Here is a 44,030-nt window from a genome sequence, read left to right on the forward strand (position 1 = left end):
TAGGACCTGGGAGGGGGGAGGGCGGCGACGGCGCGGTTGATGGCGGCGACGGTCCCGTCGGTGCTGCCGTCATCGATGATGATGTGCTCGACGGCGATGCGTCCACAGGTCACTGAGGCAGCGACCGAGGCGATGCATGCGGCGATGTGGTCAGCACCATTGTAGACGGGGGTGATCACTGACACACGCGGTACGGTCATATCTGTGCATTTCATCTTATTTGATAATTCTGAGGCGTGGATGGTCTTGGGTCGTCATTGTAGTAGATCGGATGTGAATGACGAAGGTCTCGCTCCGCCTAACTCCTGTTTAGGCTGACCTGGATAAAACCGGTCCTGGTCGGCCTAAGACGAAACCGCCGGCGGCGATCAGGCACGGCAACCGCTTTGATTGTAACAACTTTCCCCATGTCCACCAACTTTCCTCCCAGTTCTAGCCCGACCGGTCAGGGTGGACTAGTTAGCTTGCTGGGATTGACCATTGTAAGCATTGTGGCCGCTGATAACAAGCTCGAACTGGTGATCCAGGTGGATGCCGCCGGAGCGAATGCTTCGATCAAGAGCGTCAATACCAGTCTGTCCGGTCTTGAAAAGACCGCCGTGTCTTCCGCGAAGGGCGCGTCCAAGGGGATCGACGGGATGAAACTGAGCATGACCAAGGCCGTCGTTGCCGGCAACGCCATCTACGATGTGGCGAAGAGAGCCGTTGCTGCCCTGAAAGACTTCACCCTCGGCGCGATTCAAACCCCAAGACGAGATGGGCAAGGCCGCTCAAAAGCTCGGCCCGACCGTGAGGGAATTTTCTGAACTGCGGGGCATAGACTAACTGTCCGGGGCGGAGCTTTCCGGGATTGAGGTCGTGCAATTGGGCACGGTGATCGGGATTCTCTCCAAGAACATGCTGGCGGCGCGACGTTCGTCGTGTGCAACGAAATTCCCGCCTGGTCCGTCAAAGGTCTGTAGTGGAGCACGCCTTTCATTTGGGTTGGCGTCTGGGGTGGCTGCGGGAGACCGGATGGCGGTTGGACAGCGGGCCAGGGGTGTGAGACTTTTGTGGCCTCTCTGGATCACGTCTCTGGATCACATCTAGGGACGGACAGCGGTTTAAGAATTTAGGTATCAGGCATAGCGTATCAGGATGGTTTCGTAGCATGACATTCACCAAGTTACTCGAGCGCGCGGGCCGCGGGCCTGCTTTCACATGGATACTGGCGACGGCTTGGCTGGCCATCGCCGCGGCGAATCTGCAAGCGCAAGCGCCCGAATTGATTTTTCACAATGGCAAGATTCTGACCGTGGACAGCAGCTTCTCGACCGCGCAGGCAGTGGCAGTAACCGGCAACAAAATTTCCGCCGTCGGCGCCAACGATGCGGTACTGGCAACCGCTGGTCCGAGCACGCAGAAGATTGACCTGAAGGGTCGCACCATGATCCCCGGCCTGGTCGACACGCATCGCCACATGTATGGCGCGGCGGAATCCTCTTACGGCGGGATGATTCCTCTCGAAGACCATCACCGCTTCCTGATTGACTGGCGCGGCGTGAAGACCAAGGATGACGTGCTGGCGCAGATCAAAGGCCTAATGGAGAAACACAAATTCGCGCCGGGTCGCTGGGTATACTTCACCAATAATGTCCAGTTCACCGGCGGCGGCGGAGAAAGCGGCAATGAAGGCGGCAATCAGCGCCAGAGCGTGCTGACGCCTCTCGAACACGCCAAGATTCTCTACGACCAGTTGAACCAATGGGAGCTCGATAAAGTTACGCCCAACAATCCCGTGCTGCTCTCGCTGGGCATCCCGGACTTCAATGGCTTCCTGCTGAATAAAGTGGCGATGGATTGGGTGATGACCAACCACGCCGACTTCGTGAAGAAGAACGGACGCTTCTGGATCGATCAAGCCGGCCGTCCAGACGGGCATCTGGAGCCGCCCGCCAGCCGCTTGGTGCTGCCTTTCACCTATGATCGCAACCCGGCGCAATTGGCCATCATGTACGAGAAGAACATGTACGAAAACCTGGCCATGGGCATGACCGCCATCGCCACGCGCATGCCCAACGATTCGAAGGCCGCCTACAAATTGCTCGAGAGCCAGGGCAAGCTCCACTGGCGCATCGGCGTGGGCGTCATCGAGGCCTTCGGTAACGGCAAGCCGCTGACCCCGGCGGTGATGAAGGAATATGCCGCGCAGATCGGCAGCGGCACCGACAAGGTGTGGGTTACCGGCGTCGGCCCCACCGCCGTTGACGGCGTCACCAGCCGCGCCTGCACGGACCAGAAACGCACCGGAACGTACACCGCCATCGATAGCTGGTTCCCTGTCGGCCAGTGCCACATGGACGCTGAATATCGCGGATCGCCGAAGCGCGCCTCCGGCATCTCGGAGAACTATTACCGCAATTGGGTGATGGCCAGCGGACGCGACGGCGTGCGCTTCGCCAACGTTCACGTCGCGGGCGATCGCGGCACGGGCCTGCTGCTCAATGCGGTCGAACAGATACAGCAGCAGTACGGCGCGAACGCGACAAAGGACTGGGCGTTTGACCATTGCGACATGGTCAATCCGCGCGACTTCCCGCGCCTGGCCAAACTGAAGATCACCGTGAGCTGTTACGTGCTGCGCTCGGTGAATAACTCCCGCAATATCGAGACCGCCTATGGCACGCAGGTGGCCAACACTTTTCCATCGCCGCTGGCCAGCATGGTAAAGGCCGGCGCGCGCGTAGTGCTGGAGAGCGACTCGAACTCCTACCTATGGGACGACCTGCGCGCCGCAGTTACGCGCAAGGATCGCAACGGCAAGGTGTGGGCGCCGCAAGAGAAAATTGATCGCCCCACGGCCCTGCGCATGTTTACCAACTGGGCCGCTGAATACGTCCTGAAGGGCGACAAAATCGGCACCATCGAGAAGGGCAAGTACGCGGATATGGTCGTTCTCGACAAGGATTACTTGACCATGCCCGAGGATGACATCGCCACCATCGCCCCGCAAGTGACGGTGATGGATGGCAAGATCGTCTACGTTCACAAGAACTTCGCCACGGAATATAATCTTCGCCCCGCGGGCGCCGTGGTTTCCTCGTATGAGGACATGGTGAAGTCGCGCCAGCCGCGCGCCAACGTCGGCGGCATGGGCGGCTAGGCGCTTGGCTCAATAATTTTTGACTTAGGGCACGGGAAACCGTGCCTTTTTTTGATGGCGTACCCTAATCAGAGCCCCGACCGCAAGGGGGGGGGCGCGTTCGCGGGTTAACACTGACCATGGAACGTGCCCCCTCCCTTGCGGTCGGGGCTCTGATACAGCATCAGTAAAAACGGGCTGGTGGCGCAACAATTTCCTGATTGACACCAACGGGTTGCGCTGCCATAATCCGCGCAGTTGGTTGGACGCGTTCGGGTGAATACCGATGGGCGGCTCGAAGTCTCCTGTACCTCGATCTCACAATGAACCAGTCAGGCTCGCAGTCTGCAAGGTGGAGGTGTCTATGCAAGGATCGATCACAGTATTAAGTCGTTATGGGTCTCGCCTCGCGGCAATAGTTTTGCTGGGGGCCATCGCGCTGGGTATCGGTAGTTCACTGTGGGCGCAAACCACGGCCACCATTCTGGGCACGGTGAAAGATCAATCCGGCGCGGTGCTGCCCGGAGCGGAGGTTACCGCCACCAACACGGAGACGGGTATCGCTCGCGTAACCGCGGCAGGCGCGCGCGGCGAATTCCGCCTCTCCGCGATGACCGTGGGAAGTTACAACGTACATGCCGGCATGACCGGCTTCCAGTCCGAATTGCGCAGCGGCATCACGCTGTCCATCGGCCGCGAGGCCGTAGTGGACTTCACGCTCTCAGTCGGCAACGTCTCCGAGCAAGTAACGGTTACCGGCGAAGCGCCGCTGATTGAGACGACCACGGCGACGGTCAGCGGCCTGATCGATCCCAAGCAGATGCGCGAGATTCCGCTGAACGCGCGCAGCTTCATCGAGCTGGTGCCCCTGCAGGCCGGCGCCGTCTATTCGGAGTCAGCCGAGCGCTCTGCCTCGAAGGGTTTTGGCGTGAAGGTATCCATCAGCGGCACGCGCTACAACGGCAACGCTTTCCTGCTCGATGGCGCCAATATCAATGATATGGCGGGCAGCGCGGGCAGCGCCGCCGGGACCCTGGCCGGCGTGGAAACCGTGCGCGAATTCAAGATCATCACCAACGCCTTCGACGCCGAGTACGGCAACCATGTGGGCGGCGTAGTCAGCGCCATCACCAAGTCCGGCACCAACACCCTGCACGGGTCGCTATTTGAGTTCTTCCGCAACGACGTGCTGGACGCTCCCGATTTCGATGACAACCGTCTGACCGCCGGCAAGAAGCCTCCCTTCCGCCGCAACCAATATGGCGGCGCGATTGGCGGCCCGGTAAAGCAAAACTCCATCTTCTTCTTCGCCAGCTATGAGGCGCTGCGCGAATCGCTGGGCACGCCGGGCGACTATATAGTGCCGGGGCCGGAGCTTCGTCAAGGCTGCGTGCCGACAATTTCCGGTGCCAGCCCCAACGTGGCTCGGACCGGCTATAATTGCTACAACGCCGCAGGAACAGCGACCGTGGTTCCCTTAACCGGAGCGTTGAACGGCGTGGTAAATCCCAGCACTCGGTCGTTCATGGACATGTATCCGGCGGCCAATACTCCCTGCTCGGCAAATTGCTTCACGGGAAATTCGTTCTGGTCAGCCAACGGGACCGGGACCTTTACGCGCGCGGAATCGCGCACCACCAATCAGGATTTCATTACTGGCCGCGGCGACGTGCGCCTCTCTGACGCAGACAGCTTCTTCTTCCGCTACACACAGGATATTGCGGACGTGACGGAGCCTAATTTTGAAACGGCGGAGGTCTCCAGCACCCACAACCGCTACATCACGATGGAAGAGACGCACATCTTTTCGCCCACCCTGCTGGGCCGCACCCACTTTTCGTTTGTGCGGACACCCATGGGCCTGAAGGATGTGAGTTCAAAGTCTCTGGGACTGGCCGATTACGAGTTGCTGGCTTGCGCCACCTGCACCGGCTTCACCAACAGTTTCACCGGCAACGACGTTCCCGGCGCGCTGGTTCCCGGCCTGATCACCTCCACCGGAGGCGACAGCACTAATCCGAAGGTGCATAACTTGAACACCTTCCAGTTTCAAGAGGGAATCACGTATAGCGTCGGACGCCACAGCTTGAAGTTCGGCGGCAGTTTCCAGCGGAACCAATTCAACCAGCGCTCGGACTTTTTCTCCGGCGGCAGCTTCAACTTCAGCTCCATCGACGACTTCATCCGAGCAAACGTAAATAGCTTCAGCGTCACCTCGCCGGGCTCGGACAACAATCGCGGCTGGCGGATGAACCTGATGGGGATGTACCTCCAGGATGACATCAGCCTGCGTCCCGGCCTGACTCTCAACGTGGGACTGCGCTACGAGTTCATCACCACGCCGTGGGAAGTGAACGGCAAGGTGGCGCAGATCCGCCGTCTGGACGAAGCCCACTTCTACACTGTGCGGTCAGACCAGACTGATATCGGGGATCCCTTTTTCCTGAATCCTTCGCTGAAGAACTTTGCCCCGCGCATCGGCGTGGCCTGGGCTCCCTTTGCCGGCGGCAAGACCGCCATCCGCGCCGGCGGCGGAATCTTTCATGAACAACTGACTCAGGGCCTCTTTCAGACCGGAGGGGTTCGCCTGGCGCCGTTCTACTCGGCCGCCGTGGTAAGCACCACCGCGCTCCCGGCGGGCTGCCCGCCAATTGCCTTTCCGGACGCCTACCAGAGTCAGGGCAGCATCTTATCAAGATGCGGCGGCAAACCGCAGGCCGACGCGTTCCAGTGGGATGCCGATCAGCCGACGGTGTACAAGTTCAGCACCACGATCCAGCAGGAGTTGTTCCCCAACACCACGCTGGAAGTGGGTTACGCGGGCACGCGCGGAGTTCACAACACGCGTGGCAACATGCTCCTGAACACCACGCCGGTGAATGAAGTGCCCGCGCTGGGCGGCAGGTTTATCTTTGTGGAACAGCCCTTGCCGAATTCCAATTGGGACCGCATGCGCTGGCGCATGACCGACGGAACTTCCTGGTACAACGCGTTGCTGGTAACGGTCAGCAAGCGGTTCAGCCAGGGATTTCAGGTGGGGAGTTCCTACACCTTCTCGAAGTCGCTGGATGATAGCTCCACCTTCTCGGGCGGCTCCGACTTCGGCGGCCAGGACACCCTGGGCGTCCGCAGGCAGCACTGGAAGGGCCGCTCGGCCTTCGACGTCAGCCAAAGCTGGAGCACCAATTTCCAATATGAATTGCCCGGCAAAGAGATTTCCGGCATCGCGGGGAAAATCTTGGGCGGATGGAACATCGGCGGCGTCCTGCGCGCCTACAGCGGCAATCCGGTAACGCCGAGCGCCACGCGATCGGCATTGAACCGACTGGGCACAGGAGCCCTGACCGGCAATGGCGGAACAACCACCTGCACGGCCGCCCAGCGAACCGCGGGTTGCGTAACCAATGCCATCACCTATGTGGCGGGCAGCACCGTGAATCTGGCTCCGGGCGTTACCCGCCTGGCGATCAATCCCGGCAGCCGCACCCAGTACATCAATCCAGCGGAGCTTGCCTGGCCGGGAAGCTTCCAGAATGGCTCGGCTCCGCTCAACTATCCGGGCGCGGGAAAGGATGGCGCGGCGGGCGGCTTGGTGGCCATTGGAAACATCGGAAGAAATGTCATCACGGTTCCCGGGAACTTCAATCTGGACCTCTCTCTGCGCAAGGACACCGCGATGCCCATGCTGGGCGAGCAGGGCAAGATGGAGTTCCGCTTTGAACTGTTCAACGCTCCGAATCATACGCGGCTGGGGTTGCCCGGCATCGCGCTATTCAACAACCGCGGCGAGCCGAACGTCAATGCGGGCATCATCTCCGATTCGCGCGGCAACTCGCGGCAGATGCAGCTTTCGCTGCGCATGGTGTTCTAAGCCAGTTTTTCCAGATGGTGTATCAGAGCCCCCGACCGCCAGGGAGGGGGCACGTCGCATGGCACGTAATAATCGGCCAGCGTGCCCCCTCCCTGGCGGTCGGGGCTCTGATTAGGTCACAGCACCAATAAAAAGGCTCTGGGCCAGCGCACCTTCGCCAATGCCATCCAATTTTTTCTCAATTGACATCAACCAGTTGCGCTGCCATAATCCGCCCAACTAATGAAAGCACAGACTTGGCTCACAATCGCATCCGGTTCTTGTGCCGCGGCTTTCGGCATGCAGGCCAACCGCCGATCCCAAGGAGGGATGTCCATGAATTTCAGCAAGCGAAGGATCAACATTTCAAATCGACTCGGCGGAATTTTGCCACTGGGTTTGGCGTTGATTCTAACAGCGATAACCCTACCAGCGGCGCTGTGGGCGCAGAGCACCACCGGCACCATCCTGGGCACAGCGAAGGATCAGACCGGGGCTGTGCTGCCCGGCGTCAGCATTAACATTCGCAATGTGGAGACGGGCATCACACGCGCCTCCGTTACCGGCGACCGCGGCGAGTACCGCGTCCCGGCTCTGGGCGTGGGTATCTATGAAGTGCAGGCAGAGCTGGCCGGCTTCCAGCGCGCCGTGCGCCAGGGCATCACGCTCACCGTGGGCCGCGAAGCCGTTGTGGATTTGACCATGAATGTCGGCGACGTATCCGAGCAGGTAACCGTAATTGGCGAAGCGCCACTAATCGAGACGACTTCGGCCTCCGTGGGCGGCGTGGTTGATTCGCAGCAGATTCGCGACATCCCGCTCAACGCGCGCAGCTTCATCGAACTGGTCCCGTTGCAAGCGGGCGCGGTGCTGAGCGAGACGGGCGGCACCGGCTCCATCTTCGGCTTCGGCAAGAAGCTCTCCATCGCGGGGACGCGCTACACGTCGAACAGCTTCCTGCTGGATGGCGCGGACATCAATGACGCCTCGGGAACTTCCGGCAGCGTTGCGGGCACCATGGCGGGCATCGAGACGGTGCGCGAATTCAAGGTCATCACCAACGCCTACGACGCCGAGTATGGTCGCCATACCGGCGGCGTGATCAGCGCGGTTACCAAGTCGGGAACCAATGATACACATGGATCGCTGTTCGAGTTTCTGCGCAATGACAATCTCGACGCTCCACGCTGGGAAGACAATAAGTCCTCCAACGGACGACCGGAGTTCCGCCGCAATCAGTTCGGCGGCTCGCTCGGCGGACCTCTCATCAAAGACCAGACTTTCTACTTCACCAGCTATGAAGGCTTGCGCGAAGACAAAGGAATCACCGAAACCTATACCGTGCCCGGAGCCGCCATGCGCGCTCGCGCGGCGAATCCCGCGATTCGTCCGTATCTCGATGCCTGGCCGGCGCCGACTCAAGCCGACCTGGACGCCAATCAGGCGTTCCGCATCGTCGGCATTCCGCGTCCCACCGCGCAGGACTTCGTTACCGGCCGCGTGGACCATCGCATCTCCGACTCCGACTCGGTCTTCATGCGCTTCAATCATGACAACTCGGATCGCCAAGACTTCCGCATGACCACCGCACAGCTCTCGAACAGCAAGAATTATTTCACCACCATCGAAGAGACGCATATCTTCTCGCCAGCTTTTCTTGGCCGCACACATCTCTCGCTGAACCGCACCGATTTCGGCGCCGCCGACGCCAAGATCGACGGCTTCACCTATCCCAAGTTCAGCTTCTCGGACGTGGAGGATGTTCCCGGCAACATCGGCATCACCGGCGGATTCGCCAGTTGGGGCGGCTCCAGCACCAACCCGCGCTACAACAAGCAGACCACCTGGCAGATGAAAGAAGACCTGTTCTGGACCGCGGGCCGCAACTCCTTCAAGTTCGGCGGGCAGTGGGAAACGATTCTATACAACATGCGCTCGGACTTTCACAGCGCGGGCACCTTTACCTTCGCCAATGCCAATGACTTTCTGAATAACGTGGTCTCCAACGTAACCTTCACGCGGCCCGGCTCGCAGTCGCATCGCAGTTGGAAACAGTATCTGGCGGGCCTGTATTTGCAGGACGATGTGCAGCTTCGCCAGGGTCTCACGCTGAATCTGGGCGTGCGCTATGAATTTATCTCCGTACCGGAAGAGCGTTATGGCCGCTCGGCGACGATCCGCGATATTTCGCCGGCGAATCTGGCCGTGGTAACTCCGGCGCAGACCGACCCGGGCCCGATGTTTGAGAATCCTTCGCTCAAGAACATTGCTCCCCGCGTGGGAATCGCGTGGGATGTGTTTGGCAGCGGCAAGACTTCTGTCCGCGCCGGCGTTGGCGTGTTCCACGATCAACTGCTAGCCATGTATTGGCTGGTGCCGGGAAACCGCGTGTTCCCCTACTACTCCGTGTCGGAGGCCTTCTCCGGCCCCGGCCAGCCGGCGATCGACTTCCCCAATATGTTCTTCACTCAAAAGAATATTCTCCTGGGACAAGGGGACCGTCTGGGCCCACAAGTGGACGGTATCGAATACTACAGCGCGCAGCCGGCGGTTTATAAGTGGAACTTCGACATCAATCAACAGTTGGCCAAGGACACGACTATTGATATCGGCTACACGGGCACGCGCTCCACGCATCTGATGCGCGGCAACCTGCAACTGAACACCACTCCCGCCCAGGTGCGCAACGGGCGCACGTATATTCTCACCGAGCCGATTCCCGGCGGCACCGCGCTGCGCTTCCAGTTGCCCAACAATGCGTTCTTCAACCGCTTCCGGTGGCGCATCTATGACGGCACGTCGGATTACCACGGCCTGCGCATGTCGCTCAACAAACGCTTCAGCAACTCGTTTCAGTTTTCGTCTTCCTACACCTGGGCTCGCTCGGTTGACGATGGTTCCGCCTTCCTCGGCTCCGGCGATTACACCAATGACCGCCAACCGTATCGCACCGGCAAAGAGCGCGCGCTTTCGGCATTCGACATTCGCCACAGCCTGAACGGCAACGTGGTCTGGGATCTACCCGGCAGCCAGCTTAGCGGAGTTACGGGAGCGATCCTCGGCGGATGGAGCATCTCCAGCATCGTGCGCATGAATACGGGCAGCCCCAACAGCATCATCGCCGACCGGCCGCGCCTGGGGACCGCGCAGATGGTCTTTGTGGACGGCCCCAGCGTCGAGCCTGTGGCGGGCGGCAATCTCAATGCGGCAACGGGGAACCCCGATGCTTACGTGGACATGTCGCAGTACACCACGCGCGCCCTGCTTTCCCTTAATGACCCGGAGCGGTACGTGCTGGGCAGCGTCGGCCCCAATACGCTGATCGGACCCGGCATTGTCAACGCCGACTTCAGTTTCTCGAAGAACGCGCAGCTTCCGAAGCTGAGTGAAAACGCGAGCCTGGAGTTCCGGATTGAATTGTTCAACATCGCCAATCACCCGAACTTTTCAGACCCTGACTCAAACCTGTTTGACCAAAACGGCGTGGCGCGCGCCACCGCGGGCAAGATTACCGCCACACGCGAGTCCACGCAATCGCGCCAGGTGCAACTCGGCGTGCGCTTTGCATTTTAGAAACGATCTGGCCAGGGACGCTCGTCTCGTAACGGGGACGCTCGGGACGAATGGGACGGCTTGGCCACGGTGAATGGTTTTCTCGCTGCGGGGTTTTGATCGTGGACTTGAACGTCCACGCAAAACCCCACGGCGAGAAATAGCTCACCGTGGCTACCAAGGCGGAGGAAATCGCAAGAGGAGGACTTATGAGATTGGCAACGACTTGGCTTACGCGCTTGGCGGCGATCTTCGTAGTCGGCTTGACCTGCGCGCAGGCGCAGACGGCGGACACAATTTTCTTCAATGGGAAAATAGTCACCGTGGACAACAGTTTTTCCATCGCGCAGGGCGTGGCGGTGGCGGGCAACAAGATCACGGCTGTCGGCACCAACGAGCAAGTGCTGGCGCTGGCCGGGCCGAACACGCAGAAGATCGACCTCAAGGGCCGCACCATGATTCCCGGCCTGGTCGATACGCATCGCCACATGTACAGCTACGCCGAAGGTTCCTATGGCGGGCTGGCGACGGCCGAGGAGCGTCGGCGTTACCCCATCGACTGGCGCGGCGTCTCCAGCAAGGAGGATGTGCTCAACCAGATTCGCAATTCCATGGCCCGCTACAAACCGGCCAAGGGTCAGTGGATGTATTTCACCCACATCTTTTCCGGCGACATGACCACGGAGCAGGCCAAGATTCTCTACGACGAGTTGAATCAGTGGGAGCTTGAGAAAGTCGCGCCGGACAATCCCATCGCCCTGTCGATGGGCATCCCGGACTTCAACGGCCTGCTGGCCAACAAGATGGCGATGGACATTCTGATGGCCAAGCACGGCGATCAGATTCGCAAGTACGGCCGCTTCTGGGTGGACCAGGCCGGTCGTCCCGACGGGCACCTTGAGCCGCCCGCCAGCCGCCTGATTCTGCCCTACACCTATGACCGCAAGCCAGAGGTTCTCGCCAGGATGTACAAGGCGGACGCCGACGAAATTGCCTCGATGGGCATCACCACGCTGGCCACCCGCCTGCCCAAGGACGCCGAGAACGCGTACCGCTATCTGCGCGATCGCAATCAACTGACGCTGCGCATCGGCCAGGGCGTGATCGAATCGTTCGGCGAGCTGGACCCGGCCAAGGGCCAACTGGCTTCGTTGAAAGGCAAAGTCGGCAGTGGTGATGATTGGCTGTGGATCACTGGCATCGGCCCCACCGCGATTGACGGCTCCACGACGCGCGCCTGCACTGATCAGAAGCGCACCGGCGGAGCGTTTGGCGCGCTCGACGGCTGGTTCCCCGTGGGCCAGTGCCACAATGACATCGAGTATCGAGGGTCGCCCAAACGCAGCGGACCGATCCAGGGCAACTACTACCGCGACTGGACCATGGAGAGCGGCAAGAACGGCATCCGCTTCGCCAATGTGCATGTGGCGGGCGACCGCGGCGTCGGCGGGCTGCTCAACATCATGGAGCAGATTCAGCAGCAGTATGGCCCCGACGCCACCAAGGACTGGGCCATGGACCACTGCGACATGGTCAACCCCAAGGACTTCGCGCGGCTGGGCAAGATGAAGGTCTTCATGAGCTGCTACATCCGGTTGAATCGCCTGCCCGCGATGGCGAAATCCTACGGCGAGCAGATGGCCAACACCTTTCACGCGCCGGTCAAGAGTATGCTGGACGCGGGCGCGCGCGTAGTCTTTGAGACCGACAGCGGCGTCTACATCTGGGAGCACATGGAAGACTTCGTCGTGCGCAAGGACAGCAAGGGCAAGGTCTGGGGACCGCAGGAGCGCGTGGACCATGCCACGATTCTGAAGATGACCACCAGTTGGGCCAGTGCGTATGTCCTGAAAGCGGACAAGGTTGGCACCATCGAGAAAGGCAAGCTGGCCGACTTGCTAGTGCTGGACCGCGATTTCCTCACCATCCCCGACGAACAGATCAGCGAAGTGACGCCGCTGGTCACTATGGTGGATGGCAAAATCGCCTTTGTGCATAGCACTTTTTCAAATGAGTACAATCTGAAGCCGGCCAACGCGACCGTCAGCAGCTATCCCGAACTGGTGAAGAAGCGTCCCGAGCGCGTGCTGGGCGTCAATACCGGCGGGTAGCCAGACTAGAAAGTTTTAACAGAGCCGCGACCGTCCGGCGTCAGGGCATGACTTCAGTCGTGCCCTGACGCGGACTTGTAGGCGCAACAAATTTCGATACTCAATACGTAATGTCTAAGCGATTAATTTTTCTGAAGAGGGAGATTCAAGCGATGAACGTACGAACAAGATTTCTGGTGTGGCTGATGCTGTTCGCCGCGCCCGCGTGGCTGGCCCTGGCTTGGTTGCCTACACAATTGAATGCGCAGGCTCCGGACATGATCCTGCACAACGGCAAAGTACTTACCGTGGACAACAACTTTACAACGGTGCAGGCGGTTTCCATCTCCGGCAACAAGTTCACCATGACCGGCACCAATGAAGCTGTGCTGGCGACGGCCGGTCCCAACACGCAGAAGATTGATCTGAAGGGCCGCACGGTTACGCCCGGACTGGTCGACACGCATCGCCACATGTACGCCTACTCGGAAGGCGCCTACGGCGGTTACCACACCTCGGAAGAGTTGCGCCGCTTCCCGGTCGATTGGACGGGCGTGCGCACCAAGCAGGATGTGCTCAATCAGGTGAGCAACTTGATGGCGCGCTACAAGTTCAAGCCCGGCGAGTGGATTTACATGGTCAACGGCGTGTCCTTCATGAGCAACGACGCCTCGCCCATCGCCCTCGCGCAGATTCTCTATGACGACTTGAACGCCGATGATCTGGCCAAGATTACGCCCGACAATCCGGTGCTGATGTCCATGGGCATCCCGGATTTCAACGGCTTCCTGCTGAATCGCAAGGCGCTCGATTGGGTGATGACCAACCACGGCGACTATGTGCGCAAGAACGGTCGCTTCTGGATCGGCTCAAACGGCCAGCCCGACGGACACCTCGAGCCGCCGGCCAGCCGCATCGTGCTGCCCTTCACCTACGAACGCTCGGCGGTGGTGCTGGGCGAAATTTACAAGCGCGACATGGCTGAGGCCGCCAGCATGGGCCTAACGTCGATCGCGACGCGCATGCCCAAGGATGCGCTGGCCGCGTATCGCAAGCTGGAGTCGGATGGCAAGCTCACTTACCGCATTGGCTACGGCGTGATCGAGGCCTTCGGCAACACCGACCTCGATAAGCAGGACTTGAAGTCGCTGGCGGCGCAGGTGGGCAAGGGCACCGAAAAAATCTGGATGACCGGCGCGGGCCCCACGGCCATTGACGGCGCCAGTTCGCGGCAGTGCACCAATCAGAAGCGCACCGGAACATTCACACCGATTGACGGCTGGTTCCCCACCGGGCAGTGCCACACCGACATCGAATATCGCGGCGCGGCCAAGCGCGCGGCGCCCATCCAGAAAAACTATTTCGGCGACTGGATCATGGCCAGCGGCCGCGACGGCGTGCGCTTCGCCAACACTCACGTGGCCGGCGACCGCGCCAACGCCAGCATGATCTCCTTCATGGAAAAGTTGCAGGCGCAGTACGGCAAGGACTCGACCAAGAACTGGGCGCTCGATCACTGCGGCATGGTTGATCCGAAAGACTTCGCGCGCATGGGCAAGGTGGGTGTCACCGTCAGTTGCTACGTGATGCTCTCGGTGAACGGCGCGTCCAATATGGAACGGGCCTACGGCACACAAGTGGCCAATACTTTTCCATCGCCGCTGAACAGCATGTTGAAGGCCGGCGTGAAAGTGGTGCTGGAGAGCGACTCGGGTTCGTTCCTGTGGGAAGACATCCGCACCGCCGTAACGCGCAAAGACCGCGCCGGCAAAGTGTGGGGCCCGCAGGACAAGGTGGATCGGCCGACTGCGCTGCGCATGATCACGCGCTGGGCCGGCGACTACTTCCTGCGCGGCGAGCAGATTGGCTCCATCGAGAAGGGCAAGTCCGCCGACCTGGTCATCCTCGACAAAGATTACATGACCATTCCGGAAGACGACATCGGCAGCATTCGCCCGCTGGCGACCGTCTTCGACGGCAAGATCATCTTTGTCCAGCCCAGCTTCTCGACGGAGTACAACCTGAAACCCGCCGGCGCGTTGGTGACCACCTACGAAGACCTGGTGAAAACACGCAAACCCCGCTCCGGCGCCAGCACCGGCGGGTAAACCCAAATCGTCGTCATCCCGAGCCAGAAAGGGCGAGGGACCTGCTTTTTCTTCCATGCCCCCGCGCCTGATCCCGGCGCGGGGGTTTTGTTTCCACAGCCATTACCATTGAATTAACAGTTCATTGCATTGAGCCATTCCCCAGCCCCGCAGTGGCATAATCCGTACGAGGGGTCATGCTGACAATCAAGCCCAAGGACAAGTCGAGCGTATCCGCGCGGGTGTTCCTGTTTCTCTTCGGATCACCATTCGTGGGGGGCGGCCTCGTCGCGTTTTACGCTATGGCGAAGGGGCTCCAGAAGCCCGAATGGACAGCGCGGCAGGTCGTTCTACCCGGCATCATGGGGGTTCTTTTTTTGGGCGTTGGCCTGCTCCTGGTGTGGGCCGCATTGTTCGGATCGAAAAAAGTTTCGGAGGAAGATAAGCGGCGCGCGAACGCGCCGGATCAGCCGTGGAGGTGGCGCGAGGATTGGGCGCAGGGCCGCGTGAACAGCACGACGCGCTCGACGCAGAATGGCATCTGGTTTTTCGCCATCTTCTGGAACCTGGTCAGCGCACCGGTTTGGTTCTTTGTTCCGGAGGAAGCGGAGAAGAATCCGCTGGCGCTGATAGGCCTGCTATTCCCGCTCATCGGCGTGGGCCTGCTGACGTGGGCAGTGCGGATCACTATGCGCGCGCGCCGCTTCGGCGCGACATGGTTCGAGATGTCGCCGCTGCCCGCCGTACCCGGCAGTTATGTCGTCGGCACGATCCACGCGCGATTCTCCACTCCCCCATCGCAGGGCGTGATGCCGCGGCTGAGTTGCCTGAGCCGGACTTTCTCCGGAACTGGCGATGATCGCAATACCAACGAGACCATTCTCTGGCGCGAAGAGCGCAATCTTCCGGTGAATGAAGTGATGCTCGCCGGCGGCGAAGCCTCCATCCCAGTGCGCTTCACGCTGCCCGCCGACGCGCTGGTGACCACGGTCACGAGTGAGCAGGAAGCGGGGATCTTCTGGTCGCTCACCGCCGATGCCAGCCTCGCCGGAATCGACTATCAGGATGATTTCGAGATTCCCGTTTACAAGACGGGCGCCGCGCCTATTGCAGATGCGACTGAGTCAGGACCGGTCTTCGCCTCCGACCGCGCGCCGCAATCCGACCCAGCTTCATTCGCCGCGCCGCGCGAAGTGTCGCTCGCGGAATTAGCGCAGTCCGGCACCCACGTCCGTCCCGCCGCCGAGGGTACGGAGTATTGCTTCGCCGCCGCGCGCAATATCTCCTTCGCTTTTGGCCTGACGGTCTTTACGGTCATCTGGACGGGCGCGCTGGCGATGCAGATTGTCTTGAAATTTCCCTGGTTCTTCCGTGTGATAACCGGGGTTTTTGAGCTATTGCTGATCCTCATCATGATTGATTTGTGGCTTGGCACAACGACGCTTACGGTAGGCGGCGGTATGGTCCGAACGCTGCGCACGGTGCTGGGACTGGGATGGCGCAACGCAATTCCTTTCGAGAACATCACCAAGTTTGACCTGCACATCAACATGCAGACCAGCGGACGCCGTGGCACTCCCTACTATGCGCTGCGAGCCACTCTGCTGAACGGTCGCCACCGCACGCTGGTCAGCGGCATCCGCGATAAACGCCAGGCCGAGTGGCTCGCCGCTCAGATGCGCTCCGCTATCGGCCTGCGCTCGGAGTAATCGCCGTGAAGCGCCAGGCTTCTCGCCGCGGCACCCCTTTCGCCGTGGCGCTTACCGATGCGCTAAATTCCTTCCTGTTCTATGCTAGAATGCTTTCGATTCCAGCAATTGCTCTGTCCAGCCATCTTTCGATCGGCGTCTGGTATCTGACTAGGCGTGCGCTTGTGCAATCTGGCCCTCGGAAAAGACAGTTTCTGGTCTGAATAATTTCAATTGGACTGCTTCAAGCAGGAGGAAAATCAATGCGCAAGTCTGCAACACTTCTGGCCCTGGCGCTGATGGCGCTCGCCGTTCCGGCGATGCTCCACGCGCAGGCGCCTGACACAATTCTTCACAATGGCAAGGTGCTGACGGTGGACAACGCGTTCACCATCGTTCAGGCCGTGGCCATCACCGGCAACAAGATCAGCTTGACCGGCACCAACGAAGCGGTGCTGGCCACCGCTGGTCCCAACACGCAGAAAATTGATCTGAAGGGCCGCACCGTGGTCCCTGGTCTTGTGGACACGCACCGCCACATGTACGGAGCGGCGGAAGGCACCTACGGCGGTACGCTGAACGATCACGATCTGCGCCGCTATCCTGTGGACTGGTCCGCTGTGCGCACCAAGGAAGATGTGCTCAACCAGGTCCGCGGCGTCATGGCCAAGTATCCCTTCAAGAAGGGCGAGTGGATCTACCTGAACAACCGCGTCTCGTTCATGGGAGAGGGCGACGCCAACTCGGCGAACTACGCCAAGATCCTCTATGACCAGTTGAACGCCGATGAGCTCGACAAAGTAACGCCAGACAATCCGGTGCTGATGTCGCTGGGCATCCCGGACTTCAACGGCTTCCTGCTGAATCGCGTGGCGCTCGACTGGGTCATGAAGAATCACGGCCAGTTCGTGAAGGAAAATGGCCGCTTCTGGATTGGCGCCAACGGCGCTCCCGACGGGCACCTGGAGCCGCCCGCCAGCCGCATCGTGTTGCCCTTCACTTACGACCGCAAGGCGGAGATACTCGCGCCGCTTTACGAGAAGAACATGAACGAGCATCTTTCCATGGGCATGACCACCATCTCCACGCGCATGCCGCAGGATTCGCTGCGCGCCTATCAATTGCTTGAAAAGCAGGGCAAGCTGAACTGGCGCATCGGCTACGGCGACATCGAGACCTTCGGCAACACGGATGTCTCCAAGCCCGGCTCGCTGAAGGCCAAGGCGGCGGAGATCGGCACGGGCACGGAAAGAATCTGGCTGACCGGCGTTGGCCCCACGGCCATCGACGGCGTTACCAGCCGCGCCTGCACCGATCAAAAGCGCACCGGCACATACACCCCCATCGATAGCTGGTTCCCCTCCGGCCAGTGCCATACCGACATCGAGTATCGCGGCTCGCCGAAACGCTCTGCCAACATCAGCAAGAATTATTATCGTGATTGGGTGATGGCCAGCGGACGCGACGGCGTGCGCTTCGGCAACACGCACGTGGCCGGCGATCGCGCGCAAGGCAACATGCTCAACTTCATGGAAGCCATTCAGCAGCAATATGGTCCGAACGCCACCAAGAACTGGGGCCTGGATCACTGCGACATGGTCAACCCCAAGGACTTCGCGCGCATCGGGCGCATGAAGGTCTTCATGAGCTGCTACGTGCTGATCTCGATCCGTGAATCGAAGGATGTGGAGCGCGCTTACGGCACGCAGATCGCCAACACCATGCCCTCACCGCTGAACAGCATGATGAAGGCCGGCGGACGCGTGGTGCTGGAGTCCGACAGCGCCAGCTACATCTGGGATGACATCCGCGCCGCCGTTACGCGCAAGGACGCCAATGGCAAGGTCTGGGCGCCGCAAGAGCGTGTGGACCGTGCCAGCGCGCTGCGCATGATCACCCAATGGGCCGCCGAGTATGTGTTGAAGGGCGACAAGCTCGGCAGCATCGAAAAGGGCAAGACCGCCGATCTACTGGTGCTCGATAAGGATTACATGACGATACCGGAAGACGACATCGTCAAAATCCAGCCGCAGATCACCTTCTTCGACGGCAAGCCCGTGTTCGTCCACACCAACTACGCCAACGAAAACAACTACAAGCCCGCGGGCGCGGTCATCTCCACCTACGACGACCTGAAGAAAGCCCGCACCCCGCGCGCCGGCGTTTCCACCGGCGGCTAGTCGGCGGCTAGTCGTTAACAACAATTACGCAACTTGAGTGAGGCGGGCAGCCAATGCCCGCCTCATTTTTTTGTGTTACTATGCCCGGCATGACTCACCTACAAGAAGAATTATCACGCCGTGGATTTCTGAAAGGTGCACTCGCGGCGGGAGCCAGTCCCTTGCTAGCTGCTGGGCTAACCGAAGCCAGAATTTTAAGGCAGGGGCAGCCTGTTGCAACACTCGCGACGAGCGGTGAGCTCACACGGCTGAGTATTCGCGAGGCCAGCGAGTTGCTGCGGAAGAAGAAGGTTTCGCCGGTTGAGCTAACCAAGGAGTGCCTCGCCAGAATCGAGCGCTACAATCCCGCGCTGAATGCTTTCATCACGGTCACAGCGGAGTCGGCTTTGGCAGAAGCTCGCGCCGCCGAAGCGGAAATCCAGCGAGGGAGATGGCGGGGTCCGTTGCATGGGATACCCATTGCGTTGAAGGATTTGTTTGATACCAAGGGGGTACGAACAACTGCCGCAAGTGAATTATTCAAGGACCGAATTCCCACCGAAGATGCTGAAGTGGTGCGCCGTCTCAAAGCCGCTGGCGCAGTGTTTCTCGGCAAGCAGAACATGCACGAATTCGCCTACGGCTCTACCTCCGTTTTTAGTTATTTCGGTGCAGTGCACAATCCTTGGCATCTGGAATATATGGCCGGCGGTTCGTCCGGGGGCTCTGCTGCGGCCGTTTCGGCCGAGCTTTGCTTTGGGGCGCTTGGATCAGACACCGGAGGTTCTATTCGCGGTCCAGCCGCATGCTGCGGCATCGTTGGACTAAAACCGACCTATGGGCTGGTCAGCACTCGTGGGGCAATTCCCCTTTCTTGGTCGCGAGATCATGTCGGGCCGTTGACTCGTCACGTTGCTGACGCAGCGATCATGCTTCAGGCTATCGCCGGTTACGATCCAGAGGAAGTGACAAGTGTACATATGGACCTGCCCAAATACTCTTCAGGATTAGGGGCCAAGACTTCCACTCTGCGTCTGGGAGTACCCCGCGATTTTTTCTACGCGGGCTTGAATCCCGAAATCGAAGCTTCCGTCAAACAGGCATTGGATGTACTAGGACGACTTACTAGCAGCCTTCGGGATAGCGATATGCCTGTAATTACCAATCAAGTGGTAACGGACGCGGAAGCGGTTGCATTCCATGCAGAAACGCTGGGAAAAACGCCGGAACTTTATATGACGTACACTCGGGGACGACTCAGCACGGGGGCTAAGGTTACCGCCCGGGCTTATATCGAAGGGCGCCGTGAACAAGACGAGTTGCGTCGAAATATCCGAAAGTCGTTTGCAGCCTTGGACGTTTTAGTAACCCCAACCACTCCGATTCCGGCCCGTACAATCGTGGAGGCTACAGGAGACGATCCACTGGCGATTGCCCGTCGGCTTGATCTTCGGAATTGCACTCCATTCAACATCAACGGCCTTCCCAGCATTTCCATTCCCTGCGGGTTCACCAGCGCGGGTCTCCCCATCGGATTGCAGATCAGCGGACCACATGGCGGCGAGGCGGTTGTCCTGCAACTCGCCTACGCCTATGAGCAGGCGACGGAATGGCACAAGCGCCGCCCGCCACTATAGGACTTCTTCAGGGGAAGATCACTTTCACATCGGCCTTGCGGAAGTCGCGGTCGAGGGTCAGCAGCGAAGTGCCTTCCTGCTTGGCCAGGGCGTAGGCGAAGCAGTCGCCGAGATTCAGTGGATAACGTATACGTGCTAGCGCCGCGGCTTCGGCTTGCGGCGGTGTTGGTGGGACGAGCTGCATGGTCGACGCGTCGATCAGATCCTTTAGCTGGCCATACAATCGCGGCTGGCGATCGTGAATGAGGATCAAACATTCGGCGTAGTTGACCGTGCTCATCTGTAGGTCGTTGCTGTGCGTCTGAAGCAAATCCAGTGCCGCAGGCCCGGCGGCTTCATTGAACAAAATCGCCAGCACGATGGAGGTATCTACTACCACAGGTCATCCTCTGTGAGGTGGCGCCGCTTGCGCGCCAGAGGCGCTTTCAGTCCGGCGCCCAGCCACTGGCGAAAGTCGAATTCGGACTTCACCACACCGCGTGTCGCCGCTTCATGCAGTGCGCTGCGCAATGCCGCAGACTTGTTGGGAATGCGGCGAGATTTCATATAGGATTTCAAGTCCCGCTCAAAATCCTCGGTGACATTTATATTTAGTTGCTTCATACAGGTCATAATACAGGCTAAACCTGTATATTGCAAGTTGTCTGGCGTTTGAACTCCACGGTGCTCTCCCCCGCTGAATTTCATTGAATATGCGGCATCTGGTAGCATGAGTAGTTAGGCAATTTGCCTGCAAGGTATCCATGGACAGCAAATACATCCGCAATTTTTCGATCATCGCGCATATTGACCACGGCAAATCCACGCTGGCGGACCGGCTGCTGGAAGTCACCGGCGCGCTCGCGCAGCGCGAGATGATGGCGCAGGTGCTGGACACCATGGACCTGGAGCGCGAGCGTGGCATCACCATCAAGGCCCACGCCGTGCGCCTGATGTATCACGCGAAGGACGGCCACGACTATCAGCTCAATCTGATCGACACGCCGGGGCACGTGGATTTTTCTTATGAAGTATCACGGTCCCTCGCCGCGTGCGAAGGCGCGCTGCTGGTCGTCGACGCCTCGCAGGGCGTCGAGGCGCAGACCATCGCCAACGCCTTCCTCGCGCTCGAAAACAATCTGGAGATGATCCCGGTCATCAACAAGATTGACCTGCCCAGCGCCGAGCCGGAGATGGCCAAGCAGCAGATCGAGCACGCCATCGGCCTGCCGCCAGCCGACGCCATCCTGGTCAGCGCCAAGAGCGGTCTCGGTATTGACGAGATGCTGGAAGCCATCGTGCATCGCATCCCCGCGCCCAAGGGTTCGGCGGACGATCCACTGCGCGCGCTGATCTTCGATTCCTGGTTCGATCCCTATCGCGGCGTCGTCGTTCTGGTGCGCGTGATGGAAGGAAAGCTCACGCGCGGCACGAAGATACGCTTCTGGTCGAATGGTCAGGTCTACGTCGCGGAATCGCTCGGCATCTTCACGCCCAAGGCGTTGGCGGTGGAAGAGCTGTCGGCGGGCGAGGTCGGCTGCATCGCCGCCAACATCAAGAAAATCTCCGACGCGCAGACCGGCGACACCGTTACCGAAGACGCTCGTCCCGCCGCCGGTCCCCTGCCCGGCTTTCAAGAAATCAAGCCGATGGTCTTCGCGGGCCTTTATCCAGTGGACGCGGACAACCACGGCCCGCTGCGCGACGCGCTTGAGAAACTACGCCTGAACGACTCCGCGCTGTTCTATGAAGCGGAAAACTCCGCCGCGCTGGGCTTCGGTTTTCGTTGCGGATTCCTCGGCCTGCTGCACATGGAGATTGTGCAGGAGCGGCTCGAGCGCGAGTTTGACCTGAACCTCATTACCACCGCGCCGGGCGTGCGCTATCGCGTGATCCACAAGAGCGGCGCGCTGATCGAAGTCGATAATCCCACCAAGTTTCCCGAGGCCGGAGACATTGAGCGCGTGGAAGAGCCGGTCATCAGCGCGACCATCATCACGCAGGAAGCGTATCTCGGCGGCATTCTGGCGCTGCTCGAGGAGAAGCGCGGAACGCAGAAGAAGTTCGAGTATCTCTCGGCCACGCGCGTGATTCTGACTTACGACCTGCCGCTGAACGAAGTGGTGCTGGACTTCTACGATCGGCTGAAGACGGTCTCGCGCGGCTACGCCTCGTTTGACTATCATCTCGCGGGCTATCAGACCGCGCCTCTTGTAAAACTCGATATCATGGTGGCCGGCGAGCCGCTCGACGCGCTCAGCATGATCGTCCACCGCGATTTCGCGCATGAGCGCGGCAAGGTGTTTGTCGAGAAACTTCGCAAACTCATCCCGCGCCAGCAGTTCGAGGTCGCGCTGCAGGCGGCCATCGGCGCCAAGATCGTCGCCCGCGAGACCATCCACGCCCTGCGCAAGAACGTGATCGCCAAATGCTACGGCGGCGACATCTCGCGCAAACGCAAGCTCCTCGAAAAGCAAAAGGAAGGCAAGAAACGCATGAAGCGCGTGGGCCGCATCGACATCCCGCAAGAAGCCTTCCTCGCTGTGCTCAAGATCAACGAGTAGTTTCCTGATTAAGCATGTATGAAGCAGAGAGCAATGAACGAAGCTGCGGACACCATCCACATTGGCAGTGCATCCGGCATGCTTTTTGCGTTTGTGTTTTTCCTCGCTTTCTCCCTCACCATTGGCTACGTTGTGTACTCGCTGCTGGCGCGGCCGGAGACACGGCGCGCGGAGTTCATCAGGATGGGAGCCGTGTCGCGTCGCGCGTCGCTGGTGATTGCCGGCAGCCTCAGCGGCGGTCTCTTCGTGCTGATCTGCTGGACGATGTTCACGGGCTTCCATCGCATTGATGTGGAAGGCGAGCAGCTTCGCTTGCACTACCTCATCCCGCCCCGCACCGCCATCATCCGCCGCGACGAGCTGACTCTGCTGGAAAAGAAATTTGCCTATCGCATGGTTTGGCGGTTGTCCGTCTCGACGCTCGGCGGGGAGACCTACGAGAGCCAAACAGGTAGCGTCGCATCCATCGAAGCCGCCCGCCTGCGCCTCGCCCAACTCGCCGCCGAGTAGGAAGATAAAGTTACGAGATGGGTTGCTGCTGGCTCATGCAGTGGAAGGTGCCGAGGCCATAGACCAGGTGCTTGGCCATCAGGCCGACGGCTTTGCGGTCGGGGAAGAGAGACTGGATCACCGCGACGGCTTTGGCGTCGTTCGCGGTGCCGAAGATGGGCACCAGCACCTTGCTATTGCTGATGTAGAAATTGGCGTAGCTGGCGGGCAGGCGGCCTGCATCGTCGCCCACCCCGTCATCCATCACGAAGCCGGGCGTGGGCAGCGGGACGGTGTTCAGCTTCCTGCCGTCCTGATCGGTGGCGGCGGTGAGCAACTCGAAGTTGGCGCGCAGCGGCGCATAATCAGGATCGCTCGCGTCGGAGGCCAGCGCGCAGACTACCGTCGTCGAGTTGACGAAGCGGGCGATGTCGTCGATGTGGCCGTCGGTGTCGTCGCCCTCGATGCCTTCCTTCAGCCAGATGAAGTGACTCACTCCTAGGTAGTCACTCAGGTATCGCTCGATCTCTCGCTTGCTCAGATGCGGATTGCGATTGGGGTTGAGCAGACACTGCTCGGTGGTGATGAGCGTTCCCTTCCCGTTGACTTCAATCGACCCGCCCTCCATCACGATGCCCGGCTCCAGCATCGGCAGCCGCAGCGCCTCGCGCAGGCGATAGGGCACGCGGTCGTCCTTGAGCAGCGTGTCGTACTTCCCGCCCCAGGCATTGAAAATCCATTTGATCATTGAGAGTGGGGCCAGCGAAGTTGCTCGTGATGGAGTGTCCGGTTGTGCGCGGTTGCTGTCGCGCACGAAAATGGGGCCGTAGTCGCGGAACCAGATGTCGGCGTAGTCGCCAAGGTGGAAATGAATGCGGGTCAGATCGACCCCCCGTTCGCCGAACAGGCCCGCGACGCGCGATTGCATGGCCGCATCCAGCACGAGCAACTCGACGCGCTCGCTGGTCGAAACCTCCGCCACGAACGCGGCGAACTCGTTCTCCGCCTTTTCGAGAAATGGGAACGAGACAGGATCATGCGGCCAGGAGAGCCACACCGCTTCGTGCGGCTCCCACTCGGCGGGCATGGTATAAGCGAATTGAGTAGATGCGTTCATGGGAAATGGAACCGGAAGCGGTTCACGCAGTATTCTGTCTCCTGGCTCCTGACTTCTGTCTTCTTATTTTTTATAAGTCTCCGGCCTGCGATTGCGCAGAAATCCCCAGCCTTGGCGAATGCGCTGGTTATGCTTGAGATTCAACTTGGCCAGCAGGATTTCATCGTCGCCGGGCGAGGCGCGCCGCAACACTTTGCCGAAGCTGTCGCAGGCGAACGACTGCCCCCAAAACTTTAGCTTGCCTTCCCTGCCCGCGCGATTCACCGCGACAACATGCGTGCCGTTGGCGATGGCGTGCCCGCGCATGATAGTCTCCCAGGCGTCGTGCCAGTCGCCGTCGGCGGACTTGTATCCCGCCACGTGCCCAATGGCCGTGGGATAAAAAATAATCTCTGCGCCTTGGAGCGTGGCTTGCCGCGCGGCCTCGGGAAACCACTGGTCGTAGCAGATCAGCACCGCAAACGTCGCGGCCTTTGTTTTGTATACGCGATAGCCCGAGTCGCCCGGCTCGAAATAATTCTTCTCGTAGAACAGTGGATCGTGAGGAATGTGAATCTTGCGATAGGTGGGCAGACGCCGCCCGCGCTCGTCAAACACCACGGCGGAGTTGAAGTAGCGATGCTGCTCGCCAGCTTTCGCACCGAGTTTCAATCCGCTTTGGCCTGCCCCCGCCCGTTTAACGAACGAAGCACGCTCATAGATCGGCACAATGATGCTGACGCCGAGTTCCTTTGCCAGCGATGCAAAAACTTCCGTGGACTCTCCCGGAATGGTTTCCGCCAGCGCGACTTTATTCGCGGACTTCTCCTGGGGAAAGTAGAGCGTGCGATAAAGTTCCGGCAGGCAAATGATCCGCGCGCCGCGCTGGGCCGCCAGACGCACCAGCGCCTCGGCCTTGCGCACGTTGCCCAGATGGCTCCCGCGCACCGGCGCCGCCATGCTCATCTGTACGCCGGCAATGGTTACGGTGGTAGTCATCGTATTAAAGGCGCAATGCGGATGCGTGCCACTGGCGCCAATCTTTTATGATACTCGATTCAATTGGAGTTATATCTCACCTTGCCCGCCAGCTTGACGGCAGATGTTCCAGAGCGTAAGGTGAGAAATAGATGCCGAAGAAATTCTTGCTCCTGACCTTAGCCGCCGTGGTGGCAATCTCCACGCTATGTCGGCTGTGCGTGGCGCCACACCCCATCCCGCTCGAACCCCGCGTTGCCGCCTCGTCCGCCATACTCCATCACCACCTGAGCGAATCTAATGACGGCGATGACCAGCCGCCAAGCGAACATCACAGACACTCGGATGATTGTGATGCTTCAACGTCTATGATAGCGGGGCTGAAGCCGGGAGACTCCGGTGCTCCGTGGGGCTCGAATTACGGCTTCGGCACTGTGTTCGTGTCCGCGCCGGATTTTGATGCGCGAACCAACATTTTCGTGCAGTTGACGCCTTCCAGCCATTTGCCGATGGCCAGCTCCTCCTTACACTTGCGAATCTAGCCTTTTCTCCACATCCCTAGCTCGTTTAGCGCGACTCCCCGCGGCTGATAGCCGTTGGGGGAAATTCTAATTGTGGAGGTATTTATGTTGAAGCTATTTGCGTGCGTGCTTGACTCGCGCTTGCGCGGCGCATGGATATTGTTCTTCGCCACGATCCTTCGGATTACTCCAGCGCTTGCGCAACTGGCCGCGCCGCAAGCGATGAATCCTGCGCAGCACATGGAACACAATGCCGATCCTGCGGCGGCGGAGTTGCTGCGATTCGCTTCAGGCACCAGCATGAATCCCTCGATGGCGCCGCACCAGATGTTCACGCGTGAGGCGCTGGGCTGGACGTGGATGGGCAATGGAGAGATTTATCTCAACACGCTGCAACAATCAGGCCCGCGCGGTGGCGGCAAGTTTTTTTCCGCCAACAGGTTTATGGGCCAGGCGCAGCGATCGCTCGGCAAAGGCAGCATCTTGTTGCGAAGCATGTTGAGCCTGGAGCCGGCAACGGTAACGAAGCAATACTACCCGCTGCTGTTCCAGACCGGCGAAACTGTATTCGGCAAGCCGCTGGTGGATGGGCAGCATCCTCACGATTTCGTGATGGAACTGGGCGTGCAATACGCGCGACCGCTGGCGGAGGGCACGCTGCTGAGCTTGTATTTCGCCCCAGTCGGCGATGCCGCGCTCGGTCCTGTCGCCTTTCCACATCGCGCCTCGGCTGCGGAGTTGCCGCAAGCCACGTTAGGTCATCACCTGCAGGACTCCTCGCACATCGCCAACGAAGTGTTAACGGTTGGCGTGCGACATCGCTTCTTGCGCGTGGAGGCCAGCGGCTTCCACGGCGCCGAGCCGAATGAAACGCGGTGGAATATCGATCATGGTTCCTTCGACTCCTGGTCCGTCCGAGCCACGCTGTTTCCTTCGGATCGCTGGATCGCGCAGGCTTCGCTCGGGCGACTCAGAAAGCCCGAGAAGCTGGAGCCCGGAGATATCATGCGCGCTACCGCGTCGCTTTCATTTCGCGATTCGCTTCCCGGCGGCTCGTTCGATGGCTCGATCATCTGGGGCCGCAATCACAAGACCGTGAATGGCCAGAATCTGAACTCCTATCTGGCGGAGGCTGTCTATCGCTTTCGGCAGGTGCATGCGATTACGGGGCGCATCGAAAGCGTGGACAAAGACGAGTTGTTCGCGGCTGACGCACACGATGCTGCGCGACAAGACCAGAAAAGTTTGGACACCCAGGTATTCCGCGTTCAGGCACTGATGCTGGGCTACAGCCGCCAGCTCGCGGAATTACGCTACGCACGGCTTCATCTGGGTGGGAACTTCACCATCCATCGAATTCCGGATCAGATCAAAGCTCGATACGGGGAGACTCCAATCGGCGGACTGGTGTTTCTTGTGATGCACTTCAGTCCTCCGAACCACTAAATATATAGTTTCGGAAAGAGATTGAATGGCAACGCTGGTTTCGATAAGTCGGAAATTCGGCTTTGTCTACCAAATGGTACTAGATGGTCCTATTGAAATTGTGGGCTATTGCGTTGGTGGATGAGATCAACGCACCGCAGAATATCAGCTTGGGCGAGCGGGGCGCTTTTCCGGATTATTTGGAAAAAACCGTAAACGTATGCACTTTGGTCAAGTTGGGCAATTCCGCAAATCTGTCAGGGGGTAATGCGCAATAACCACGGTATTGTGGATAAAACGAGATGAGTCGCCAAGGCCGACGGATTCCCTTCCCGAGAAAATTTCTATATTATTGTTTATAAACGAATTATAGAAGTTTCAGGAGGTTTTTAAGCTGCTTGGCCACGGGTTTCGTAAAACTGTTGTCGGTCCAGTACTTGGAGTGAGACAGGGGCGTGTTCGAGAGCAGCTGGAAGCCGACATCAATAGCGATGTCTGCACTAACAGCCTTATCAAAACTCGACGATAGGGGCTTGAGCGGGTAGCCCAGAACATCATCTATGTCATATAAATTAAGCCATTTAACATTATTTTTCAATGTTTTCTAATCAGTCCCCGGGAAGTGTTTTTGTAGACTACCAGGGGGGAAATCTATGGCCAGCGCCTCTTTATATGCAAGGCTGAACAGGGGGATGTTGCAACCGAAGGTTATGATCCCGGCGAGCGTCTTCATTCTCTCTAAATCATTCTTGCCAAATAACTTATTAATTTTTCGCCGCTTGCCATGGGTCGGCGATTTTTCGGACTGCTGGTGATCCCAGATATAATTTGAGATGATGTGGCAGCCAAGTGAGTGGGCGATCACCACGATGGGGCGGTCGGGCGCGGATGCGGGCATATCCTGGCGAAGACTCGACCGCAACTTTGACAAGCTATCTCTAATTATCACATGTATTTGCGTATAAACATCTTCGTCTGGTCCGGGGACTCTCTGGTAGGCTAGGGCGTCGCCAAAGGCGGTGATTATGAAGCGCCGGATGCGCGAGTAGTCGAGCTTGGTATCGACCTTCATGTCATCACACAGCTTTTCCTCGCGATAGTTTAAGACATCCGCCCAATAGACTTCCTGCCAGCAGACCCCGCTGGGTTCGCCGATATGCGACTCCAGCTCCTCAACCAGTTCATCGGAGAAGCCACGCTTTTGCGAGCCCATGCCCGTGAACGATCAGCACGCCGAGTTTGTAGGCCACGTGAGTACCTCCAATCCGTTGCTTCTGCGATGGTTATAGCACGATAATGGGAGTGTATCAATAGAGTTAATAGGGAGAGTTAATGAAGAGCGAGCAGGGAAGAGGCCAGCCTAAATAGGTCGGGGGCCGCGGTGCCGACGGGCGATGTTCCACGTGGAACATTCCAAACCAAGCCCCCCCCTGGGGGGCTGAGTGGTAACTCCGGTTTTCGTAGGGCACGGTTTCAGGGGTTGCTGAAAGATTCTCGCTAGTCGTCATTCCGAAGTCCGGCGCCTTTTGCCGGGCTGAGGAACCTGCTTTGTTTTCAGGCGGGCGGAATAAAAGCAGGTTCCTCGCTTCCCGATAAATCGGACAGGTCGCTCGGAATGACGACGCGCGGGAGTTTTTCAGCAACCTGTTCAATGGTGCCCTTAACGCGAAATTGCGGTTATAACACAGATTTCCTAGGCCCCACCCGGGCACCACCACCAAAAATCAATGTATGACCCTGATGTGTTCCACGTGGAACATTTCGGCGGATTTGCCTTTACACCACTCGGTATGATTTGGTAGCTTGTTCATTCGTCGTATCACCAGATGGGGAAAGTTAATTTGGCCAGAATCATTGCGGTTGCCAATCAGAAAGGCGGGGTAGGGAAGACAACTACCGCCGTAAACTTGGCTGCGTCCCTGGCGGCAGCCGAGATTCGTGTTTTGCTCATTGATTGTGATGCCCAGGCCAATGCCACGGCTAGCTTGGGATTCCCGCGTGATGCCGAACGTCCATCGTTGTTCAACGCACTGTTTCCGGAAGAAAATGATCGAGACGGCCTTGCCGGAGTTACCCACGCGACTTGTTTAGATGGCTTATACCTTGTCCCTTCGGACCGGAATCTGGTGGGTGCCGACTTTGAACTCTACGGCCTGGAAAACCGAGAGTTTCGCTTGCGAGCTCTCCTGGAACCGGTTCGAGACCAATTTGAATACATCATTATAGATTGCCCACCTGCGCTTACTCTATTGACGATAAATGCCTTAGCGGCCGCCGATTCACTTCTTGTGCCGATCCAATGTGAATACCTCTCGCTCGAAGGCATTTCCGCATTGATAGATACAATGGATCGTGTTCGCACTGGATTGAATCCCAACCTGGAGATGGAAGGTATTTTGCTCACGATGTTTGATGAGAGGACTACTCTAACCAAGCAAGTTGCCACGGAGTTGCGGGACCATTTTCCCGAAAAGGTTTTCGAAACGGTGATCCCACGTAACGTGCGTCTGGCGGAAGCCCCTAGTCATGGGCAGCCGGTCCTGCTATACGACGTCCGATCCAGGGGCGCCGAAGCATATATTCAGCTCGCCAAGGAACTAATAAAGAGGGTAGTAACTGATAAGGTTCACGAGGCGTAGTACCGGTCAATCGTTCAGTCTATCGACGTGATTGACCAATTTATTAGCTGTTTTTTCAGGAAAATGATCGGAAGGGAATGGAGGATTATAAGATGGAACCGAACCAACCGCCACAGGCAAAGCCACCCGTAACCCCAATAACCATGCGCAGGGGCCTAGGGAGAGGCTTGGATGCCTTGCTGCCCTCCGTTGGGCCAGTGGTCCTCTCCTCGGATGCGATAAGGCAGATTCCCGTAGCCTCCATCACCCCCAACCCTTTCCAGCCGCGTACCGTCTTTAAGACCGATCGCCTGCGCGAACTTGCTGACAGCATCAGGGTTCATGGAGTCATGCAACCGATTGTAGTCCGCAAGGACGGGGATCGCTACATGCTGATCGCCGGGGAGCGCCGCTGGCGAGCAAGCACACTGGCGGGGCAGGTGACTGTGCCTGCAATTGTTCGGGATGTTCCTAATAATCAAGTACTTGAACTGACTCTAATCGAAAATATCCAGCGCGAAGACCTAAATCCAATTGAGACGGCGGAGGCTTTTCAGCGCTTGGCAATGGAGACTCATCTAACTCACGACCAAATCGCCGAACGCACCGGAAAAGATCGAACAACTGTTACTAACTTATTGCGATTATTGAAGTTACCAAGCGAAGTCAGGTCTAGGATCGTGGCCGGTGAGATCAGCCTTGGCCATGCTAAGGTGCTGCTCGGACTAACTTCGGAAGCGGTTCAGAAGACGCTAGCCGCGCGCATTGTCGCTCAGGGACTGTCGGTCCGGCAATTGGAAGAGATCGCTAAGACCGAGGCGGGTCGTTCGACCCGGGCAGGGAAGAACTCATCCGAAGTTGGGGCGACGAAAGAGTCCATCGTTGACCCCAATATCCGTGCGGCCATCACTGAAATTGAGAGGGCGCTCGGAGCCCGCGTCCACCTGAAGGGCAATAACAAGAGCGGGAAAATACTGATCGAATACAACTCGGCCGAGGAGCTGGACCGTATCTACGGGCGAATCGTTGGGCGTAAGCAATAGAGGGGGGCGCAAGCAATAGGAGGACGGTTGAACCGGCAGAATCAGGAGTGCCATGAAAAGGGAATGGCAGAAGGCCGCCAAATCAGGTGACGTGGAGTCTCTGTGGCAGTTGCTGCATGATGCAGCAGGCCCCGGTTCCAGCAGCGCAAACGCTTCTGCGCTAATTAACTCCTTGGACAAACATGGGCAGACGGCTTTGATGCTCGCGGCAATGCATGGGCGCACCGCCGCTGTGCAGTTGCTGATAGAGCAGGGAGCCGAGCTGAATCACACGGCGAAGTATAACCTGAGCGCGTTGATGCTTGCGGTGGTCAACAATCACGCGGAGATAGCGCGCATGCTAGTGGAGGCGGGCGCAGATCTGCAAATACGCGGTTCCGGCGCTCCGGGCTTCTTTCAAAAGACCGCGTTGGATTACGCCGAAGGCGCGGGTCGCGATGAACTCTGCGCGATTCTGCGAGCAGCTTCCGATAGCAAATAGCCAATGTTCATGGTACGAAGAGCGAATCTTGCGGGGAGCATCATTTAGTGGGCGATTCGGAAACGAGGAAGCGGAGAGCAAGATTCACCAGACTCAGCAGCAGCGCTCCAAAGAAGGCGGAGAAAAAACTCTGAACCTCAAAACCGGGAGTGATCCACGAAGCCAGCAGCAGCATGGCGGCATTGATCACAAACCAGAAAAGTCCCAGCGTCAGCATCGTAATTGGAATCGTAACGATCTTTAGTAACAGGCCGAGCGTGCCGTTGACCAGGCCAATGACTATCGCCGCCAGCAATGCTGATAAGAAGCCGCTGACCACGAAGCCCGGCATGATGTGCGCCACGGCCAGCAGCGCCAGCGCACTAAGCAGCCAGTTGATGAGCATCCTTCGCATCGGCGAATTCCTTTCACTAGAAAACCAGTTTAGCGCAATATTGAGCGGAAGGAAGCCTGCTGTGATTGACTGGAGATTGAGCCAATGAACGAGATTCCCAAGAGTAGTCCCAATGATCGGGCGCATCAAAAACCAGTGACTGTTTTCACGGCCCAGAATGAGCTGGAAGCGGGCATGATCCAGCAATTGCTGAGCAGTTGTGGAATCGAGTGCGTAGTCCGCGGACGCGTGGCGGCGGGCCTCTATCCTTATTTCGTCGGAGACTTGGGGAAGCGGGAAATCCTGGTGCTGGAAGACGATGTTGAGGATGCCAGAGATCTCTTATCTGAGTGGAATAGCTCACGCGACGAGCCTGTGGAAGACGATGGCCAAGACAACGGTTCAGACAACGGTTAGGTTTGTCGACAGCATCCCAATAGTTGGACATCATGTGAACCAGATTGCCCGATCGCATTCAGGGCCCTCCGGACGAACGATTATCGAGATCATATTTTCAATAAGCGAGGTGCCCAATGAAGAAACTGTCGGGGCTCAGACTGGCGATGCTGGTGTTCGCCGTGTTATTCACGGTGGGATGCGAGAAGGCTACGATTGCGGACATTCTGGCCGATTCCTCCAAGTACAAAGACAAGAAAGTTGGAGTGGTGGGAACCGTTACCACATCATTCGGCGTATTGAATATGGGCGGCTATGAGATTGAAGACAGCACGGGACGCATCTACGTGATCTCCAATCAAGGGGTGCCGGCCAAAGGGCAGCAGGTGGCTGTGGAGGGAACCGTCTTCACGGGCGCCATGGTAATGGGGCAGGCGGTTGGCGTAGCCATTCGCGAGACGCGGCATCGCGTGCGGTAACTTGGCCCCGCGACCTGGTTCTGTGAATGCTATAATCAACATTCATTCTTAGTTTCAGAGGACTTTCAACATGCAAAAGTGGCTCCTGGTAGCCGGGGCAGCAGTGCTACTCTCTTTCCTCGTGGCGTGCAGTCAGAGTCGGCAGCAGAGTTCTGAACAATCAAGCCAATCGACTCCGACCGAGCAAGCAGTTTCGACAGCAAAGGAAGCCGTGCAGGAGATGGAGGGATTCGCCATCGCCTTGGCGCCCACCAAAGACAACACCGCAACCGGCACCGTCATGCTCATGTCCATGGGCGACGGAGTCCACTTTTCTGGAATCATCTCGGGGCTTACGCCTGGTCCGCACGGGATGCACGTTCATGTAAATGGCGATTGCAGTGCGCCGGACGCGTCGAGCGCAGGAGGACATTTCAATCCCGATAATGCCGCACACGGAGCACCCAGCGCGACCCCTCATCAGGCCGGGGATCTCGGCAATATCATTGCGGGTGCGGATGGCCGCGCGGAGATTAACATTCATGCCAATGGCGTTTCGCTCGACAAGGGGAATTACTCAATTAGCGGGCGCGCTCTGATTGTACACACCGATGCAGATGACCTAACCACGCAGCCTACGGGCAACGCTGGAGCGCGGCTGGCTTGTGGCGTGATCAAGGCCGCGAATTAGAAAGTTGAAATTAAGGCGCAATGGAGATAACCAGAAGTAAGTACGCCAGAAGTAAGTACGATCGTCCGTTTAATAAACTTTCAGGAGGGAAAAAGCATGTTTCGTAAAGTGTGTTTGGGAGTGGCCTTGATGGTATTCGCCGCCGCTGGCCTGCGTGCGCAGAGCAGTATCGAGTTGAAGCCGACGCAGGGCAGCACCGTAAGCGGGACGTTGTCAGTAGCGACGATGGGGAAGGGTGTTCACTTCACCGGTACGATCAGTGGGCTCGCGCCGGGAAAGCACGGATTCCACATTCACGAAAAGGGCGATTGCAGCGCACCGGACGGCACCAGCGCGGGTGGGCATTTCAATCCTGACCAGAAGCCTCACGCAGCTCCGGATGCTGCAGAGCATCATGCGGGCGACCTCGGTAATATTGAGGCCGCAGCCGATGGCACGGCGAAGGTCAACATGCACGTGAATGGCTTGACGCTTGGCACGGAAGCGAACTCAGCTAAAGGCAAGGCCATCATCATCCACGCTGGGCTCGATGATTTCACAACACAGCCAACCGGCAATGCCGGCGCGCGTCAGGCTTGTGGCGTGGTAATGTAAATGCCAGGCAAGAAATTATTGTAATTTCGGTGTTGAACTGTGTTGAACCAGGGGAGCGGATCAGTCTGACCGCTCCCCTATTTTATTTCTGAATCGACAAGTCATTTTTTAGAAACGTGCACGTAAAATCCAATTGAAGTTACTTCTGCCAACCAGTGTCCTCACATTATCCTGTACTTCTGTGAACTAGCCCATCTTTCGGTGGCGCGCGGAGTCCGGCACCGCATCCTCCCAATGCTCCAATTGTGTGAACCAAAGGAGTTACCCATCGTGGGTACGATATTGCATAGCTCGGCTCAGATCCGAACTAATATTTTCTCAGTTCCCCCGGCAGCATGGGGCCGATTTGAGTAGCCTGCGCCTACGGCCATTAACGCAAAATATTGTGTTCATTTTGCTATATTCCACTTTATACTGTACCCTCATCGGGAATTTGTGGCTGAAGGCAGACCGCTTAAGCGGCAGTTGGGGCCGTCAATTCATAGCAAGCTATTTAGATTCATTTGATTACCGTATATTGTCGTGGCCTGCGAGATGAGGTCAGGATTTCGAGAAACACTTCCGAGGTGAGTCGTGCTGAAGCTCCAAAAAGTTGAAATGCTAGGGTTTAAGTCGTTTGCCGACGCCACCCAGATCGAATTTCATGGCGCCGGCGTGGCCGCCGTGGTGGGACCGAACGGCTGCGGGAAAAGCAATATCGCGGATGCCATCCACTGGGTGCTGGGCGAGCAATCGGTTAAGACCCTGCGTAGCTCCAAAATGCAGGACGTGCTATTCAGTGGCACCCCGCAGCGTCGCGCAACAGGCCTGGCGGAGGTCAAGCTGACCTTGGTGGACCCGGAAGCCAGAGCCTTGGCTGAGACTTTGCCGATGATCGCTCCTGCGGCCAGGCAACGATCAGAAGATGCGGAAACGGCGGAGGAATCTTCGTCCGCCAGCGAGGAAGTGGCCAAACTGAAAACGGATGGAGTCATCTCCGTTGCGCGCAGACTGTTCGCTTCAGGCGAAAGCGAATACCTGATGAACGATCGCATCTGCCGCCTGCGTGACATTCAGGAACTGTTCCTCGGCACCGGGTTGGGCCCGGACTCCTACGCGATCATCGAGCAGGGCCGCATCGGACAAATCCTAAGCGCGAAGCCTTACGAACGCCGCGGGCTGATTGAAGAAGCCGCCGGAATCACCAAATTCAAAGCCAAGCGGAAGCTGGCTTGGGCCAAGCTGGAATCTTCGAAACAGAATCTGGCGCGTGTCAGTGACATTCTCGAAGAAGTCGGCAAGCAAGTGATCTCGTTGCAGCGTCAGGCAGCGAAGGCTCGCCGGTACAAGGAATTATTCGAGCAGGTACGAGTCCAACTGCGTGGCATTCTGTTCAGCAAGCAGCGCCAGAAAGATGAAGAGGCCAGCGGACTGGCCATCGAACTGGGGGCACTGCGGCGCGCGGTCGAGGACCAGGCCGCACAAATAGAGGTCCTGGAGCGCACTCAGCAGGAATCATACGCCACGCTCGATCAACGGCAGAGTGAATTGCGCGATGCGACGGAGCAGCGCTCCAGCCTGCAGCTTGCCGCCGAGCGTGCGCGCGGACAGGCAGCCAGTCAGCTTCAACAGGCGCAATATCTGACCCGCCGCATTGAGGAATCTGCCGCGGAAGACACCCAGTTGCACACACGCTTGGAAGTATTGCAAACAGAGCGGGCGGAGTGTGCCACGTTGCTGGCTGGCATTGAGGCCGAGCGCGATTCGTTGCTGGCGCGGTTGCAGGACTGGGAGCGGCGCGCGCGTGAATGCCAGAACGAACTGCAACAGGGGACGACTCGTCTGGAGCAGATTCGCATCGAGATGTTGAACGCGGTCGGCGAGTGCGCCACGCTGCGCAATCAAGTTTCCCAGATCGAACAATTCCTCGCGCAGACCAGCCGGCAGACGGCGCACGCGGAAAAACAGGCTGCCGAGCTGGAGTCGTTGCGCGAGGCCGCCGATGGGCGTCGCCGCGACACGGACGAGCGCGTGGGCCTGCAAAAGCTGGAGCGCGGAAATTTGTCCAGCCGCCAGCGGGAGCTGGAAGGGACACTTCGCGCGCAGCGGGAGCTGGAATCCCAGACACGCGCGGTACTGGAGCGTTCACGCACGGAGCTGGCCAGCGAGCGGGCCCGGCTCGTTTCACTCAAAGAGATTCTTGACCGGCACTCCTACGCCACGGAAACGGTCCAGCGCCTGTTCGAGCTAAAGTCGGTGGAGGATGCGGGACGCGGCAAACTGGAGTCATCCGGCGTGCTCGCCGATTTTCTGGAAGTCGAACCGGCATACGAACGCGTGGTGGAGGAGTTCCTCCGTGAGGAGCTGGATTACGTTGTCGTCAGTAACTGGGATTCAGCCGAGCGCGGATTGCAGTTGCTCAAAAGCGAAGTTACCGGTAGAGCGGCGTTCATTCTACACGACCAGCAAATAGACGCCACCGCCGGATTGCAGAGCGCATTAGCTCCCGAGACGCCTGGAATTCTGCGGCCACTGGCCAGTTGTGTCCGCTTCCTCAATGGGTTTTCCAGCGCACCAGCCGGATTGCTGCCCAAACTTAACAATTGTTATTTGGTGAGCGATGCCGAAGCGGGTCGCGCCCTGGCCGCGAAGTATCCCGAGAAGTTTTTTCTGATGGGCGAAGGCATTTGGTTCCAGGGCGCCATGGTGTCCGCCGGCAAGACGGATAGCCAAGGCCCGCTCGCGCTGAAGCGCGAGATGCGTAGCCTCGAGCGCGAAGTGGAAATGCACGTGCAGACGGAAGCCCAACTCACCGTTTCACTGAAAGAAACGACGGAGATCATCGGACACACGCAGATTGATTTGAATGAAGTGGGAATCCGGGAGCGCGAGAGCGAGCGGGTGCTCATGCACGCGGAGCGCGATCTGCGCGAGGCGGCAGAGGAAGAGGCTCGCGTTGCCGGTCGCAGTGATCTGATCGCGTTGGAACTGGATCGTCTGCGCGCAGAGACTAAAAATGCGCAAGAGCAATTGACTCAAGACACGCAAAGCATCGCCGCAAAAGAAAAGGCCCGGTTAGAGCTGGAGGAAGAAAACACCACGATCATGGCCGCGACTACGCAGCTTCGGCAACAGGTGGATGAGGCGCGCGCCGTGGAGGGAGATCTGCGGGGGCGTCTGGCTGCGCTCGAGGAGCGTCGTCGAGCCAGCACAAGTTCGGTGTCCCGTTTGGATCAGACGCTGCGGGAAGTTTCCGAGCGCCGCACCGAAATTAGCCAACAGACCGGGGAGTGGGGTACGCAGCGAGTAAATATCGAGGAAGACAATCGACGCCTGGAGGAAGAAATCACCCAGGCCGCCGAGCGGTGTGAAATTCTCTCGCGCCACATCGAAGAGTTGCACACGACCAGCGCTCAGTTGCGTGAGCAGCTAGCCGCGCTCGACCAGCATTTGCATCAGACGCGACTGGAGTTGGAGATTGTCCGCGAAAAGCGCAGCGGGGCCGAAGTACAGATGGCCCGGCTGCAATCCGAGCTCGATCACTTGCGCGAGACCTGCCGTATCGAACTCCAAGTGGAGCTGGAAGTGCTGTTGGCCGAAGCCGCGGCGGAGAATCTTCCACTGCTGCAAGCCGAGGATCTGTTGGCTGCCGAGGAAAATTGGTTGCAGTTGCGAACCAAGCTCGACAATATAGGCCCCATCAACATGATGGCGCTTGAGGAGTACGAGGAGTGCAAGACGCGTCATACCTTCCTCGAACAGCAGCGCCAGGATTTGCTCGACTCGATTCGTGACACGACCTTGGCCATTCAGGAGATCGACGAAATATGCAATCGCCAGTTCACCGAAGCGCTGGGAATTATCGGCGCGCACTTCCAGGAGACATTCACGCAACTGTTCGGCGGCGGCCAGGGCATGCTGCGGTTGATTCAGACCGAAGACATGAAGGACGCGAGCGAAGCCGGCATTGAGATTGTGGCCCAGCCGCCGGGCAAGCGCTTGCAGAGCGTGCTGCTGCTCTCGGGCGGCGAGAAGGCGATGACAGCGATGGCACTGCTGCTGGCAATCTTCCGCTACAAGCCAAGTCCATTCTGCGTTCTCGACGAAGTCGACGCGCCGCTGGACGAAGCCAACATCGGCCGCTTCACGCAGATGGTCCAGCAGATGAGCCACGATACGCAGTTCATCTTGATCACGCACAGCAAGCGAACCATGAGCGTGGCGTCCGTGTTGTACGGAGTAACGATGCAGGAGCCGGGCGTGTCGAAGATCGTCTCGGTGCGCTTCAATCAGCATGCGCTTCCGGCACCCCCGAGTTCTCGCCTGCTGGCCGAGGCGGTAGCGTAATTCGTGCAAACCTAGGACGGCCTGCTTAGTTTCTTCAAAGCAGAGACCAGGTTCGAGCGCGTGAAGACGCGCCGTTCTTCGAGTTGCTCGATGAGGCCGCACCAAAGCGCCGCGGTTAGCGTATGTCCCTTGGGCGTGTCTTCCGCCTGTACCAGTTGATCGAGAAGATCGCGCGGGTTCGCGGCGGCAGAATTCTCAAAGCCTCGCGTTGGTGTCCCCTGAATATCCTTAGCGGATGCCGCGCCCTGTTGATGGTCCGAAAAATCACAACCCCAGAAATCAATTGATTCGACGAACTCAATTCCCGTCTCGTGATACCCAGGGTGCGAGTCTGAGGGTATGTGCCAGGCGATGCGAAACGGCGCTTGACGGCATGAGCTAAGATTCATCACGTTACCCTGCGAGCTTCCGTCAAGAGGCCGGCGGCTGCGAAGTTGCGCGCCATGGCGGGAAATATGAACAGTAGACACAATCTCTTTTGCAGCCGTCCCTCCAGCATGATCCTCCACAACCAGCATGAGACTGTGCCGAGCCGGAATACGTTCGCTACGCCTGTTCTTATTGGATGCTTTCATATCACCTGCTTAAGTTTTTCAAAATCCATTTCGGGTTTAGGTGTAAAGCTTTCGTGCCCGTTGCCAGAATTCCGTTGCGCGGCTTGCAAAGCCAGATTGCACTTGGCAAAGCCTTTTTCTTCCAGCACAAGAAAAGTTGCCGCAATGGCAGCCAATATCGCAGGGTGCCGATCGTGAAGGCGTGCCTGGGCGAAAGCCGTGGCAAAGGGAATGCCGATACTCGCCTCCAATGCAGATCCCAGACCAGAAGCAGCCGCCATGATGTCATCGACCAACAAAGGGGCATCCGCGAGGCAGGGTGCGGAAGCCGCATCCTCAAGCAGGAGGGGAGTTGGCGAATCGATGAAACGGAGATCCACTTCAAAACACGATGCATGCCGCTTGCTGCGAGTAATGCCGACCACGCGGCACCGGACAATGCCATCCCCCAAAGGGGCGGCGATAACGAGCTGAATCCCGCGCTCAAAAGGGTTCACGGAAATTGCCCGCAGCATGCGATCCGTGCAGGTAACGGCGCGGGCGTAGTAATTGAGCGTAATGCCATTGCTAAAACGGCAACTCATCCGGATGGGCACCGGAGAGGTTCGGAAATCCCGAGCAAAATCAGCAGCTAATTTTTTCATCAACCTAATTCCTGATCGTTTTCCTCTGCGCTGGGCGCAATGGGAATGAATCGAGAATAAGGGACAGCCGGAAATGCGCCAAGTAGAAAGAGCAGTTCAGTTACAAGTCGGGTACAGGTGGAGGTGTATTTCTTCGGCAGGGTCTAAAATTCAACGGTCTGCATGGTCTGATCGATGGATATGGTCGGCATGCCCGAGGTGGGCCCAGCGTAGGTGGCTGTTATGGTGAAGGTCTGATCGGAGAATTCAGCGGTGTAGCTGTAGCCTGCGCGGCCGCGTGTGGGGTCGATGACCAAGTCGCCAATCGACTGCAACTCCTCCAGGGAGGTGTAGTGTGCGTTGCTAGCCCAGTATGAGCGTTCGGCTTGCGCCATGCGCAATAGATCATTCTTCACGCCGGTGATGTCGATTGCCGCCCGTGGATTCCCCGTTCCCTGCGTAATATCGCCCGGACCAGTAAGCTGGGAGCGATAGATGTACATGCCGATGGCCAATACGATCAGCAACCCCGCCATTCCGAAAGCTCCACGCATCGCTAACCTCCCTGCGGGGAAAATCATCCCGTGCCAAACTCAAGCCGCCAGCTGTTAGTGCAGTTTCCAGTGATGCAACAGCTTCCGGCAGGTGACGAAACGGCCAAGATGAAACAGTCCAGCTTCAGTGCTGGTGAATTCCAGAATTACATCGGGCACAGGCGGATGGCCATTGCCCAGGGTTATGTGAGGAACGAAATGTTTGTAGCTGGACCGCCTTCGGAATCGCGTCACCCATTCCGCATCCTGGGAACGGGCAGGCTCGCCATCAGAGAAAAATGATTCCATACCCCCCAAGTCTTCCGAGAGGCTCTTAATCTCGTCCATCATCTGCGCATGCAGGCGAAATAGTTCAGGCGTCCGGGCGATCCGCAGAGAGGTCATCGCGCCGTGACCGGAAATTCTGGTAACAGCCAGTGTCAGGCGCTCGGTTTCCCGAAGCGTCTTATCCAGCCGCTCAATAAGCGCAAGCAAACTGGATCGCCGCACAAATAATTGCGCGAGGTTCAGGTGAGGAACCGTCGAGGGACCAAACAGGAAGCCATCCGGCTGCTCAGCGTGAAGCAAGGAGTTGAGATGGCAAACACGCTCCTGTACCTCTTCCGGAAGAAGCAGCGCCACGCCCACTGCGATGATTTCCTGATCGCTGCATACCATACCCTTTAAGATTATAGGGCACATGAACCACGTGATGAAGCATCGGAGAGGTGACTAGTCTGCGTCAGAACATAACAGGCGGGAACCGAGCAATTCATTGCGACCAAGATTTCCCGAGAGGCCGTTTTCGAGGAAAGGAGAATATCGAACGCAACCCTCGAGAAATTCAGGCAAGCCATCTTTTTACATTAAACAACTATTCGGTCGCTATAATTGTGCTTTAGCTAGTGGCCGTGATGAGCTACAAGAGAGCGTTGGAGATTGCGACTAATGCGAATGCGTTTCTCCGATCCGGAGCATCAGGCGGCAAGAGTGGCAGGCATCGTGCTGGCAATTGCGGCAGCCTATTCAGTCCTGAGTTTCGGTGGAGCCGACGATGTATTTTTTGCGGGGACGCAAATCACGATCGCGCTATTAGGGTTGGTGCTGTTTTGGCAATTCGGACTCCCGCCGCTTTCGTTGACCACCCAATGCATTCTTGGGATTCTTGCCGTATTTCCGCTGGTACAAATGCTTCCGATCCCCAGTGCCCTGGTAAAGACACTCTCTCCGCAGAGAGTTCGATTGGCAGAAAGCTTGAAAGTTCTTGACCTCGTTCCGAATGAACTGATATCTCTGACAATCGATCCACACGGAACAACAGGCGCCTTTTTGCGGCTGGTCTGCTACCTCCTGGTGTTTCTTATAGCAATCCGCATCTACAACCTCGGTGAAGGGCATTCGACGCTGGCGAAGTTACTCATCGGACTTGGAATCTTTGAAGCATCGTATGGAATCGTTCAGTATCTTACGGGTTTGCCGTACATTTTTTTCTACCAGAAAAAGACGCATGAGCTGTTGGCAACTGGAACTTACATTAACCGAAACCATTATGCCGGGCTGCTGGAAATGACGCTGCCCTTTCTTCTGGCAGGCATTCTTTTCGAGAGGCGGAGTGACACCTCTAATCGATTGTCATCGTGGCGCGGAATCATTGTCTCGCCACATCTCTCGCGGGGTTTGCGAAACGGAGTCTTTTTCGCTCTCATATTCACCGGTCTGATTTTCTCGCTTTCGCGTGGCGGGATCACGGCGGCCTTGGCTGGTGTATTGGTTACTGCGGCGATTGCGGCTTTCCAAGGGAAGCGGTCAGTAACAGGAATCCTTTTTGCGACTCTAACCATTGCTGTTTTATACACGGCATGGATTGGGGTCGGCCCAGTGTATGAACGCTTTCGAGTACTAGGCAACCAAAATTTCCTGGAGCAAGACCGATTACCGATCTGGCGCGATACTCTTGCATTGATACGCGACTTCCCGATCACTGGAACAGGATTAGGATCCTATGAGGAGGCGAGCCTGCATTATCAGTCTCAAATGCTGCGTCTGCGCTACTCCCACGCTCACAATGACTATCTCGAAATTGCCGGAGATGTAGGAATTCCAATGGCGGCCCTATTTTGGGGCAGTCTCCTGGTATTATTTGTGAACCTTGTTCGGAGTGTGGGTCGCCTCCCGCACGCAAGAGATAATATTCTGGCAACAGGATGCGCCGGGGCCATGGTCAGCATCTTTGTGCATTCACTCACGGACTTCAATCTGCAGATACCCGCCAATGCATTGATTTTCGCGTGGATCGCGGGAACCGCTGTAGCGCTCATCCAACAAAGATTACCAGAGGCATCGGGTCGCGACGTCAGTGTAGCGATCAAGCAACATAGTGTAACGCTTGTTCGTGATTAGGTTTGGCAGTTCCTCACCCGGAGATTATTTTGTGGCGAGACTGGGGCTGGTCTTGGGCAGGAGCGAAACGTCATCGAGCCAAACCGTGCCCTGCAGCAGGTTGTTGAGTTTGGAACTTCTATTTCGCCGCAGGCGGACTAGAATCATGCTGGTATTGGGCCCGGTTTGAAAATCAATTTGTTGCGCAGTCCAGGGCGAAGTTCCGACCAAGGTCTCCGTCAGGAGTTCCGGAGAGTTTTCGGGAAGCGCTGGAATGGAAACCAGCGATAGATAGAGGCCGTTATCGGTCGAAATATCTTGAGTTTTCAGGTATGCCTGAAAACGATAATCCCTTCCTGGTTCCACAGGAATCCATTGTTGTACATGGGAGAACTCCGGGTTGGTTTTTCCATCAAACTTGACGCGCAAGGAGCGACTGCCGCTCTGGGCTGCAAAATTGTCGAGCGTGATTTGATGGCCGGATGCTTGAGTCAAACGCCAGTCGAGGCCGGCATTTCGCAGAGGCGCTTCATAACCGCCATTGATGATCCGCTCTCCTGCTGGAGGATGTACGCCTTCAATCGATTCCGCCAGGGTTTCTTGCCAGACGCGTGCCGCCTCAGCTCCCATTCCCGCGGCAGCCAACGCTTCGACATAGATTAGGCCGAAGCTGATAACGACATCGGTACGGGTCGGCAGGAGCGTACGCCAAACGGGATACACTTCCCGCAACATACCCGGTTTCCCAATCAGATAGTAACAGTAGGCGATTCTGGCTGAGAGGTCAGGCGGAATCATTTCCGCCAAAATTCTTTGCGGATCCGACAACAGCTTCCCGCTCAAATCAAATAACGGGGTGCGCAAAGAAGTGTCATCAGCCGCTGCACTTCGAAAGTAGGGGTAGGCTTCTTCGGCGCGGCCCTGCTGCAATAATAGATTGGCTAAAGCCCACGCAGCGGATGGAGAATGGGGTAATGCCGTTAGCCAACCACGCAAGACGGCTTCCTGTTTCTGGGAATCTCCCAAGCGAGATTCAATGGCGGCTAGGCCTTCCCAGGCCAAGGGATCTAGCGGGTTGCGGACAAGGGCTTGGCGATATGCTTCGGCACCCTCGTTTAACTCAGCGTTATCCAAACTGAGAAGTCTTGTCCGCGCTAGATACCGCCACAAGAAGGGATTATCTGGGTCCCAACGGATTCCACGGCGCAAATTGTCGGTGGTTGGATGTTCTAACGCAAGCGTTCCCAGGCTGGAAAAAACTACGGCTCTCAGGTAAATGAGCCCCGCCAGCGCCAAAAATACTCGTAGCCCCCAGCGCTTCATTGGATGGTTTTCCATTCGCGGCAGAGCGTGCCTTCTTGGTCCATGTGTATCCCGTCAACAAAAAAAGCCCCCCATGTAGGGAGCTTCTTTAGCTGCGTCCGTGATATTTACCGCAGGGCATCTCAACGCGGTTAATGATGCAACTGCATTAGGGACGAGATCCGCTAACAACCGGGATCGCTATGGTTGGGCGGACCTCCTCACCGGTATTCTTTACAGTGATTGCGGTAGCCAGCGCGACGCCGCCAACTACCAAAATAAAAATAGGCAGGGATCCAGCAATAAACGCCGGCGCGGCCGATGCTGCTGGTGATGCAGCCGGTGCGGCGGGCGCGGCCGGGGCGGAGGCCATCGCAAAAAGCTTGGTTTCGCCTGCGTTAATCAAGGCCAAAGAAACCCCCG

32 protein-coding genes and 1 pseudogene are annotated in these 44,030 nt (G+C 58.0%); 22 read left to right on the plus strand and 11 right to left on the minus strand.

The window, feature by feature from the left end:
- A partial coding sequence (locus EXQ56_07990) for a glycosyltransferase (protein MSO20392.1) occupies positions 1 to 215 on the minus strand: 215 nt, incomplete at its 3' end.
- A gap of 249 nt (positions 216 to 464) precedes the next feature.
- On the opposite strand from EXQ56_07990, the gene EXQ56_07995 reads away from it, so the two are divergent.
- The 9 genes from EXQ56_07995 (at position 465) to EXQ56_08035 (ending at position 20,184) form a co-directional block, all read left to right on the plus strand.
- On the plus strand, positions 465 to 806 hold the full coding sequence (locus EXQ56_07995; GenBank protein ID MSO20393.1) for a hypothetical protein: 342 nt from the start codon (positions 465 to 467) through the stop codon (positions 804 to 806).
- Between the two features lie 344 nt (positions 807 to 1,150).
- Complete coding sequence (locus EXQ56_08000) at positions 1,151 to 3,142, plus strand: hypothetical protein (GenBank protein MSO20394.1); 1,992 nt, start codon at positions 1,151 to 1,153, stop codon at positions 3,140 to 3,142.
- Between the two features lie 265 nt (positions 3,143 to 3,407).
- Entirely contained in the window at positions 3,408 to 6,992 is a 3,585-nt protein-coding gene (locus EXQ56_08005; protein MSO20395.1) for a TonB-dependent receptor, read from the plus strand.
- 222 nt (positions 6,993 to 7,214) lie between these two features.
- Positions 7,215 to 10,544, plus strand: coding sequence for a TonB-dependent receptor (locus EXQ56_08010; GenBank protein MSO20396.1), 3,330 nt, complete (start codon positions 7,215 to 7,217; stop codon positions 10,542 to 10,544).
- A gap of 188 nt (positions 10,545 to 10,732) precedes the next feature.
- Positions 10,733 to 12,634, plus strand: coding sequence for a hypothetical protein (locus EXQ56_08015; protein ID MSO20397.1), 1,902 nt, complete (start codon positions 10,733 to 10,735; stop codon positions 12,632 to 12,634).
- Positions 12,635 to 12,744: 110 nt separating this feature from the next.
- The gene (locus EXQ56_08020) at positions 12,745 to 14,721 is read left to right on the plus strand and encodes a hypothetical protein (protein MSO20398.1); all 1,977 of its coding nucleotides are present in this window, start codon (positions 12,745 to 12,747) and stop codon (positions 14,719 to 14,721) included.
- A 176-nt stretch (positions 14,722 to 14,897) separates the two neighbouring features.
- Positions 14,898 to 16,409: a hypothetical protein gene (locus EXQ56_08025; protein ID MSO20399.1), complete on the plus strand. Its 1,512-nt coding sequence runs from the start codon at positions 14,898 to 14,900 to the stop codon at positions 16,407 to 16,409.
- 242 nt (positions 16,410 to 16,651) lie between these two features.
- The gene (locus EXQ56_08030; protein MSO20400.1) at positions 16,652 to 18,568 is read left to right on the plus strand and encodes a hypothetical protein; all 1,917 of its coding nucleotides are present in this window, start codon (positions 16,652 to 16,654) and stop codon (positions 18,566 to 18,568) included.
- Between the two features lie 53 nt (positions 18,569 to 18,621).
- Complete coding sequence (locus tag EXQ56_08035; GenBank protein ID MSO20401.1) at positions 18,622 to 20,184, plus strand: amidase; 1,563 nt, start codon at positions 18,622 to 18,624, stop codon at positions 20,182 to 20,184.
- Between the two features lie 7 nt (positions 20,185 to 20,191).
- Here the strand turns inward: EXQ56_08035 and EXQ56_08040 are convergent, their stop codons facing one another.
- The gene (locus EXQ56_08040; GenBank protein MSO20402.1) at positions 20,192 to 20,563 is read right to left on the minus strand and encodes a PIN domain-containing protein; all 372 of its coding nucleotides are present in this window, start codon (positions 20,561 to 20,563) and stop codon (positions 20,192 to 20,194) included.
- 364 nt (positions 20,564 to 20,927) lie between these two features.
- On the opposite strand from EXQ56_08040, the gene EXQ56_08045 reads away from it, so the two are divergent.
- Together EXQ56_08045 and EXQ56_08050 are read left to right on the plus strand one after the other, a co-directional pair.
- A complete protein-coding gene (locus tag EXQ56_08045; protein ID MSO20403.1) occupies positions 20,928 to 22,727 on the plus strand; it encodes an elongation factor 4 in 1,800 nt (599 codons plus the stop codon).
- A gap of 33 nt (positions 22,728 to 22,760) precedes the next feature.
- Positions 22,761 to 23,237: a hypothetical protein gene (locus EXQ56_08050; protein ID MSO20404.1), complete on the plus strand. Its 477-nt coding sequence runs from the start codon at positions 22,761 to 22,763 to the stop codon at positions 23,235 to 23,237.
- Positions 23,238 to 23,247: 10 nt separating this feature from the next.
- Here the strand turns inward: EXQ56_08050 and EXQ56_08055 are convergent.
- A pseudogene (locus EXQ56_08055) lies at positions 23,248 to 25,278 on the minus strand (peptidyl-arginine deiminase).
- A gap of 164 nt (positions 25,279 to 25,442) precedes the next feature.
- Here EXQ56_08055 and EXQ56_08060 point away from each other — a divergent pair.
- A complete protein-coding gene (locus EXQ56_08060) occupies positions 25,443 to 25,832 on the plus strand; it encodes a hypothetical protein (GenBank protein MSO20405.1) in 390 nt (129 codons plus the stop codon).
- Between the two features lie 84 nt (positions 25,833 to 25,916).
- On the plus strand, positions 25,917 to 27,257 hold the full coding sequence (locus EXQ56_08065; GenBank protein MSO20406.1) for a hypothetical protein: 1,341 nt from the start codon (positions 25,917 to 25,919) through the stop codon (positions 27,255 to 27,257).
- Between the two features lie 583 nt (positions 27,258 to 27,840).
- Here EXQ56_08065 and EXQ56_08070 read toward each other — a convergent pair.
- Positions 27,841 to 28,449: a hypothetical protein gene (locus tag EXQ56_08070; protein MSO20407.1), complete on the minus strand. Its 609-nt coding sequence runs from the start codon at positions 28,447 to 28,449 to the stop codon at positions 27,841 to 27,843.
- A 628-nt stretch (positions 28,450 to 29,077) separates the two neighbouring features.
- Here EXQ56_08070 and EXQ56_08075 point away from each other — a divergent pair.
- From EXQ56_08075 to EXQ56_08085, 3 genes are all read left to right on the plus strand, one after another.
- Positions 29,078 to 29,875, plus strand: coding sequence for a ParA family protein (locus EXQ56_08075; protein ID MSO20408.1), 798 nt, complete (start codon positions 29,078 to 29,080; stop codon positions 29,873 to 29,875).
- A 77-nt stretch (positions 29,876 to 29,952) separates the two neighbouring features.
- Entirely contained in the window at positions 29,953 to 30,897 is a 945-nt protein-coding gene (locus EXQ56_08080) for a ParB/RepB/Spo0J family partition protein (GenBank protein MSO20409.1), read from the plus strand.
- A gap of 52 nt (positions 30,898 to 30,949) precedes the next feature.
- Entirely contained in the window at positions 30,950 to 31,378 is a 429-nt protein-coding gene (locus EXQ56_08085; GenBank protein MSO20410.1) for an ankyrin repeat domain-containing protein, read from the plus strand.
- 40 nt (positions 31,379 to 31,418) lie between these two features.
- Here EXQ56_08085 and EXQ56_08090 read toward each other — a convergent pair whose 3' ends face one another.
- Positions 31,419 to 31,772 (minus strand): phage holin family protein, encoded by a 354-nt coding sequence (locus EXQ56_08090; protein ID MSO20411.1) that lies wholly within the window; start codon positions 31,770 to 31,772, stop codon positions 31,419 to 31,421.
- An 84-nt stretch (positions 31,773 to 31,856) separates the two neighbouring features.
- Here EXQ56_08090 and EXQ56_08095 point away from each other — a divergent pair, with 84 nt between their 5' ends.
- The 5 genes from EXQ56_08095 (at position 31,857) to smc (ending at position 38,216) form a co-directional block, all read left to right on the plus strand.
- Complete coding sequence (locus tag EXQ56_08095) at positions 31,857 to 32,168, plus strand: DUF2007 domain-containing protein (GenBank protein MSO20412.1); 312 nt, start codon at positions 31,857 to 31,859, stop codon at positions 32,166 to 32,168.
- Between the two features lie 116 nt (positions 32,169 to 32,284).
- A complete protein-coding gene (locus EXQ56_08100) occupies positions 32,285 to 32,626 on the plus strand; it encodes a hypothetical protein (protein ID MSO20413.1) in 342 nt (113 codons plus the stop codon).
- 220 nt (positions 32,627 to 32,846) lie between these two features.
- Complete coding sequence (locus EXQ56_08105; protein MSO20414.1) at positions 32,847 to 33,296, plus strand: superoxide dismutase family protein; 450 nt, start codon at positions 32,847 to 32,849, stop codon at positions 33,294 to 33,296.
- Between the two features lie 96 nt (positions 33,297 to 33,392).
- Positions 33,393 to 33,890 (plus strand): superoxide dismutase family protein, encoded by a 498-nt coding sequence (locus EXQ56_08110; protein ID MSO20415.1) that lies wholly within the window; start codon positions 33,393 to 33,395, stop codon positions 33,888 to 33,890.
- Positions 33,891 to 34,463: 573 nt separating this feature from the next.
- Entirely contained in the window at positions 34,464 to 38,216 is a 3,753-nt protein-coding gene (smc, locus tag EXQ56_08115) for a chromosome segregation protein SMC (protein MSO20416.1), read from the plus strand.
- A gap of 11 nt (positions 38,217 to 38,227) precedes the next feature.
- Here smc and EXQ56_08120 read toward each other — a convergent pair whose 3' ends face one another.
- The 4 genes from EXQ56_08120 to EXQ56_08135 form a co-directional block, all read right to left on the minus strand.
- Positions 38,228 to 38,605, minus strand: coding sequence for a hypothetical protein (locus EXQ56_08120; GenBank protein MSO20417.1), 378 nt, complete (start codon positions 38,603 to 38,605; stop codon positions 38,228 to 38,230).
- A 182-nt stretch (positions 38,606 to 38,787) separates the two neighbouring features.
- The gene (locus EXQ56_08125; protein ID MSO20418.1) at positions 38,788 to 39,417 is read right to left on the minus strand and encodes a hypothetical protein; all 630 of its coding nucleotides are present in this window, start codon (positions 39,415 to 39,417) and stop codon (positions 38,788 to 38,790) included.
- A 140-nt stretch (positions 39,418 to 39,557) separates the two neighbouring features.
- Entirely contained in the window at positions 39,558 to 39,929 is a 372-nt protein-coding gene (locus EXQ56_08130) for a hypothetical protein (GenBank protein ID MSO20419.1), read from the minus strand.
- Between the two features lie 72 nt (positions 39,930 to 40,001).
- On the minus strand, positions 40,002 to 40,628 hold the full coding sequence (locus EXQ56_08135; protein ID MSO20420.1) for a hypothetical protein: 627 nt from the start codon (positions 40,626 to 40,628) through the stop codon (positions 40,002 to 40,004).
- 246 nt (positions 40,629 to 40,874) lie between these two features.
- Between EXQ56_08135 and EXQ56_08140 the strand changes: the two genes are divergently transcribed.
- The gene (locus EXQ56_08140; protein ID MSO20421.1) at positions 40,875 to 42,326 is read left to right on the plus strand and encodes a hypothetical protein; all 1,452 of its coding nucleotides are present in this window, start codon (positions 40,875 to 40,877) and stop codon (positions 42,324 to 42,326) included.
- 24 nt (positions 42,327 to 42,350) lie between these two features.
- On the opposite strand, the gene EXQ56_08145 is transcribed toward EXQ56_08140, so the two are convergent.
- Positions 42,351 to 43,628 (minus strand): hypothetical protein, encoded by a 1,278-nt coding sequence (locus EXQ56_08145; GenBank protein ID MSO20422.1) that lies wholly within the window; start codon positions 43,626 to 43,628, stop codon positions 42,351 to 42,353.
- Positions 43,629 to 43,776: 148 nt separating this feature from the next.
- Positions 43,777 to 44,030 (minus strand): hypothetical protein (locus EXQ56_08150; GenBank protein MSO20423.1); only part of this gene is annotated, 254 nt, incomplete at its 5' end.

The sequence above is a fragment of the Acidobacteriota bacterium genome, assembly GCA_009691245.1.
Lineage (GTDB): Bacteria > Acidobacteriota > Terriglobia > 2-12-FULL-54-10 > 2-12-FULL-54-10 > SHUM01.

Bases quoted from the DNA above. Each gene is read 5' to 3' on its own strand.
- EXQ56_08060 (MSO20405.1), top strand. From the start codon at position 25,443: ATGCCGAAGAAATTCTTGCTCCTGACCTTAGCCGCCGTGGTGGCAATC.
- EXQ56_08045 (MSO20403.1), top strand. From the start codon at position 20,928: ATGGACAGCAAATACATCCGCAATTTTTCGATCATCGCGCATATTGAC.
- EXQ56_08050 (MSO20404.1), top strand. From the start codon at position 22,761: ATGAACGAAGCTGCGGACACCATCCACATTGGCAGTGCATCCGGCATG.
- EXQ56_08005 (MSO20395.1), top strand. From the start codon at position 3,408: ATGGGCGGCTCGAAGTCTCCTGTACCTCGATCTCACAATGAACCAGTC.
- EXQ56_08010 (MSO20396.1), top strand. From the start codon at position 7,215: ATGAAAGCACAGACTTGGCTCACAATCGCATCCGGTTCTTGTGCCGCG.
- EXQ56_08085 (MSO20410.1), top strand. From the start codon at position 30,950: ATGAAAAGGGAATGGCAGAAGGCCGCCAAATCAGGTGACGTGGAGTCT.
- EXQ56_08015 (MSO20397.1), top strand. From the start codon at position 10,733: ATGAGATTGGCAACGACTTGGCTTACGCGCTTGGCGGCGATCTTCGTA.
- EXQ56_08080 (MSO20409.1), top strand. From the start codon at position 29,953: ATGGAGGATTATAAGATGGAACCGAACCAACCGCCACAGGCAAAGCCA.
- EXQ56_08035 (MSO20401.1), top strand. From the start codon at position 18,622: ATGCCCGCCTCATTTTTTTGTGTTACTATGCCCGGCATGACTCACCTA.
- EXQ56_08020 (MSO20398.1), top strand. From the start codon at position 12,745: ATGTCTAAGCGATTAATTTTTCTGAAGAGGGAGATTCAAGCGATGAAC.
- EXQ56_08145 (MSO20422.1), bottom strand. From the start codon at position 43,628: ATGAAGCGCTGGGGGCTACGAGTATTTTTGGCGCTGGCGGGGCTCATT.
- EXQ56_08000 (MSO20394.1), top strand. From the start codon at position 1,151: ATGACATTCACCAAGTTACTCGAGCGCGCGGGCCGCGGGCCTGCTTTC.
- EXQ56_08070 (MSO20407.1), bottom strand. From the start codon at position 28,449: ATGGGCTCGCAAAAGCGTGGCTTCTCCGATGAACTGGTTGAGGAGCTG.
- EXQ56_08090 (MSO20411.1), bottom strand. From the start codon at position 31,772: ATGCGAAGGATGCTCATCAACTGGCTGCTTAGTGCGCTGGCGCTGCTG.
- EXQ56_08140 (MSO20421.1), top strand. From the start codon at position 40,875: ATGCGAATGCGTTTCTCCGATCCGGAGCATCAGGCGGCAAGAGTGGCA.
- EXQ56_08135 (MSO20420.1), bottom strand. From the start codon at position 40,628: ATGTGCCCTATAATCTTAAAGGGTATGGTATGCAGCGATCAGGAAATC.
- EXQ56_08130 (MSO20419.1), bottom strand. From the start codon at position 39,929: ATGGCGGGGTTGCTGATCGTATTGGCCATCGGCATGTACATCTATCGC.
- EXQ56_08065 (MSO20406.1), top strand. From the start codon at position 25,917: ATGTTGAAGCTATTTGCGTGCGTGCTTGACTCGCGCTTGCGCGGCGCA.
- EXQ56_08030 (MSO20400.1), top strand. From the start codon at position 16,652: ATGCGCAAGTCTGCAACACTTCTGGCCCTGGCGCTGATGGCGCTCGCC.
- EXQ56_08105 (MSO20414.1), top strand. From the start codon at position 32,847: ATGGAGGGATTCGCCATCGCCTTGGCGCCCACCAAAGACAACACCGCA.
- EXQ56_08100 (MSO20413.1), top strand. From the start codon at position 32,285: ATGAAGAAACTGTCGGGGCTCAGACTGGCGATGCTGGTGTTCGCCGTG.
- EXQ56_08095 (MSO20412.1), top strand. From the start codon at position 31,857: ATGAACGAGATTCCCAAGAGTAGTCCCAATGATCGGGCGCATCAAAAA.
- EXQ56_08025 (MSO20399.1), top strand. From the start codon at position 14,898: ATGCTGACAATCAAGCCCAAGGACAAGTCGAGCGTATCCGCGCGGGTG.
- EXQ56_08110 (MSO20415.1), top strand. From the start codon at position 33,393: ATGTTTCGTAAAGTGTGTTTGGGAGTGGCCTTGATGGTATTCGCCGCC.
- EXQ56_08120 (MSO20417.1), bottom strand. From the start codon at position 38,605: ATGAATCTTAGCTCATGCCGTCAAGCGCCGTTTCGCATCGCCTGGCAC.